Annotated in this window: 53 protein-coding genes and 1 pseudogene (1 of these 54 only partly in view); 26 read left to right on the top strand and 28 right to left on the bottom strand. The window is 59.6% G+C overall.

Translation table 11 applies throughout. From position 1 onward, the window contains the following. The 5 genes from C2U47_RS09270 to C2U47_RS09250 form a co-directional block, all read right to left on the bottom strand. Window positions 1-1,378: the 5' portion of a DNA phosphorothioation-associated putative methyltransferase gene (locus tag C2U47_RS09270; RefSeq protein ID WP_233735872.1), read on the bottom strand. It extends 299 nt beyond the left edge of the window; the window shows 1,378 of its 1,677 coding nt (coding positions 1-1,378); it begins with the start codon at window positions 1,376-1,378; the stop codon falls past the left edge of the window. A gap of 24 nt (window positions 1,379-1,402) precedes the next feature. Further along, entirely contained in the window at window positions 1,403-2,539 is a 1,137-nt protein-coding gene (locus C2U47_RS09265) for an ISAs1-like element ISAs12 family transposase (protein WP_021141311.1), read from the bottom strand. 245 nt (window positions 2,540-2,784) lie between these two features. Beyond that, window positions 2,785-3,177: a hypothetical protein gene (locus C2U47_RS09260; RefSeq protein WP_233735871.1), complete on the bottom strand. Its 393-nt coding sequence runs from the start codon at window positions 3,175-3,177 to the stop codon at window positions 2,785-2,787. Further along, a complete protein-coding gene (locus tag C2U47_RS22850; protein WP_158657401.1) occupies window positions 3,177-3,761 on the bottom strand; it encodes a hypothetical protein in 585 nt (194 codons plus the stop codon). Before C2U47_RS22850 ends, C2U47_RS09260 begins: the two co-directional genes overlap by 1 nt. Before the next feature lie 36 nt (window positions 3,762-3,797). Continuing rightward, the gene (locus tag C2U47_RS09250) at window positions 3,798-4,040 is read right to left on the bottom strand and encodes a helix-turn-helix domain-containing protein (protein WP_041997615.1); all 243 of its coding nucleotides are present in this window, start codon (window positions 4,038-4,040) and stop codon (window positions 3,798-3,800) included. Window positions 4,041-4,185: 145 nt separating this feature from the next. Between C2U47_RS09250 and C2U47_RS09245 the strand changes: the two genes are divergently transcribed. The 4 genes from C2U47_RS09245 to C2U47_RS22845 all read left to right on the top strand — a co-directional run bounded on the left by C2U47_RS09245 (window position 4,186) and on the right by C2U47_RS22845 (window position 6,776). Continuing rightward, window positions 4,186-4,398, top strand: a complete 213-nt coding sequence (locus C2U47_RS09245; RefSeq protein WP_041997613.1) for a hypothetical protein — start codon at window positions 4,186-4,188, stop codon at window positions 4,396-4,398. 9 nt (window positions 4,399-4,407) lie between these two features. After that, window positions 4,408-5,586, top strand: a complete 1,179-nt coding sequence (locus C2U47_RS09240) for an Arm DNA-binding domain-containing protein (RefSeq protein WP_041997612.1) — start codon at window positions 4,408-4,410, stop codon at window positions 5,584-5,586. Further along, a complete protein-coding gene (locus tag C2U47_RS09235) occupies window positions 5,583-6,449 on the top strand; it encodes an HD domain-containing protein (protein ID WP_052448053.1) in 867 nt (288 codons plus the stop codon). The genes C2U47_RS09240 and C2U47_RS09235 overlap by 4 nt, the downstream gene beginning before the upstream one ends. 171 nt (window positions 6,450-6,620) lie before the next feature. After that, on the top strand, window positions 6,621-6,776 hold the full coding sequence (locus C2U47_RS22845; RefSeq protein ID WP_158657400.1) for a hypothetical protein: 156 nt from the start codon (window positions 6,621-6,623) through the stop codon (window positions 6,774-6,776). 105 nt (window positions 6,777-6,881) lie between these two features. Here the strand turns inward: C2U47_RS22845 and C2U47_RS09230 are convergent, their stop codons facing one another. The 3 genes from C2U47_RS09230 to C2U47_RS09220 all read right to left on the bottom strand — a co-directional run bounded on the left by C2U47_RS09230 (window position 6,882) and on the right by C2U47_RS09220 (window position 13,073). After that, window positions 6,882-10,244: a tyrosine-type recombinase/integrase gene (locus C2U47_RS09230; protein WP_103261599.1), complete on the bottom strand. Its 3,363-nt coding sequence runs from the start codon at window positions 10,242-10,244 to the stop codon at window positions 6,882-6,884. Continuing rightward, window positions 10,229-12,349: a hypothetical protein gene (locus tag C2U47_RS09225; protein WP_158657399.1), complete on the bottom strand. Its 2,121-nt coding sequence runs from the start codon at window positions 12,347-12,349 to the stop codon at window positions 10,229-10,231. Before C2U47_RS09225 ends, C2U47_RS09230 begins: the two co-directional genes overlap by 16 nt. 106 nt (window positions 12,350-12,455) lie before the next feature. After that, on the bottom strand, window positions 12,456-13,073 hold the full coding sequence (locus C2U47_RS09220) for a hypothetical protein (protein WP_158657398.1): 618 nt from the start codon (window positions 13,071-13,073) through the stop codon (window positions 12,456-12,458). A gap of 416 nt (window positions 13,074-13,489) precedes the next feature. On the opposite strand from C2U47_RS09220, the gene tcdA reads away from it, so the two are divergent. Then, entirely contained in the window at window positions 13,490-14,326 is an 837-nt protein-coding gene (gene tcdA, locus C2U47_RS09215) for a tRNA cyclic N6-threonylcarbamoyladenosine(37) synthase TcdA (RefSeq protein ID WP_049636414.1), read from the top strand. Between the two features lie 21 nt (window positions 14,327-14,347). Here the strand turns inward: tcdA and C2U47_RS09210 are convergent, their stop codons facing one another. Together C2U47_RS09210 and C2U47_RS09205 are read right to left on the bottom strand one after the other, a co-directional pair. After that, window positions 14,348-14,782: a SufE family protein gene (locus tag C2U47_RS09210; RefSeq protein WP_049636415.1), complete on the bottom strand. Its 435-nt coding sequence runs from the start codon at window positions 14,780-14,782 to the stop codon at window positions 14,348-14,350. Window positions 14,783-14,795: 13 nt separating this feature from the next. Next, window positions 14,796-16,016 carry an aminotransferase class V-fold PLP-dependent enzyme gene (locus C2U47_RS09205; RefSeq protein WP_049636416.1) on the bottom strand — a complete coding sequence of 407 codons (1,221 nt, stop codon included), beginning with the start codon at window positions 16,014-16,016 and terminating at the stop codon, window positions 14,796-14,798. Between the two features lie 152 nt (window positions 16,017-16,168). On the opposite strand from C2U47_RS09205, the gene rep reads away from it, so the two are divergent. Next, entirely contained in the window at window positions 16,169-18,181 is a 2,013-nt protein-coding gene (rep, locus tag C2U47_RS09200) for a DNA helicase Rep (RefSeq protein WP_049636417.1), read from the top strand. Here the strand turns inward: rep and C2U47_RS09195 are convergent. The 5 genes from C2U47_RS09195 to C2U47_RS09175 all read right to left on the bottom strand — a co-directional run bounded on the left by C2U47_RS09195 (window position 18,168) and on the right by C2U47_RS09175 (window position 24,362). After that, window positions 18,168-20,471 (bottom strand): putative bifunctional diguanylate cyclase/phosphodiesterase, encoded by a 2,304-nt coding sequence (locus C2U47_RS09195; RefSeq protein ID WP_049636418.1) that lies wholly within the window; start codon window positions 20,469-20,471, stop codon window positions 18,168-18,170. The genes rep and C2U47_RS09195 overlap by 14 nt on opposite strands. 84 nt (window positions 20,472-20,555) lie before the next feature. Next, window positions 20,556-21,008 carry a c-type cytochrome gene (locus tag C2U47_RS09190; RefSeq protein WP_039041132.1) on the bottom strand — a complete coding sequence of 151 codons (453 nt, stop codon included), beginning with the start codon at window positions 21,006-21,008 and terminating at the stop codon, window positions 20,556-20,558. Between the two features lie 220 nt (window positions 21,009-21,228). Beyond that, the gene (gene tdh, locus C2U47_RS09185) at window positions 21,229-22,254 is read right to left on the bottom strand and encodes an L-threonine 3-dehydrogenase (RefSeq protein WP_010672427.1); all 1,026 of its coding nucleotides are present in this window, start codon (window positions 22,252-22,254) and stop codon (window positions 21,229-21,231) included. Window positions 22,255-22,343: 89 nt separating this feature from the next. Further along, the gene (locus tag C2U47_RS09180) at window positions 22,344-23,534 is read right to left on the bottom strand and encodes a glycine C-acetyltransferase (RefSeq protein ID WP_103261596.1); all 1,191 of its coding nucleotides are present in this window, start codon (window positions 23,532-23,534) and stop codon (window positions 22,344-22,346) included. A gap of 183 nt (window positions 23,535-23,717) precedes the next feature. Beyond that, on the bottom strand, window positions 23,718-24,362 hold the full coding sequence (locus C2U47_RS09175; protein ID WP_010672429.1) for a TetR/AcrR family transcriptional regulator: 645 nt from the start codon (window positions 24,360-24,362) through the stop codon (window positions 23,718-23,720). Window positions 24,363-24,516: 154 nt separating this feature from the next. Here C2U47_RS09175 and rfaD point away from each other — a divergent pair, with 154 nt between their 5' ends. From rfaD to C2U47_RS09145, 6 genes and pseudogenes are all read left to right on the top strand, one after another. Continuing rightward, complete coding sequence (gene rfaD / locus C2U47_RS09170; protein ID WP_039041134.1) at window positions 24,517-25,476, top strand: ADP-glyceromanno-heptose 6-epimerase; 960 nt, start codon at window positions 24,517-24,519, stop codon at window positions 25,474-25,476. Between the two features lie 49 nt (window positions 25,477-25,525). Beyond that, window positions 25,526-27,288, top strand: a pseudogene (locus C2U47_RS09165) (polysaccharide deacetylase family protein). 13 nt (window positions 27,289-27,301) lie between these two features. Beyond that, window positions 27,302-28,039, top strand: coding sequence for a hypothetical protein (locus C2U47_RS09160; protein WP_158657397.1), 738 nt, complete (start codon window positions 27,302-27,304; stop codon window positions 28,037-28,039). Further along, a complete protein-coding gene (locus C2U47_RS09155; protein WP_141227157.1) occupies window positions 28,039-28,632 on the top strand; it encodes an O-antigen ligase family protein in 594 nt (197 codons plus the stop codon). The genes C2U47_RS09160 and C2U47_RS09155 overlap by 1 nt, the downstream gene beginning before the upstream one ends. Then, window positions 28,613-29,344: a glycosyltransferase family 25 protein gene (locus C2U47_RS09150; RefSeq protein WP_042864640.1), complete on the top strand. Its 732-nt coding sequence runs from the start codon at window positions 28,613-28,615 to the stop codon at window positions 29,342-29,344. Before C2U47_RS09155 ends, C2U47_RS09150 begins: the two co-directional genes overlap by 20 nt. After that, entirely contained in the window at window positions 29,341-30,036 is a 696-nt protein-coding gene (locus tag C2U47_RS09145) for a glycosyltransferase family 32 protein (RefSeq protein ID WP_042879178.1), read from the top strand. The genes C2U47_RS09150 and C2U47_RS09145 overlap by 4 nt, the downstream gene beginning before the upstream one ends. 21 nt (window positions 30,037-30,057) lie before the next feature. Here the strand turns inward: C2U47_RS09145 and C2U47_RS09140 are convergent, their stop codons facing one another. The 4 genes from C2U47_RS09140 to C2U47_RS09125 all read right to left on the bottom strand — a co-directional run bounded on the left by C2U47_RS09140 (window position 30,058) and on the right by C2U47_RS09125 (window position 33,402). Beyond that, window positions 30,058-31,107, bottom strand: a complete 1,050-nt coding sequence (locus tag C2U47_RS09140) for a glycosyltransferase family 9 protein (RefSeq protein ID WP_080988606.1) — start codon at window positions 31,105-31,107, stop codon at window positions 30,058-30,060. A gap of 215 nt (window positions 31,108-31,322) precedes the next feature. Continuing rightward, the gene (locus C2U47_RS09135) at window positions 31,323-32,579 is read right to left on the bottom strand and encodes a PTS ascorbate transporter subunit IIC (RefSeq protein WP_010635518.1); all 1,257 of its coding nucleotides are present in this window, start codon (window positions 32,577-32,579) and stop codon (window positions 31,323-31,325) included. A 59-nt stretch (window positions 32,580-32,638) separates the two neighbouring features. After that, complete coding sequence (locus tag C2U47_RS09130; RefSeq protein ID WP_042879175.1) at window positions 32,639-32,926, bottom strand: PTS sugar transporter subunit IIB; 288 nt, start codon at window positions 32,924-32,926, stop codon at window positions 32,639-32,641. A 32-nt stretch (window positions 32,927-32,958) separates the two neighbouring features. Next, a complete protein-coding gene (locus tag C2U47_RS09125; RefSeq protein ID WP_049636423.1) occupies window positions 32,959-33,402 on the bottom strand; it encodes a PTS sugar transporter subunit IIA in 444 nt (147 codons plus the stop codon). A gap of 252 nt (window positions 33,403-33,654) precedes the next feature. Between C2U47_RS09125 and C2U47_RS09120 the strand changes: the two genes are divergently transcribed. From C2U47_RS09120 to C2U47_RS09110, 3 genes are all read left to right on the top strand, one after another. Continuing rightward, a complete protein-coding gene (locus tag C2U47_RS09120; RefSeq protein WP_041212112.1) occupies window positions 33,655-34,677 on the top strand; it encodes a LacI family DNA-binding transcriptional regulator in 1,023 nt (340 codons plus the stop codon). 266 nt (window positions 34,678-34,943) lie between these two features. Then, window positions 34,944-35,066 (top strand): hypothetical protein, encoded by a 123-nt coding sequence (locus C2U47_RS23510; RefSeq protein WP_010672437.1) that lies wholly within the window; start codon window positions 34,944-34,946, stop codon window positions 35,064-35,066. A 162-nt stretch (window positions 35,067-35,228) separates the two neighbouring features. Further along, complete coding sequence (locus C2U47_RS09110; RefSeq protein ID WP_080988608.1) at window positions 35,229-35,573, top strand: DUF2799 domain-containing protein; 345 nt, start codon at window positions 35,229-35,231, stop codon at window positions 35,571-35,573. A gap of 57 nt (window positions 35,574-35,630) precedes the next feature. On the opposite strand, the gene C2U47_RS09105 is transcribed toward C2U47_RS09110, so the two are convergent. Beyond that, complete coding sequence (locus C2U47_RS09105) at window positions 35,631-35,801, bottom strand: hypothetical protein (protein ID WP_010672439.1); 171 nt, start codon at window positions 35,799-35,801, stop codon at window positions 35,631-35,633. Window positions 35,802-35,857: 56 nt separating this feature from the next. Next, the gene (locus tag C2U47_RS09100) at window positions 35,858-36,289 is read right to left on the bottom strand and encodes a flagellar basal body-associated FliL family protein (RefSeq protein ID WP_049636424.1); all 432 of its coding nucleotides are present in this window, start codon (window positions 36,287-36,289) and stop codon (window positions 35,858-35,860) included. 145 nt (window positions 36,290-36,434) lie between these two features. On the opposite strand from C2U47_RS09100, the gene C2U47_RS09095 reads away from it, so the two are divergent. Together C2U47_RS09095 and ubiA are read left to right on the top strand one after the other, a co-directional pair. Further along, complete coding sequence (locus C2U47_RS09095; protein ID WP_029313450.1) at window positions 36,435-36,986, top strand: chorismate--pyruvate lyase family protein; 552 nt, start codon at window positions 36,435-36,437, stop codon at window positions 36,984-36,986. Beyond that, entirely contained in the window at window positions 36,983-37,846 is an 864-nt protein-coding gene (gene ubiA / locus C2U47_RS09090) for a 4-hydroxybenzoate octaprenyltransferase (RefSeq protein ID WP_010672442.1), read from the top strand. Before C2U47_RS09095 ends, ubiA begins: the two co-directional genes overlap by 4 nt. A 50-nt stretch (window positions 37,847-37,896) precedes the next feature. Here the strand turns inward: ubiA and C2U47_RS09085 are convergent, their stop codons facing one another. Continuing rightward, window positions 37,897-39,234: an IS4-like element ISAeme15 family transposase gene (locus C2U47_RS09085; RefSeq protein WP_103261422.1), complete on the bottom strand. Its 1,338-nt coding sequence runs from the start codon at window positions 39,232-39,234 to the stop codon at window positions 37,897-37,899. 117 nt (window positions 39,235-39,351) lie between these two features. Then, window positions 39,352-41,775, bottom strand: coding sequence for a glycerol-3-phosphate 1-O-acyltransferase PlsB (gene plsB, locus C2U47_RS09080; RefSeq protein WP_049636979.1), 2,424 nt, complete (start codon window positions 41,773-41,775; stop codon window positions 39,352-39,354). A gap of 204 nt (window positions 41,776-41,979) precedes the next feature. Here plsB and lexA point away from each other — a divergent pair, with 204 nt between their 5' ends. The 4 genes from lexA (at window position 41,980) to dinF (ending at window position 45,449) form a co-directional block, all read left to right on the top strand. Continuing rightward, window positions 41,980-42,606 (top strand): transcriptional repressor LexA, encoded by a 627-nt coding sequence (gene lexA, locus C2U47_RS09075; protein WP_010672444.1) that lies wholly within the window; start codon window positions 41,980-41,982, stop codon window positions 42,604-42,606. Between the two features lie 431 nt (window positions 42,607-43,037). Further along, window positions 43,038-43,247 (top strand): hypothetical protein, encoded by a 210-nt coding sequence (locus tag C2U47_RS09070; RefSeq protein ID WP_080560358.1) that lies wholly within the window; start codon window positions 43,038-43,040, stop codon window positions 43,245-43,247. A gap of 190 nt (window positions 43,248-43,437) precedes the next feature. Then, window positions 43,438-44,064 carry an SCO family protein gene (locus C2U47_RS09065; protein WP_043155663.1) on the top strand — a complete coding sequence of 209 codons (627 nt, stop codon included), beginning with the start codon at window positions 43,438-43,440 and terminating at the stop codon, window positions 44,062-44,064. Between the two features lie 14 nt (window positions 44,065-44,078). After that, window positions 44,079-45,449, top strand: a complete 1,371-nt coding sequence (gene dinF / locus C2U47_RS09060) for an MATE family efflux transporter DinF (RefSeq protein WP_049636981.1) — start codon at window positions 44,079-44,081, stop codon at window positions 45,447-45,449. Window positions 45,450-45,480: 31 nt separating this feature from the next. On the opposite strand, the gene trmL is transcribed toward dinF, so the two are convergent. The 3 genes from trmL to C2U47_RS09045 form a co-directional block, all read right to left on the bottom strand. Next, entirely contained in the window at window positions 45,481-45,945 is a 465-nt protein-coding gene (gene trmL / locus C2U47_RS09055) for a tRNA (uridine(34)/cytosine(34)/5-carboxymethylaminomethyluridine(34)-2'-O)-methyltransferase TrmL (RefSeq protein WP_039041146.1), read from the bottom strand. 70 nt (window positions 45,946-46,015) lie between these two features. After that, the gene (locus C2U47_RS09050) at window positions 46,016-47,371 is read right to left on the bottom strand and encodes an ATP-binding protein (RefSeq protein WP_043155667.1); all 1,356 of its coding nucleotides are present in this window, start codon (window positions 47,369-47,371) and stop codon (window positions 46,016-46,018) included. Continuing rightward, a complete protein-coding gene (locus C2U47_RS09045) occupies window positions 47,368-48,060 on the bottom strand; it encodes a response regulator (protein ID WP_043155668.1) in 693 nt (230 codons plus the stop codon). The genes C2U47_RS09050 and C2U47_RS09045 overlap by 4 nt, the downstream gene beginning before the upstream one ends. A gap of 87 nt (window positions 48,061-48,147) precedes the next feature. On the opposite strand from C2U47_RS09045, the gene fieF reads away from it, so the two are divergent. The 4 genes from fieF (at window position 48,148) to C2U47_RS23060 (ending at window position 51,580) form a co-directional block, all read left to right on the top strand. Then, window positions 48,148-49,059, top strand: a complete 912-nt coding sequence (gene fieF, locus C2U47_RS09040) for a cation efflux pump FieF (protein WP_043155671.1) — start codon at window positions 48,148-48,150, stop codon at window positions 49,057-49,059. 8 nt (window positions 49,060-49,067) lie between these two features. Next, complete coding sequence (gene cysE / locus C2U47_RS09035) at window positions 49,068-49,847, top strand: serine O-acetyltransferase (protein ID WP_010672452.1); 780 nt, start codon at window positions 49,068-49,070, stop codon at window positions 49,845-49,847. Window positions 49,848-49,868: 21 nt separating this feature from the next. Continuing rightward, window positions 49,869-51,149 (top strand): hypothetical protein, encoded by a 1,281-nt coding sequence (locus C2U47_RS09030; RefSeq protein WP_010672453.1) that lies wholly within the window; start codon window positions 49,869-49,871, stop codon window positions 51,147-51,149. A 221-nt stretch (window positions 51,150-51,370) separates the two neighbouring features. Further along, window positions 51,371-51,580 carry a cell division protein ZapB gene (locus C2U47_RS23060; RefSeq protein ID WP_010672454.1) on the top strand — a complete coding sequence of 70 codons (210 nt, stop codon included), beginning with the start codon at window positions 51,371-51,373 and terminating at the stop codon, window positions 51,578-51,580. Between the two features lie 72 nt (window positions 51,581-51,652). On the opposite strand, the gene elbB is transcribed toward C2U47_RS23060, so the two are convergent. After that, a complete protein-coding gene (elbB, locus tag C2U47_RS09020) occupies window positions 51,653-52,303 on the bottom strand; it encodes an isoprenoid biosynthesis glyoxalase ElbB (RefSeq protein ID WP_043155674.1) in 651 nt (216 codons plus the stop codon). Between the two features lie 401 nt (window positions 52,304-52,704). On the opposite strand from elbB, the gene polA reads away from it, so the two are divergent. Then, on the top strand, window positions 52,705-55,458 hold the full coding sequence (polA, locus tag C2U47_RS09015) for a DNA polymerase I (protein ID WP_103261593.1): 2,754 nt from the start codon (window positions 52,705-52,707) through the stop codon (window positions 55,456-55,458). Between the two features lie 80 nt (window positions 55,459-55,538). Here polA and C2U47_RS09010 read toward each other — a convergent pair whose 3' ends face one another. Next, entirely contained in the window at window positions 55,539-56,078 is a 540-nt protein-coding gene (locus C2U47_RS09010; RefSeq protein ID WP_049636982.1) for a gamma carbonic anhydrase family protein, read from the bottom strand. Window positions 56,079-56,249 lie beyond the last annotated feature (171 nt).

Below are 56,249 nucleotides of genomic sequence, written 5' to 3'. Positions count from 1 at the left end.
AGTCGTCATACCCCATCAGGCTCACCTTGCCGGAGCGGATGTGCAGCTTGATCACGTCGATATCGGTCAAGTCACCGTAGAGCTGGCAAGCCGCGCCGAGGTAGACACGCAGCAGCGGCGGTAATTGCGCAATAAAGCATTTGTGTAGCAGCAGTGAATGGCTGGGATAGAGCAGGCTGTTGGGTAGCTGTTGATGGGCCAGCTCGCAGGCTTGGTTGATGAGGGCGATATCCGCAATCTGGTAGAGCAGTGCTTTGGCGGCCTGCTGTGCCTGCGGGTTGCCACCGAAAAAGGCTTTGATATCCCGCTGCAGCTCGCTGGGGTAGTGGGTATAGGTTTGGCGTTTGCCAAACAGGTTGAGTGCCAGGTAGACCAGCAAATCTTGCTGCCGCTCCAGCTCGGCCTGCTTTAACTGGGCAAGGTCAAAATGCTGGCCAAGCAGGGTCATGGCTTTGCGATGGCTGCCTGCTATCTCTCTTAACTCGTCGCATTGTTCAAATTCGTCATTGGCCGGAATTCGGCCAAGGGTCAGCGCCCGTTGCCAGAAGGCTTCAAACAGCGGTTGATGGCGAGCGATCAGCAGTGCTGCAGTAGCCTGATGGTTGGGGGTGGGCGAGGTCAGCTGCTGCCAGCTGTGGCTTCGGCGTTGGCGCTGCGCCAAAAAGCGCTGCTCTTCGAGCTTGTCTTTGAACACATAGAAGATGCCTGGCCCCACGGCGATGGCATTTTCATCCAATGTTCTGTCTATGTAGTGCTTGAGCTCGCTTTGGTTGTAGTAGCGCTGAAAGGTGTTGCGCGAGGTGATAACGCCATCTTTATAAGGGGTGAACTGGGCAATAAAGCTGTCGTTGGCCAGCATGGCCGAGACGACCAGCAGGGTTTGGGTCAGCTCCCAGGCGCCGAGCAGTGCCTCCATTCGCTCATCTTGATCTTCAATCACGTTGATCACAAAACCGAGATTGACCAGATGGGAGACCACCTTCTCCCCATCCGGGCGAAAGTTCGGGTCCCAGCCCAGCGCGTCAATACCGTGTGCTTCCAGCTCCCGCAGGTCATCCCCCCGGCCGCAACCGTAATCAAACAGCGCATAGTCTCCGTTGAGATAACCATGGCGTACCAGCATCTTCATGGGGGCTGAGAGTTCATGGCGAACCAACGCGGTTTTATGGCGATCAATTTGTGGGCCCCCCTCTTCGGGCGGCAGGGCGGAGGTGCGAAACAGGCGTCCATCAACCAGTTGGTATCCATGTCTTGCGATAAGCCGCTCCCACGATGCTTTGAAGCCAATCATGCGGGGATGATCGTAAAGCCCTGCCAACTCCCCCTCTTGGGTGATCTGGCGACAGCTCTCTGCCTGTGAGTGATCGGGGGTCAGCATCAGGGTGAGAGCGTGAACATTTTGTTAAATTTCACCCAGTTTTTTGAGACCCGCATTGAGTACCGTTTCCAGATATTCACTGCTCATTCCTGCGATTTTTTGCTTCCGTCTTACGCTCGCCTTGCGTGAAGTCTCGGCCCTGAGCATGTTCAGCCCCATGTGCCGGATGCACGCCAAAATCTCTGCGGCATCACCGCGATAAATCGGGCAATCATCCTCGCCCATCGTGACGTCCAGCACCCAGTGCAGGCTATTTTCGATGGCCCAGTGCCCACGCACCGCTCGCGCAAACTCATCCTGCACCAACGCTTTGGAACTGATGAAATAACGCTGCTCTATGGTAATTTTTTGCATATTTTCAACGCGATAGGAGATGGCCACGCCAATGCTGTGCAACTGTTTCCAATGAGGAAACTGGGCGGCCAACTCGCCCGCCGCCATGACATGGTACTCACGACCATCGATGCGGCCATGAGCCTTCTCAAGCGTCATCGTCTCTGCGCATAACGGGGTGGCCGCCAGCGGGGCGAGGGCCTGTCGAACCGCCTCGAACAACTTGGGTTGGTTGCCTTTGACGGCCAATAAGTAATCGCCACCTTGCTGAAGGATGGTCTCGGCGATCTCGGTCTGGCACCCCATCGCATCGATGGATACCAGGCAGCCTTTGATGTCGAGCAGCGCCAGCAACTCGGGAATAGCGGTAATTTCATTGGACTTGGCGTCGGTTTTTATCTGTCCGAGCACCAGCTTATTGGCGGCGGCATAGGCACTGACCATGTGAATGGTCGACGTTCGATCCTCACGGTCATAGGAACTGCGCAGGGTTTTGCCATCGATAGCGACCAGGGCGCCATCGGTGTGCTGGTTAATGGCTTGAGTCCACCGCACAAAGGCGGCCTGAAACGGCTCTGGTTTGATGCCGGAGATGATCCTGGCAATGGTGTCATGGACAGGAATGCCGTTTTTAAACAGTCCCTTGGATTGAAACCAGGGAAGATGAACCTCGCCGAAATCCTCAATATCTTCCCAGCCCTCAGCCCCGCCGATCACGGCACAGACGGTGAGAAACAGGACATCGTAGAAGGGATAATAAATCTTGGCATGCTGGCGAGGGTCGTGAATATTGTCGAAGAACTGAGCGAAAACGGCATCAATAGACATGAGAGCACTCCTGAAAAGGAGCATGAGATCACAGCCGGATCACCAGGTCAAATTTCAGGGTGAGGATGTGAGCAAATTGTTAACTATGGAAATCATGGAAATTATCATTTTTTGGATTTCATGCGCATTTTTTGAGCTGAAATGACGTGCAGTGACGATTAAAAAGTGTGAAGGCGATCCTGACTATAAAGTTAACTGCATATCACAGGCCTATAAGTATTTGTTTTGTAGGCAAAAAACTATTTTTAATTTTTAACAAAATGTTCACGATCTCGCCCTGGGGTCAGCATGAACTCTTTGCGATGCAGAATGGGGGGATTATCCTGGTTGTCGTAGCGGGTAATGGTATGGCTTAGTTTGGCCAGATCAACGGTCACGCTCTGCTTGAGGCTGGGGTAGGCCTCTTCGAAGAAGGTGGGGTAGCTGAGCAGTGACAGCCGAAAGTCCTGCTTTGCCAACTTGACCAGATCCCATTCACACTCCGGGAGTTTGAGCGCTTGTGCTACCGCACAGACAAAACGGTAGAGCTGTGGGCTGGTCGTGGCCAGGGTCTCTTTGTGCAGATAGACCGCGTCGGGCAGCACTTTTTTGTATGGCAGGGCCGCGACCAGTTGCGTGAAGCGCTCGGGGGTCAGCATCAGCACATTCCTTTGAGTTGGGTGAGTGTCAGCCGCTTGGGCATTCGTCTTCCATGGTGAGTGGTGAGTTCGACCAAGGCGCGGTTTTGTTCGGGCCCATAGCTGATATGCAGTGGCCGGTCTGGGCCATAGAGATAGAGACGATCAAACGGGGTGTGCTGCGCCAACCAAAGGGCTACCTGATAGCTGTTTTTCCCTGGGTATATCAGATCAACTGCGGCCCCTTGCCGAGGACAGATAACTCTTCCTCGCTGATTGAGTTCACAGGCCGCATGTTGATCGAGCCCTGGAGCGATGCCTGGCGATTGATTGGTCAGAATGGCCCTGCGCAGCTCAGTGCCGCAAAAACCATAGGTGAGCCGGGGTTGCCCGTATTGTCGCACCACCGGATCCAAGATCTCTATGGCCAGTTCGCGATAGGCCTGCCAGCTCTCAACTTGTAGGGGGAGATTGGGGCATTGAACTCGCAGCCAAGTATCACTGCAGTGAAACAGCATCTCGAAGGTGAAGTAATCGCTGCAGGCGTCGTTGAGCTGCACTGAATAACCCTTAAGAAATAAAAGTTCAGACTCTACCTTCTGCATGAGAGCCATCAAGAGGGCGGGACCGGAACTTATATTTCACTCCCCCGCAGGACTGTCCTCCTCCTCGACATACCTCAACAACTCTCCAGGCTGGCATCCAAAATATTTACACAACGCATTGATTGTATCGGTATTGGTGACATTACCAGGCACGTTGGCGATCCGGGTCAGGGTTGCCCGACTGATCCCTGTTTTTTCGCTCACTTCAGAGAGAGTTATGCGGCGCTTTTCTTGGAACGATTTTTCGTCAAGTAGCTTGATGAGCAGGATCCTAATCATGACTTATCCATAGCGAGTATTTTTCACATAGCCTACCAAATGAATCATGCATGATGCAAAAAAAGCATTGACAACTACATTGCGTGATTTATATTCATCTTGCGCGAGCGAAATGACTCATTTGTGATTCACTTGGAGGCGAGATATGAGTACCTATCTGACAACCGAAGAGCTCTCATCACGGATCAAATACGACGTGCGAACAATCCGCCAGAGTCTGAAAGACGCTGTGCTGTTCGAGGGCGTGCATTACATCCGTCCGTTTGGTGGGCGAAAAATTCTCTACATCTGGGAGCGGGTAGAGGAGTCCATGCTGCAAGGAGCAGCAGCCCACGATCTCATTGCTAGCTTGAAGTGAGGTGGTGCGATGGGCTCGATAAATAGCCGTAATGGCAAGCTTTATCTGGACTTTCGTTACAGGGGGGTCCGCTGTCGGGAGCAAACCACGTTGGCTGATACCCAGGCTAACCGGCAGAAGCTCAATAAGGTGCTCTGCTTAATAGAGCAACAGATCCGTATCGGTACCTTTGACTATGGGCATCACTTTCCCAACAGTCCCAAGGTTGAGAAGTATGTGGCCATGGAGAGACTGAGTCGGCAGAAGGCCTCTGGTGCGCGGATGATTTTCTCCGCCTTCGCCGAGCTATGGCTCGATGAAAAACGGGTCGAGTGGCGGGAGAGCCAAATTGAAACGGTGGATGGCATTTTACGCTGTCACCTGATTCCGGCCATGGGTGAGCAGCTGTTAGCTGCCATCACCAAGCAACAGATCTTGGCGTTTCGGTTGCGCTTGTGTGAGCCGGGTGGGCAGAACGAACGGGCGCTGTCGGCTTCCCGTATCAACCACATCATGACCTACCTGCGCCTCATCTTGAACGAGGCGGCCGAGCGGTTCGAGTTTGATAGCCCGTGGCGCAATATCAAGGCCCTGCCGATGCCTAGGGCGCAAGTCCTGCCGTTTACCCTAGAGGAGGTGCAACTCATTCTGACCAAGGTACGGGCGGACTATCGTCCCTATTTCACGGTGCGTTTCTTCACTGGCATGCGCACGGGTGAGATCGATGGGCTTTGTTGGGACAATGTGGATTTTGGCGCCCGCCTTATTCATATTCACCAGTCCTTGGTCAGGGGTAAAGTCGGGCCCACCAAGACCAGTGGATCTCACCGCACCATCGCAATGAGCCAGCGAGTCTATGAGGCCTTGCGTGAACAGTGGGGGTTCTCGGGCGAGAAAAGTACCTTCGTGTTTTGTGCTCGCAACGGTGAGCCACTCAACCACCGCAATGTGGCTCAGCGTGTCTGGTACCCATTGTTGGCCAATCTGAAGCTTGAAAAGCGCAACCCTTATCAGACTCGCCATACGGCTGCCACTCTGTGGCTGGCCGCCGGCGAAAATCCGGAGTGGATTGCCCGCCAGCTGGGTCATTCCACGACCAGCATGCTGTTTCGGGTCTATTCGCGCTATGTGCCCAATCTAGTCGGTCGGGATGGTGCCGCTTTCGAACAACTGCTGGACGGTGAACTTGATCTGGAGGATGAGGTATGAAATTCACATCCCCGTTTAACTTGACGCTGGTGTGGGCCGAGCTGATTCACGGCTTGCCTAGTGCTGGCGTGTGGCGTTTGACTTTCCTGAAAGGGGGTCGCCATGTCGATGTCAGCGGTGAGCTGCTGGCCGATGTGGTGCCGGCTGGGCAGTGGTTGCTGCTGGAGATGAATCGCGAGGAAGTGCCTCGATTGATGACCTTCATGCCGTTGCCTGTTGAGGTGCGTCGTGACGACATTGAGCAGCAATTTTCATGGCTGGCAGACAAACAACATGCCATCTTGTCGGATATCTGGGGGATGCTCGCTTATTTACCGGATGCGGCCCTGCGGCGATTCTACCTCGCCGTGCTGCTTGATGATCGCATCATGTGGCCCTTCTTCACCGGCAAGGCGAGCAACCAGTACCATCATCACCATACCGGTGGACTGCTTGAGCACAGTCATGAGGTGGCAATCACCGCCTCGGCGCTCTGCATGCAGCATCAAGTCGGCCCGATTAGCACCAGCGTGGCCTTTATCGGCGGTCTTCTGCATGACATCGGCAAGATCCACCTGTTCTACAACAACACAAGCGGGAACGGGGTCGTGGGGCAACATGAGTCGTTCAATTTCATGGTGCTGGCCGAGCCGCTGGCCCGCCTCAGTCAGGAGGCGCCCAAGCTGTTTGAGGCCATCAGTTCTTGCCTTTCCATCAAAATTGGTCGGCAGTCGGAGGCCTATCTGCCAGCCCAGATGGTTCATATCTGTGATCGATTGTCTATGGATGTACACAACTGGCGACGGGCTTTCACCGAGGTCCCGGCCTATTACTGGTTTGTCAAATCGCCTTATGGCGATCAGGTCTACAAACGGTTGGACTGAGATCTCGAAGCTCTGACTGCCGTTGACAGCAGGATGTGCCGAGAGGGCCACAGCGCCCGACTGTTTGCGGCGCCTTGGGCAACTTGCAGGGACTACATATCGGCAGGATACTTTCAGCATCCCTTGGGGTTCAGGGACTATCCTGTTTGATTTATGCAACAAGGAGCATGTATGAGCTCGAGCATCGTCACTCTCAGTATCTTCTTTCTAGCCATGGAGCTGATCGCCTTTGCTGCTGGATATCTCTACCTTGAGGGCAGAAAGCTGAAAAAACAGACAACCCAGACACCCAATAATTTCGATGAAAAGAGTGGGGCAGGATCCTGAAACCAATTGGGTTAGGGAATTTGAGCTCAGCCCGTGAGAGGGGCGGGCCCAATGGGCGGGGATGACCCCCACTTTTCAGAGCCGCGCCAAAATGAGCTTGCCTGGCTAATCCCATCGGGGTTCATCCTGAGCAACAGACCATTCGGCGGCGCGTTGACGGCCTTCTTCATATAGTTGCTCTACGACATCCCTGTAAACATCCTCATCAGCCCTCTGTAGAGCCTCATGGAATAATGACCCACATAGCGCCATTTCATAGTGCGTCATGTCACGGCTCATCCTGTCAATCTCCATCAGTACCTCGTACGTCATTGGATTGGTGTCGGCCAGTTTTGCGATGCGTTGCAGATTTTGTGAATCGCCAATTTGCCAGCGGCGGATGCTGGTCGCCTTGAATAGGATTATGGCAAAGCGATGAAACAGATAGCGCAACATCGGTGATGAATGGCCCGCCTGGCATAATTCCTCCTTGGGGTGGTTTAGGTATAAGTAGGCATAGCCTTGGGGAAACTGCTGCACTTTGCGCAGCGTGCTGCGCTCGACGGCCAGCGCTGGATGAAGGTGCCAGCGTTTGGCAGGTTTATCTTGGGGCACGTGGAGATCAAGTCGCCACTGAGACCAGGGATATAACTTGCTGACAAAGGTCATAAAGCGGCGGAAGATTTTTGGAGAGGTGAATTTGATCCCGGCATGGGAGCTGTTTGAGTTGGTCAGGCAATAGCGGATGGCCCACCTGAACTCGGCCATCTGTTTGGGTCTCTTTCTCATGGCTTGGCAGACTTTCAAGACGTCAGCCAGTGCATGTTTCTCTGCGGTTGTGCCGAGTTCAGCCGGGAGCAGTTGTCGCTGCCGGTTGCGGGGAATCAACCGTGAGCGGGCTTTTTGTGTCACCAGATTGCCTAGCTCGATTGCGCTCGCATGCCAAGTCGCCAGCAACTCTTCGCTCAAGCCAAATTGGCTGGCTATCTCCCGTCGATCCTTTCCTTTTTCAAGATGCTTGAGGACGGCTTCACTCTGCACGTAATGACTGGCTCGGTTTGCATCGGCGAGGGTTTTCGCCTTGATGCCTTGCCGCACTTGGCGCGGTGGTGTTGCCTGATAGGCTCCCAGCCTTTTCAGTAGGTGGGGCATCAGCTTAGCCGGGGTCAGGGGCGTTGGTTTTTCCTGTTCGCAGTCTAGTGTGCGTTGCTTGTGGGTCGATATACCAAACAGATATTGGCTCTCTTGCCTGGAGAGCGGGGTTTGGTTGCATGCTAGGTGGCAGCCAAGTAACAGGTCGGTGAAGTGCAGGTAGTGATTCAGTGTGATCTCGGGACTGCTGTGCCCAGCCATCACTGCGAGCGCCATATAGCGATCCCGCAGGCGATGCTGGCCTGCGATCAGGCGGACAATCTCCTCGCGTTGTGTGTCGGGGTAGGGCAACAAGGCTCGCTGGACAATGTCTGGCAAGGACACCAGATCGTGGTGCAGCAGCAACTGCATCCGAGAAAAACAGCTGTGACGCAGGTGGTAGAGTCGATAATGAAGGCCGCCACTGAGTTGGTAGAGTACAGACCTGACCATCAGGGATATCTGTTGCAGGTTGACCCGCTCGTGGGGATTGCCCGCAGCGTGGAACAGCAACTCCTTGTTGCTATCCGCCTGCATCCGTCGCTCGCCAATATAGCGTTTGAGGAGATCGCGCTCATTGCCGGTGAGCATGGGGTAAAGTGGTACTTTGCGCAGTGCCGCATCGGTCTTGTTATGACCGTGGCGGTTGTTGCGGACAAAAAGCCACCCGATGGGGGAGGGCTCAACATCCATTAGCCGCAACTTGGCGAGTTCTCCGGGGCGCAAACCGGTGCGATAGGCCATGATAAGAAAGGATTTAAGCATCATCCGCAGAGTAACGTCGGTATCGATGAAGCAATCGACCTGTGCCAGCAAACCGGCAAAGAGGGGCTCATCGACTATGGCTGCGCTGACATGGGGGATTTTCTTCTCGCCGGTTGCAAGTGATTCTGGTAGCGCTGCCATATCAAACGCCTCGACGGCGAAGACATGCATGTCCTGAAGGCGGCCTGCCATGAAGTCACGCTGATATTGGCTGCGTGGGCGGTTAAGAATGCTGTGATAGAGTTCGGTAAAATCGATGCCATCGTAGCTTGCAAGCGGTAGTTGTGCGGTCATCGATAACCACTCCTTGCCGATGCTTTCGAGGTAGCGCTGAGCAGTCGACGGGGCCAAACGGCGTGTCAGAAGCAATGACAGCAACCAGCTGACTAGCACTTGTTCGCTGAGCGTAAGGGCACTCGTGTTCCCAAGAGCATCGAGTTCCGTGATGATGGTTTTCGGGCCCTTGGGCGCGGCTGGGTCTTGTCGAAAAATCGCTCTTAATTCATCTAGCAGATAGGGTTTTTGCGATGGCTGGCTGGTGCTTGCCATTGGCCATTTCGCCACGCTTTCTAGAGAGTTAAATTTCTGATAGGTGTCCTGGTTGGCTGGGTACAGGCGAGGTTGGAGCAGCCGGTGCCAGTATGCGAGAGGAAGGGATGCACTTGGGGCTCGTCCTGCTGCATATTCCAGCAGTACCTGCGGGAGTTCAGTACCAAGCTGATGTTCGGTTAAGCCGATGGCTCCTCTGCAGAGCGCTTGCTGGCTGATCTCTGCTCCCAATTCCTTTTGCAACAATCCAAGGCACTCTGCCTGTTTGGTTGGAGAGCACCAAGTTGCGGGACGATGTTTGAGAAACTGCCGCAATATACCGAGGCTGATTGGGTCAGGCATGTAATTCACTTGGGTGATGGCCCGTATACCTGTCTGGTGTATCTCGTTGTGTTCTGCATTACCATCGTGTTCGTCATGACGGTAATAGCTGTTACTGGGAAGCTCGCCAGGCTCGAGGGTTAGGGTGATCCAAGTTAGTTCATGATTACCGGACAGCGGCTGGATTTCGAGCAATGCACGCCCCATGGCGAGCCACAAATAGGGGCGATTGAGCCCGCCATAGAGGATTCCGCATACGAGCAAACGGGCGAATAACCGGTCGGGGTCTTGGGTCGGTTCACTCAATGTGGTGCGCCAAGTATGAGCTGCGTTGGCCATAGTGATAGTCGCTTGGTGCCAATGCTCGGAGCGAAATGGGTGAGGGCGTCGCACAGTCAAGTAAGGAGGGGGGATCGCAATGCACCAGATTCCCTGCCGGTTCCCCATCTCCAGTTTCTGGCAGATAACCGAGTAGGCAAAGCGGTAGGCGTGCAGGGTCTTTAGATCTTGCCGCAGTTGGGCATCAATGTCTGGCCACAACCGTTCAAATCGGTCAGTACAGGGAGATTCTTCCAACATCTCTGGCAGATGATGACGAAAGATCTTGATGGCCTGGGTGATCACCACTTCGGCCTCATCTTTACGGTCCTGTCGACGCTTATCTCGGCCAAGTTGTACCATCAGCTCACGGCGCCGCGGTGATAGGATCAGAGGATTTGCCATCCTGCCCTTGCCTCAATCTGGTGAAAATTCAAATGTGCTTCAATGAGGTCGGCAACGTGTTGCAGAGTCTGGATGGACAGGCAGCTGTGGCGACCGAATATCGACTCGCCGATCTCCTCGTGCCCCATCCAGCCATCGATCACTGACGGTGCCAGTTCGCTGCGCAGCAGGACGCTGCGTAGATGGTGGCGAGCCCAGTTGTGCTGGATCGGCAGGCGGTTACCTAGTTGCTGATTGAGGTTGCTGGGTGTGGGATCCTGAGGCAGCAGATGACCCTGACTGTCATGAAGGATGAAAAACAGCAGATTTTTGCTGCCATCAAGTGCGGCATCGCAGCGCTGTGCCAGCCCGCGATGCAGAAGTCGGTAGCGTTGACCCAGGGCATGTAAATGGGCTTGGTAAAGTGCGACCTGGCGAGCGGCGGTGACAGGGATCACCAAGGTCCGAGCCGCCAGCCCATTACGGATCTCTTTATCGCTTATCCACCATGTACGCGTGATGGGGTTGTAGTCAGCGAACGATCCCAGTGGAGCAGTCACATCTCGGTGACCAGTTACAAACGTCAGCAGTGCCCACACGTAGCAAAGGTAGTGATTGTGAAAGCTTGCCGCCTCCTCAAGGGCTGCATCACGCTTGGGGGCCGGTGGCGGTATTAACAGCCGGTTAAACAGGTTATGCAGCACCTTGCCCGGCAGGAGCAGACTACTGCCAACCGTGGCAGGGATGCTACGGGCTGGCGGCAGACCCGCATCCAGTCCCGCCAAGTTAAACAAAAACTGTAGATAGGCTCGATGGTGCTTGGTCACCTGGTCGGTGGGGGTATTGCTGTACGCCAGTGCCGGGCGCCTCTTGTAGTCCTGACCACGGACGAGCGCCACCTGCATCAGATCGAAGCCTTGGTTGATATACCAGTGCTCCAGATAACGAGTGACTCGCCCCAGGGTTAGCCGGGTTTGGTGGCGTTCGTTGATAAGCGTAAGGTGCTTTTTTAACAACTTTTCGCTCGGGGACGGTGCATTGACAGCCAAATGTTGTAACACCATTGGGAGCGGCAGAACGACACGTGAGTGGGTGGGGGGCAGCAGAGCATGTAGCCGCTCATCCAGTGTACTTGCTGGTACCTTGTGTTCAATGACGAGGCAGAGCTGACCTTTTATGACCTGTAAACTCCGGCCTGTTGCCAGGCCACCAGGTATACCGCCGCATACGAGAGCTAGCAATAGCCAGTGTCCAGTCGGGTCCCCTTTGTTGACGGCATCCCTCACCAGATGCTCGATATCCCAATCACTGGCCTGCTCGAAGCTACACGGAAGCGACAGCTGACGCACTGCCAGCTGTTCGGTGACTCGCTTGTTCAATTCGGCGCGTAAAAATGGTGAGCGGTGCGGAGAGCTGGGGTCGTGGATGCGCACGGTCTTGGTATCAAGAGCGAAAGGCAGCTCATCGATCGGCTCTCCATTAGGCCCTGGTCGCATAACTAGCTCTTCGATCACGATGTCAGTGTCATCAGTTTTTTCTAGCTGAATCAATTGGACATAGTGCTCGGCGACGGGCAGTTTCTTTGACCTGCGATAGCGAGTGATGCCTTTTGCCAGGCGATAGGCATCGTTGATGACCACACACAGAAAACCAAGCCCTCGCTCGATGAGCGGCGATAGCGCGTGTTGGCGGTTGGCACGTAGCGTCGTGATGAGTGTCGCCAGATCTGGGTGAGCCGCCATATCCGGCAGTTCTTGCAGCACCGGTGTGTGCCGTGCTTCGGTAGCGATCAGACGGATCTCCCGCAGCGCGTTTTCGATGGCGGAGTCATGATCACCGATGAGGTGTAACTGTAGACAACTCACGATGACCAGTTGCTGGTAACGTCGATAGTGATCGCGATCGTCATCTGACCAAGCCGAGGGGGAAGTGATATTGATCGCAGCGGCGAATCCGCACTCGGTCAGTAATTGCTGTCGCCTGAGGTAGTGACAAGCCTCAAATGGAGTTTTTATGTTAAGAGCACTGGGGTTCACCCGATAGCGTGGATGGCTTGCCCAGCGTTCCAAATCTCCGTAACGGTGCCAGTAATCATCTGGCATGTTTCCCATCAGCCACTTGAGCATCGCGAAGGTGGTCAAGCGCAATGTGGACGGTAGAAGCTTTGGGCATACCACGTGGGACAGGTGACACAGTCGTCTGTGGTAACGCTCCTGATCTAGAGGGGGCCTCTCATCCATGGTCCGGACTCCAGTCGGTGTCGAGTAGCGCAATCGGATCAGCGAGGGGGTTGGCGACCGGAGTGTTGCTGACCGCTCGTCGGCGTTGCTGGACCAGCGTGCCCCGGCTACACCCCGTCCATAGGCAAAGGTCGGCATCGCTCACCTGCGACTTGTCGAAAAAATACTGTGCCATATGCCGGGGCAGTTGGGCCTGAAAACTCTCTCGCAAAGCGGCGAGTTCTCTGCTGTCGATGCTCATAACGAGCAGGCTGAGGGCGCTGGCCCACGCCTGTTGTTCAATGTCGGCATCGTTGGAGACGTGGGATGGGGTGTTATGAATGAGCAGCGTGCCCTCCGGCGGATAGGGAGCCTCCCAGTACAGCGCCGGCCACAATGGGGCAAACAGCAGAAATTCTGTCGGGCGCATTTTTCTGTTTTTACCCTGCTGGTAAAACATGACGCCCTGTAATGGTTGCCGAAGCAATTGGCTGGTCAGCCCGCTGGGCAGGTTTTTCCAAGAGACGAGACGGGGGTAGGTGAGGATCCACTGATACGCTGCGTGGGCGAGCGGATGGATAGAGAAACGGAGAGTCGGATCAGCGCGGGATAGGGTCATCGGCTCACTCATCAGACACCTCAAAATGGTGATTGGCCTATTTTGAGACTAACGCCCCGCAAATTCGTGATCAAATATTGATCATTAAAATATCGAGATTTTGTGACCGTGACCACGTATGTGGCGTAAATTGTTCTTAATGGTAAAACCGAATGTCAAAGGTAATTGTCATTAAAAAACAATTGATTACATTTAATGCCACATAAGTGAAATAGAGGTAATCTGGCTGGAACGGCCTGTCACGCCGGGGGTCGCGGGTTCGAGTCCCGTCCGCTCCGCCACTACTTAAAAAGCCCAGTCTAACGACTGGGCTTTTTTTCGTTTCCGATACCGCACTCCTTTTCCCTCTCATCAACACCGCTATCATCCGATCATCGCCCCTGAGAGAGGTTGCCGCTATAATGGCCGCCCTCAAGCAAGGTGGTGGTATGAAAGCAGAGTATCTACAGCGATTCGGGGGCATTGCCCGTCTTTATGGCCAGCGTGCCCTTGGCTCTTTCAGCCAGGCGAAAGTCTGCGTGGTCGGGATCGGTGGCGTCGGCTCCTGGGCGGCCGAGGCGCTGGCTCGGGCCGGCATCAACCAGATCACCCTGATCGACATGGATGATATCTGCATCACCAACACCAATCGCCAGATCCATGCCATGCAGGGCACCGTCGGCCGTCTCAAGACGGAGGTGATGGCCGAGCGTATCCGTGCCATCAACCCGGATTGCGAGGTGATCGAGGTGGATGACTTCGTCACCGCCGACAACCTGGGCGAGCATATCAAGCGGGAGTTTGACTATGTGGTGGATGCCATCGACTCGGTCAAGGCCAAGGTGGCGCTGATTGCCTTCTGCAAGCGCAACAAGATCCCGGTGATCGTGGCGGGCGGTGCCGGCGGGCAGATGGACCCGACCCAGATCACCGTGGCCGACCTGGCCAAGACCATTCAGGATCCGCTGGCCGCCAAGGTGCGCTCCGACCTGCGCCGACTGCACAACTTCAGCAAGAATCCGGCGCGCAAATTCGGGGTGGAGTGTGTCTTCTCAACCGAGCAGCTGAGTTATCCGGATGGCAATGGCGGCACCTGCCAGGCCAAGGCGGCCAGCGACGGCAATATGAAGATGGATTGCGCCTCCGGCTTCGGTGCCGTGACGCCGGTGACGGCCACCTTTGGCTTGGTCGCGGCTTCCCGGGTATTGAAGAAGATTGCAGAGCGGGGAGCCCGTGCCGAGAAAGAGGCCGGGAATGAAGACACAGGGTCGATTGGCGCAGCCTGATCGACCACTGGACAAGGCTGGTTAGACGGCCAGCCCCCGGATTGCCAACACGATAGCTCTGAGCCCGTTGCCCCGCGACGGGCTCAAGTGTTTCTCCAGCCCCAGTTCGGTGAAATAGTCCTCCATGTCGAAGGAGTGGATCGTCGCTGCGGGTTGGTGGTTGAGTGCGGCCAGCACGATGACAATCAGACCGCGCACGATGCGGGCATCGGAATCGCAAGCAAAGTGCCAGTTACCATCCTCACCTTTCTCCCCTTTCAACCAAGCCTGGCTCTCACACCCCTTGAGGCGAAATGCCTCCTGCTGCCATTCGCCGGGCAGTGCAGGCAGCAGTTTGCCGAGCTGTATGATGAGGCGGTACTGGTTCTCCCAGCCGTTCGCCGCCGCAAACTGCTGGCGGATGGTATCGGCATCGGGCTCAAGGCCGATCCGGGTATAGGTTGCGAGGCTGTTCATTGGATTGTCTGCCTTAGAAGAAGTCACTGAGTTTGTGCAGGGCGGCCAGCAGGGCGTCCACATCGTCCCGATTGTTGTAGCAGGCCAGCGAGGCACGCATCGTGCCGCCGATACCGAGCGATTCCATCAGCGGCATGGCGCAGTGATGGCCGACCCGCAGGGCTATGCCCTGCATGTCGAGCAGGGTGGCGGCGTCCTGCGGGTGGATATCCTCCAGCAGGAAGGAGACGGCGCCGGCGCGCTGACCGGGTTCGCCGACCAGACGCAGCCCTGGCACCTGTTGCAGTCCGGCAATCAGATAGTCGGTCAGCGCTGCTTCATGGCTGGCCAGTGAGTCCCTGTCCTGCTCCATCACAAAGCCGATGGCTGCGGCCAGGCCGATGGCGCCGGCAATATGAGGAGTACCAGCTTCAAACTTGAAGGGCAGGGTGTTGAAGGTAGTGCCGCTGAAGCTGACCTTGTCTATCATCTCGCCGCCGGCCTGCCAGGGGGGCATCCGCTCCAATAGCTCAGTGCGGCCCCACAGCACGCCGATGCCGGTCGGGCCATAGAGCTTGTGGCCGGAGAAGGCGTAGAAGTCGCAGCCGATGGCCTGCACATCTACCTCTAAGTGAGCCACTGCCTGGGCACCGTCGATGAGGGTCAGGGCACCGACTGCCTTGGCCGCTGCCACCATCTCTTTGACTGGATTGACGGTGCCAAGGGCATTGGAGACGTGAGCCACGCTCACCAGTCGGGTACGTGGTCCCAGCAGGGCCAGATAGGCAGCGATGTCGAGATCGCCCCGCTCATCGAGGGGGATGACCCGGACGACGGCACCGGTACGCTGGGCGACCAGCTGCCAGGGGACGATATTGGCGTGATGCTCCAGGGTGCTGAGCACGATTTCATCCCCCGCCCTCAGCTCGCTCATCCCCCAGCTCTGGGCCACCAGATTGATCGCCTCCGTGGTGCCACGGGTCCATATCACTTCGTGGCTGCGAGGGGCATTGATAAAGCGGGCAACCGTCTCGCGGGCATCTTCGAAGGCGCGTGTGGCCCGGCCGCTCAGGGCATGGGCGGCGCGGTGCACGTTGGCATTGTCGGCCCGATAGTAGTGATTGATCGCATCCAGCACGGCTTGCGGTTTCTGGGTGGTGGCGGCGTTGTCCAGATAGACCAGAGGGTGGCCGTTGACCTCTTGCGCCAACGCCGGAAACTGGCCGCGCAGCCGGGCGTGCTGTTGCTGATTCATGCTCCCCTCATCTCGTCTGGAAAAGTCGGTCATGATCCGGAAAATGGCGGGCAAACACAAGATGAAGTGGCGGGATCCCGTGCCCGGTTTCGGCTGCCTGCGGGATCTCTGCTACAATGCCGCCCCTCATCATAAGCCAAGAGATCCGGCCCATGAAGCTCAACCCCAATCAGAATGAAGCGGTCAAGTATGTCTCCGGCCCTTGCCTGGTGCTGGCGGGTGCCGGATCGGGCAAGACCCGCGTCATCACCAACAAGATTGCCTATCTGGTACAGCAGTGCGGCTACAACGCACGCAACATAGCGGCGGTCACCTTTACCAACAAGGCGGCTCGGGAGATGAAGGAGCGGGTCGGTCAGACCCTGGGTCGCAAGGAGGCGCGGGGGCTGATGGTCTCCACCTTCCACACTCTGGGGCTTGAGATCATCCGCCGCGAGCACAAGAGCCTGAACCTCAAGGCGAACTTCTCCCTGTTTGATGACACCGATCAGCTTGCGCTGCTGAAGGAGCTGACCGAGGCGGAGCTCGACAACGACAAGGACAAGCTCTCGGCCCTCATCAGCCAGATCTCCAACTGGAAGAACGACCTCATCCTGCCTGCCCGGGCCATGCGCATCGCCCGCGGGCCGGAAGAGGTGCTGATGGCCCAGCTCTACGAGCGTTACCACCGCCAGATGGTGGCCTACAACGCGCTGGATTTCGACGACCTCATCGTGATGCCGACCCTGCTGCTCAAGAGCAATCAGGAGGTGCGCGAGCGCTGGCAGAACAAGATCCGCTATCTGCTGGTCGACGAATACCAGGACACCAACACCAGCCAGTACGAGCTGGTGAAGCAGATCGTCGGCGAGCGGGCCCGCTTCACCGTGGTGGGGGACGACGACCAGTCCATCTACTCCTGGCGCGGGGCCAAGCCGCAGAACCTGGTGCTGCTGAACGAAGATTTCCCCAATCTGCGGCTCATCAAGCTGGAGCAGAACTACCGCTCCAAGCGGCGTATCCTCAAGTGCGCCAACATCCTGATTGCCAACAACCCCCACGTCTACGACAAGGCGCTCTTCTCCGAGCTGGACGAGGGGGTGAAGCTCAAGGTGCTGTTTGCCAAGAGCGAGGAGCACGAGGCGGAGCGTATCGCCGCCGAGCTGATGGGCCACAAGTTCATGAACCGCACCCGGTTCAAGGATTACGCGATCCTCTATCGGGGCAACCATCAGTCGCGCATTTTCGAGAAGGCGCTGATGACCAACCGCATTCCCTACCGTATCTCGGGTGGCACATCGTTTTTCTCCCGCACCGAGATCAAGGACATCATGGCCTACCTCAAGCTGCTGGTGAACCCGGACGAGGACACCGCCTTCCTGCGGGTGGTCAACCTGCCGCGCCGCGAGATAGGCCCCACCACCCTCGAAAAACTGGGCCAGTACGCCAACCAGCGTGGCAAGAGCCTGTTTGCCGCCAGTTTCGAGCTGGGGCTGGAGCAACACCTCTCCGGACGCGGTCTATCCGCCCTGCAGGCCTTCACCAACTGGCTGGTGAGGCTTGGCGATCAGGCGCTGCGCGGCAATCCGGTGGAGGCGGTACGGGACATGATCAAGGAGATCCATTACGAGGAGTGGCTCTATGAGACCTCCCCCAGTCCGAAGGCGGCGGAGATGCGGATGCAAAACGTCTCCACCCTTTATCGCTGGATCAGCGAGATGCTGGAAGGGGATGAGCTGGAGGAGTCGATGACGCTGGCTCAGGTGGTTACCCGGCTCACCCTGCGGGACATGATGGAGCGCAACGAAGGGGAGGATGAGGCGGATCAGGTGCAGCTGATGACATTGCACGCCTCCAAGGGACTGGAGTTTCCCTATGTCTACATGGTGGGTATGGAGGAGGGGCTGCTGCCCCACCAGACCAGCATCGACGAGGACAACGTGGAGGAGGAGCGACGCCTCGCCTACGTGGGGATCACCCGGGCCCAGACCGAACTGACCTTTACTCTCTGCAAGGAGCGCCGCCAGTTTGGCGAGTCGGTGCGGCCGGAGCCGAGCCGCTTCCTGCTGGAGCTGCCCCAGGATGACCTGGAGTGGGAAAACCAGAAGAAGGTGACGGCCGAGGAGCGCCAGCAGAAGGGGCAGGTTGGTGTCGCCAACCTGCGGGCCCTGTTCAAGAAGGATTGAGGTCGGAAGGCTTGGTCTCTCGAGAAGCCTGACCCAGCAGAGGGGGAATATCGGCTCCCGGCAGCGGGGGCGAGATGTGGCGCCCCTGCCCGAGGGCGCAGCCAAGCTCGATGAGCTTTTGCAACTGCTGCTGATTTTCGATCCCCTCGACCACCAGGGTGAAGTCGAGGTCCTGGCAGATGTCCCGCATGGCGCGGATAAGCGCCAGATCCTTGGGTGAGTTCAACATGCGATGGGTGAAGCTATCGTCCACCTTGATGTAATCCACCGGGAAGTGAAACAGGGCGTTGAGGGAAGAGAAGCCGGTGCCGAAGTCATCCAGGCTGACCTGGATCCCTTTCGCCCTCAGTTCATGCAGGGCAGTGAGGGAGTCGGCACTCTGCCGGGAGAGCTCGCGTTCGTTGAACTCAAAGATGAAACATGCGGGGATGACACCCTCCTCCTCCATGATGGTGAGCAGTTGCATGATCTGCTCGTGGCTGGCCAGGTGCTTGCCGGAGAGGTTGATGGCTATCCTGAAACGACCGACCCCGGAGGCGGGTTGCCAAAGCTTCAGTTGCTGGCAGGTGCGCTTGAGGATCTGGCGGTCCAGATCCTGAATGAGGCCGCACTGTTCCGCCAGAGGAATGAAGTCGAATGCATCCTTGAGCTCCCCTTCCTCCGTTATCCAGCGCGCCATCACCTCCAGTCCGACCAGGCGGCTGTCACACAGCCTGATCACCGGCTGGAAGTAGGGCACAATCCGCCCTTCCCGCAAGGCTCTGAAGAGCCGCTCTTCCGGTGACCCCGCCTGTTCGGTACAGGCCTCCGAATACATGACGATGCGGCTGCGGCCGTTGCGCTTGGCCTGGTACATGGCGAGGTCTGCCTGGTGCAGCAGTTCACTGACATCGGCCGTTTGCTCCGTCACGCTGGCGACCCCCAGACTGACGGTGATGGTCAGTTCGTTGCCCTGGAGCCGGAACGGATGGCCGATACGGCCAATCAGGCGATTGAGCACGGGGCTGATGTCCTCTTCCCGCTGGCTGTTGTCCAGATAGATGACGAATTCGTCCCCTCCGAGCCTCGCCACCATGTCATTTTGCCGGATGCAGCCTTGCAGCCTGCTGCCCAGCTCCTGCAGCAACTGATCGCCGGCACTGTGGCCCAGGGCGTCATTGACCTGCTTGAAGTGATCCACATCGACGAAAATCAGGGTGAAGCCGGCTGTCTGGTAACGGCGGTAGCGGGTCATGGCATGATGCAGGTGATTCATCAGCAGCGCCCGGTTTGGCAACTGGGTCAGCGGGTCGTGCAGGGCATTGAACTGGAGCCGCCGCTCCAGCTCCTGATGATGCTTGAGCCGTTTCTGCAACCTCAAGTTGGTTTGGCGCAGCTGTTGGAGTCGCTGGTTGATGGACTCCTCCGAGTTGAGCTCATCGAGTTGCTGTCGCACCCTTTTGAGCTCCAGCAACAGGGTCAGCTGATGGCGCAGGAAATCGAGGAACAGCCTGTCATCGGTTTCCAGAGGCCGGGTCATGTTGAGGATGAGGTGGGCAAAGTATTGCTGCTGCTGGCGCAGGGGCAGGCTGTACCAGTAAAGCCCCTCTTCATGGCGCTCTACGCTGTTGGTGCTGTGGCACATGGCCCGAATGATGTCATCGTCGTATGTCAGGTGTGGTGGATAGAGTCGCTCCAGTCGCTGGTTTTCCAGCCGGATCAGCAACATGTCGCTGACCGAGAGCATCTGGCGCAACACAGCTTCCAACTGGGCAAACAGGGCATGCTGAGGCAGGTTGTGAGCCAGGCGCATCACTCGGCCGATCTTCTCGATTTTCTCCTGCCACTGGGGATCCCGCTGCATGAGAGGGGAGGCCTGCCCCGCCAGCTGGGTACCGGTCTGGGTTTCGTGCAGGCGTTTGGCCAGGCACTCCAGCAGCAGCCTCAGGGTGGGTGCCTGCTCCGGGGTGCTGCGTGCCAGCAACCACTGCACGTCGATATGCTCCACAGGCTGCACGCACCAGCCCTGACCTTCATCGAGCCGGGTGAGCTGTTCGGTGAGGCGAGGTTCTTCCCGTCCCAATTGTTGCTTGAACACGTCGGGAAGCTGATAGGTGTAGCGCCAGTTCAGCCCCCCGTCGGCCAGCCCCAGCATGGCGAAATGTTGCAGAGGGCAGAGTGTGTCCAGCAGGCCGACCAGTCGGGCGTAATCCTCGGGGGAGGCAATGCCGGGGGCGGGGAAATCCATGATGGAGGAGACGACCGCCAGCAAGGAGTGCGAGTCTGGCGGTGTGGTGGGCTGAACTGACATGCAACACTCCCGAAAAAACTTACCTTCAAGCGTAGTCGGAAGTGATGGGATTGAAAGGGCTGCAAGAGGAGCCCTTTCAATTACTTAGAGCTTGTCGATCATGTAGTGAATGGCGTTCTCGATCTCTTCGTCACTGCAGGTGGCGCAGGTCCCCCGCGGTGGCATCATGCCAGCCTTGCCGGTGAAGCCTTCGATGGCGTGTTTGCGCAAGGTGTCGAAGCCCTGGGCGATGCGTGGCTCCCAGGCGGCCTTGTCACCTCGCTTGGGGGCGCCGGCGGCACCGGTATCGTGGCAGGCGAAGCAGGCACCCTTGAACACGGTCTCGCCGTCACGTGGGCCGGAGGAGGCTGCCGCAGGCGCCGCCGCAGCTGTCGCAATACCTTCCAGATCCTTGGCGGTATAAACCTGGCCAACCGGGGCAATACGCTCGGCGATGGCCTCTGTCGACATGTCATCGGCGGCAAGGACGGCGCCGGACAGAGTGGCGGCCGCCATCCCGGCAGCCAGCAAATAGCTCAGTTTTTTCAACACGCTCATGTACTCCCAGCAGGCTCTTATTATCCCCAGAAAACGACGGGATTATAACCGAATAGTTACAGCCATTTAAACGCTTGTGTGTGAAGTGTTAAGCAATCTGCAAACAAAGTGGTAGAGCGGGAAGGGGTGATCCCACATAAAAAAAAACCGGCATGTGCCGGGTTTCGTGAGGCCGAACAAGAGAGGGCGCGCTGATTGCCCAGGCGCCCCTCGCGTGTCGTCAATCCCAGTTCAGGATCACCTTGCCGGACTTGCCCGAGCCCATGGCTTCGAAGCCCTGCTGGAAGTCGTCGATGTGGAAGTGATGGGTGATGATGGGGCTGAGATCCAGGCCAGACTGGATGAGGCTTGCCATCTTGTACCAGGTTTCGAACATTTCGCGGCCGTAGATCCCCTTGATGAAGAGTCCCTTGAAGATCACCTTGCCCCAGTCGATGGCCATGGTGGAGGGAGGAATGCCGAGCATGGCGATTTTGCCGCCGTGGTTCATCTTGTCGATCATGTCCTGGAAGGCGCTGGGCACCCCGGACATCTCCAGCCCCACATCGAACCCTTCGGTCATGCCGAGATCTTCCATGACATCGGAGAGCTTCTCCTTGGCCACGTTGACGGCACGGGTGGCGCCCATCTTGCGGGCCAGTTCCAGCCGGTATTCGTTGACGTCGGTGATCACCACGTGACGGGCGCCAACGTGACGGCAGACGGCAGCGGCCATGATGCCGATGGGGCCTGCGCCGGTGATGAGCACGTCTTCACCCACCAGGTCGAAGGAGAGGGCGGTGTGCACGGCGTTGCCGAACGGATCGAAGATGGCGGCCAGCTCATCGGGGATGTTGTCCGGCAGCTTGAAGGCGTTGAAGGCCGGGATCACCAGGTATTCGGCGAAGGATCCCGGGCGGTTCACACCCACACCAATGGTGTTGCGGCACAGGTGGGTGCGACCGGCACGGCAGTTGCGGCAGTGGCCGCAGGTGATGTGGCCTTCGCCGGAGACGCGATCGCCGATGGCGAAGCCGCGCACTTCCTGGCCGACGGCGACCACCTCTCCCACATACTCGTGCCCTACCACCATGGGGACGGGAATGGTCTTCTGGGCCCACTCGTCCCAGTTGTAGATGTGCATGTCGGTGCCGCAGATGGCGGTCTTGCGGATCTTGATGAGCAGATCGTTGTGGCCGAGTTCGGGAGCCGGGACATCGGTCATCCAGATGCCGACTTCGGATTTGAGTTTGGAGAGTGCTTTCATGACAGATTCCTCACGGCGCCATGCCGGGTACAGAGGGTAATAAAATGGGGCCCAACCTTGGCCCCCGTTTTAATCAGCCAGCCATGTGATCAAATCACACCGAGCTCGCGACCGATGCGAATGAAGGCATCGATCGCCTTGTCCAGTTGCTCCCGGGTATGGGCGGCGGACATCTGGGTCCGGATGCGCGCCTGACCCTTGGGTACCACGGGGAAGGAGAAGCCCACCACGTAGATACCGGCGGCCAGCATGCGGCTCGCCATCTCGGCGGCCAGTTTGGCATCCCCCAGCATGACCGGAATGATGGCGTGATCGGCACCGGCCAGGGTAAAGCCGGCGGCGCTCATGCGCTCGCGGAAGTAGGCACTGTTCTCCTTGAGGCGGGCACGCAGGTCGTGACCCTCGGCCAGCATGTCGATCACCTTGATGGTGGCCGAGACGATGGAGGGTGCCAGGGAGTTGGAGAAGAGGTAGGGACGGGAGCGCTGACGCAACCAGTCGATCACCTCTTTCTTGCCGGAGGTGTAGCCACCGGACGCGCCACCCAGCGCCTTGCCCAGGGTACCGGTGATGATGTCGACCCGTTCCATCACCTCGCAGTATTCGTGGGTGCCGCGGCCGTTCTCACCGATGAAGCCGACGGCGTGGGAGTCATCCACCATCACCAGCGCATCGTACTTGTCGGCCAGATCGCAGATGGATTTGAGGTCGGCGATGACGCCATCCATGGAGAAGACGCCGTCGGTGGCGATCAGCTTGAAGCGGGCGCCGTCGGCATCGGCCTGCTTGAGCTGGGCTTCCAGTTCGGCCATGTCGTTGTTGGCGTAACGATAGCGCCTGGCCTTGCACAACCGCACCCCATCGATGATGGAGGCATGGTTGAGGGCGTCGGAGATGATGGCGTCTTCGGCACCGAACAGGGTCTCGAACAGACCACCGTTGGCGTCGAAGCAGGAGGAGTAGAGGATGCTGTCTTCGGTGCCGAGGAAGGCGGACAGCTTCTGCTCCAGCGCCTTGTGCTGGTCCTGGGTACCGCAGATGAAGCGCACGGAGGCCATGCCGAAGCCGTGGCTCTCGAGCCCCTGATGGGCGGCGGCAATCAGGTCGGGGTGGTTGGCCAACCCCAGGTAGTTGTTGGCACAGAAGTTCAGTACCTGCTCGCCGCCCACCGCAATCTGGGCCTGCTGGGCCGAGGTGATGATGCGCTCCTGCTTGTATAGCCCTTCCGCCTTGACCTGTTCGAGCTGTTCGGTCAGGTGACGATAGAATCCGTTAGACATCCTCGGTCCTCATTGCTGTATCGACTGTGTTATCAGGATCCCGGGCCGTGCAACCCGCACGGTTCGGCGTCGTCACGGTCGCGACGAAACGCCGACAGACCCTAGAATGGGCAACATTTTACTGTAATCCCTGCGTATAAATTCAAATTTTTATGCTGATAATCAACAATTGTGAAACAGATCTCACCCGGCTGGTTGGGCCAGTTGGTGATAATGTTGCTCCAGTTGATGTATCTGGGGGGCCACCTGTGGCTGCACGTAGGGTCGCAGCAAAAACAGCACCCGCAAGACCCCCTGGTAGAGCAGGGGTTTGGTGATGCGGGTGGCCGGGGCCTGGGCGATCTGGAACGGGATCCAGCAGGTGACGACCATCTTGATGGTCTGGCCGAGATCCGGCAGGTCTTCATCGCTGACGGCGATGATACCGCCTTCGCGCAGGCTTCTGAGCAGCGTCTCCACGGTGGCACGGAGCTGCTCCTGTGCCTTGAGGTATTTCTGCTGCAGAAGCTCGTCGCGACTCAGGATGTCCGGCAGGTTTGCGTAGAAGAAGCGGAACTGCCACATCAAATAGAAGATGGCATCCAGGTAGCCCATCAGATCCTCCAGCCGGATCTCGCTGCTGCGGATCGGAGTGAAGCTGTCGCTCAGGTGGCGGGCGTACTGATCGAAGATGGAGTGGATGATGTCTTCTTTGTTTCTGAAGTGGTAGTAAAGGTTGCCCGGGCTTATGCCAAGGTGTGCGGCAATGTGGTTGGTGGTAATGTTGCGCTCGCCCTGATCGTTGAACAGCTCGGTGGCGCTGTGGATGATCCTGTCTCTGGTCTTCATCGCTGGTCCCTCTGCCGAGCCCGAAGGGGAAAAGTCATCGAGGTCGAATCCCCTTGCGGCCCGTGATAAACTTTTCGGCAATTTCAAATTGGCCCACTATACACAGCTTTAACAGGCAGTCACACGGGGCCACAACGTACGCGAGGCAAACTCCATGATCGTAGTAACTGGCGGTGCTGGCTTTATCGGCAGCAATCTGGTCAAGCAGCTGAACGCTCAAGGACGGACCGATATCGTGGTCATTGATGACCTGACCGACGGCACCAAGTTCGTCAACCTGGTCGACCTCACCATCGCCGACTACATGGACAAGGACGAGTTCCAGGCGCGGATCGTCTCCGGTGACGAATTCGAGGAGTGGGATGACGGCATCGAGGTGATCTTCCACGAAGGCGCCTGTTCCGCGACCACCGAGTGGAACGGCAAGTTCATCATGGAGGTCAACTACGAGTACTCCAAGGATCTGTTCCACTACTGCATCGAACGGGAAATCCCCTTCATCTACGCCTCTTCCGCCGCGACCTATGGTGGGCGCAACGACAACTTCATCGAAGATCCCAGGTTCGAGCAGCCCCTCAACGTCTACGGCTACTCCAAGCAGTTGTTCGATCAGTACGTGCGTCGCTGGATGCCGGAGATCAACTCCCAGGTGGTGGGTCTCAAGTACTTCAACGTCTATGGTCCCCGCGAGCAGCACAAGGGCTCCATGGCGTCCGTGGCCTTCCACCTCAATACCCAGGTGAAGCAGGGTGACAATCCCAAGCTGTTCGAGGGCTGTGACGGCTTCCCGGATGGCGGCCAGATGCGCGACTTCATCTACGTGGACGACGTCTGCAAGGTGAACCTCTGGTTCTGGCAGAATCCGCAGCACTCCGGCATCTTCAACTGCGGCACCGGTCGGGCTGAGCCGTTCCAGAACGTGGCGGAAGCCGTGATCAGGCATCACCAGAAAGGCGCCATCGAATACATTCCCTTCCCGGATCACCTCAAGGGTCGCTACCAGAGCTTCACCCAGGCGGATCTCACCAAGTTGCGCGGCGTCGGCTATGACGGCGAGTTCAAGACTGTGGCCGAAGGCGTGGCCGATTACATGGCCTGGTTGAACCGGGCTTGATCCCCCTCTGGCGGGTGGCTCTGGCCACCCGTCGATCGGATGCGCTTGCATGAACATATTGATGGCTCTCTCCCAGCTCGAAGTGACGGGCGCGGAGGTCTATGCCACCACGGTCGGCAACGAGCTGACCCGCCGTGGCCACCAGGTTTTCTACGTCTCTGACACCCTGACCAAACCGACTCTGGGACCGGTCTTTCGGTTGCGCTTCAACAAGCGCAGCATCCTGCGCCGCTTCTGGCACGTCTTCTATCTCATCTATCTGATCCGCAAGCACAGGATCCAGCTTGTACATGCCCATTCGCGCGCCTCGGGCTGGAGCAGCTACGTCGCCTGCAAGCTGACCGGCACCCCTATGATCACCACGGTGCACGGGCGCCAGCCGGTACACGCCTCCCGCAAGGCATTCCATGCGTTGGGCTATCGGGCGGTGGCAGTGTGCGAGGATATCGCCAGCCAGATCATCGACAACCTGGGGGTGGACCAGGCCATGGTGCAGGTGCTGCGCAACGGCATCGAGACCGACAAGTTCCAGCCCGTGCCGATACCGGACAACGACAAGCCGGTGATCGCCATCATTGGTCGGCTGAGCGGTCCCAAGGGGGAGCTCTGCTACCGGTTGCTGGACGAGGTACTGGATCTGGAAGCCTGCCGGGTGCGCGTCGTCAGCGGCACCCAGGTGCCGGCGCGTTTTGCCCGTTTTCAGGACAAGGTCGACTTCGTCGGTTATGTGGACGATGTGCCCGCCCTGATGGCGGGCTGCGATCTGGTGATCGGTGCCGGTCGGGTGGCGATGGAGGCGCTGCTGTGCGGTCGTCCGGCGTTTGCCATCGGCGAAGCCAGGGCCATCGGTCTGGTGACGGAGCAGAATCTGGACGAGGCGCTTGCCAGCAACTTCGGCGACATCGGCCCCAGGGATCTGGCCATCGACTTTGCTGGTCTGAAGGCGCAGATCCCTTCGGCGCTAGCCTCCAAGGTGGTGCCAGACCCAGTGCGTCAACGGATCCTGCAAGAGTATGATTTGCAAGGCGTCGTGACCGGGCTGGAATCCGTCTATCAGGATGCCGTGGTCGAGACCCTGCGCCGGGAGATGCCGGTCATCATGTATCACCGCTTCATCGAGCACGAGAGCGAAAAGGGAGTGCATGGCACCTGGCTCCCGGTCGCCATGTTCGAGAAGCACCTCAAGCTGATGAAGTGGCTGGGCTACGAGACGCTGACATTTGCCGACCTGGCAGAGAACGGGTTCATCCACCGGCTGCAATACGGCAAGAAGTACCTGATGATCACCGTGGACGACGGCTATCGGGACAACCTCACCCGCATGCTGCCGCTGCTGGAAAAGTATGGTTACAAGGCGGTGGTCTATGTGGTGACCGGTGAGGATCACAATCGCTGGGATGTGGAACATCCGACGCACCCCGATACCCCGGTGACCCTGATGACCCCGGACGAAATCAAGGCACTGGTGGCCTCCGGTCATGTGGAGATCGGGGCCATACCCTGACTCACCCCCGCCTGAGCACGCTCCCCCCAGGGGAGCAGGCCCACCAGATCCAGGCCAACAAGGCCTGGCTGGAGCAGCTGCTCGGCCATCCCCTGATCTCGTTTGCCTATCCTTACGGGGATCTGAACGACAGTGCAAAATCCCAGGCCGTTGCCGCCGGTTATCGCTATGCTGTGGCCACCAACAGCGGCCCCAGAGCCATGCACCGGGATCCGTTCCAGATCCGCCGGATCGCCATCTTCCCCCGCACAGACATGTTCGGTCTGTGGCGCAAGATCCGTGGCAACTATGTCTTCCGAAAAACCTGACAGGGAATACACCTTGCTCCGTATGACAGATCATGACTCATCGACGAGTGACTATTTTCTCCGCATTTTTCACGGCCAGGCGTTCGGCAACTTCATCTTCCTGAATATTCTGGGTTACACCCTGTTCAAGGATTCGATTCAGCTGATCGCCGACGTCTGCCAGACCATCATAGTGTTGGCCACCCTGATGGCCTTCTATGTGGAGAGGGCCTTCTTTACAAGGAACAGGATCTTTCAACTGCTCTGTCTGGCCCTGGTGGTACAGAGCCTGAGCTGGGTCGCATCCAGACAGTTCGTGCCCGACTATGCCCTCAAATACCCTTCTGTGAAGTCGATGGCATACCTCTTCTTCTTCCTTGGTCTCGCCTACTGGCTGAAGGGGGACCCGCGCCGCATCGTCATCACCCTGCTGACCTTCTGCCTCGGTGTCATTTTCACCTTTGCCTATCACTCCTCCTTCTTCTCCATCGTGGAGACAGGTCTTGATGGGGCCAGGGTAGATTTCAATTACCGCAATGCCCAGCACGGCTCCCTGATCGCGGGTGCCTGCTTCCTGTTTTTTGTGCTCTTGTTGCTTACATCGAAATTCAGGAAGCTGTCGCTGGGCAATGCCGGGATTCTGCTTGGTATCCTGTTGTTCGGGGTCTTCTCCGTCATTCTGCAGTCCCGTCAGTCCTGGCTGGCGATCTCGGCTTCGCTGGCCATCCTCCCCTTGCTGGGGGAGGAGAGCATTGGCCAAGGCGCAAGGTAGTGTTGACCTACGCCATCTTGCTGATGACCATGCTGGCGCTGTATCAGGTTTCGTTCATCCGGGAGCGGTTGCTGGCCGGCTTCGTGCATCAGGGGGATGTGCATGCCATCCTGACGGGTAACTGGAACGAGGTACGGGACTTCAGCATCGGTGTGCGATTGAAGACCTGGTTGGAGGCCATCCAGTGGTTCCTGGCTCACCCCTTCTTCGGGACAGGCTATGGCAGCCAGTCGTTGGTGATCACCCTCTCCAAGACGCTGCCTGACTACATTACCCGGGAGTTTCGTCACCTGCACAACTCCAACATGGAAACACTGGTGTGCTGGGGGGTAGCCGGTTTCCTGGTGTTGTATGGCACACTTTTCTCGGTGCTCCGCCAGGTGCTGTGCTGTCCGGTTTCGTCCCGTTTCATCAAGATGCTGGCCATCTCCTTCATCCTCTATTGGCTCATCATCAACAACTTCGAATCATTCTTCTACATGCGTTCCGGGCAGTGGGTATTCAGCGTCTTCATGGGCGCCATCTACTCGACCGCATTGCATTGGGAACTGAACAGGCTTGGAAAGGAAGGTCATGAAAATTTACGTCATTAGTCTGGACAGGGCCGTCGAGCGGCGCAGTCGTGTCGAGTCTGTGCTCTCTGCCAGAGGCATCCCCTTCGAATTTTTCAGCGCAGTGAACGGTTTTGAGGGGCTGCCCGAGCGGCTGCAGGCCCTGCCGGATGATCAGCACAGGATCCGGTTTCGCAGCAGACCGCTGACGCCCGGGGAAAAGGGGTGCTATGCCAGCCACTATCTGCTGTGGGAGAAGTGTGTCGAGCTCGACGAGCCCATCCTCATCCTGGAAGACGATTTCCTGCCCACCCAGTATTTTGAAGAGGTGGTGGGTACCCTGCCGAAGATCCACGAACAGTACGAGTACGTGAAGGTGGAACCCCAGATCGGTACCGCCACGGCCCTGACTACAGTGGACAACATGCAGCTCATGTTCTGGCACAACAACTCGTGCTGGACCACGGGATACAGCATCTCTCCCCAAGGGGCCCGCCGGTTGCTGGCCCACAGCCAGCGGTGGCTCTGTTCGGTCGACAACTTCATCGGTGAGTCCTATCGCACCGGGCTCATCTGTACCGGCCTGATTCCCTATGCCATCTACAGTCCGCGGGACATGGGCAGCGACATCCAGAATCAGGTCGTGCTGAAGAAAGTTCCGCTGGGATTCAAGTTGACCCGTGAACTCTATCGCTTCTACCGCTTCGTCAGGATGGCCCTGTGGAACATGAAACAGGCGGGGGGCAAGGCATGAGTACGACCAGCAGAACCATTCACGCCATCTGGCTCGGCAGCCGCTTGCCTCCTTTGGCGCACGTGTGCATCGATGACTGGCGCAAGCAGGGTTACAGCTACAAGCTGTGGCTGGACACGGATCCGCAGGTCAAACGCTGGATACAGGAGTGCACCTTTGCCCGGGAGTGCTACCGGCGAGGCCTGCTGGCCTTCGTGACCGATTATCTGCGGCTCAAGATCCTCGCTCAGGAAGGGGGTCTGTATCTGGATACCGATGTCACCATCAACCAGGATCCCTTCCCGCTCTTCGAGTCCGTGGCCTTTGGCGTTGGCTACGAATCCGATCGGCTGATCGGCACCGCGGTCATCTACGCCAGACAGGATTCGGCCATGCTGTCCGAGCTGGTGCGCTTCTATGAACAGGAGATCATGTCCTCTCCCATGTACATGGGGCCGGAGATCATGACACACCTGGTCTCGGAGAAGCTGGCATCATCAGGGGATACCGCCCTGATCGCCCCCGTGCACTATTTCTACAACTACCAGGGGGAGGCGATTCATTTCGAGCCGGCGGCAGAGCGCTACATGACGCACTGGTTCCAGCACAGCTGGAAACGCTCATCCGGTCTTGTGTTCCTGCGTGCCAAGGCCAAAGGCTGGTCAGGGTATCTCTATGAATGGCAGAAGGAGTTCTTCCGCCTGCGCAAATGATGGCGATATGGCATCACCGTGCTAGACAGTGGGCAGGGGAGCCGTGTCTCCATCTGCCTGCTTGCCGGTGACAGGAGTGACTTGACTCCAGAGCTGATCCAGCTGCATTTGTACCTCGCGCACTTCCTGCTGCGGATCTTGGCGACCCGTGTCGACGAAGCGATAACGGGGATGAGAGACGGGATTGGCAATGGCGGAGTGTCCGAGGGGAGAGACGATGGTGAGCAGGGGGATATCCAGCGCCTGCGCCATATGCCGTGGGCCTGTGTCGTTGCCGACGAAAAGCTGGCAATGGGCGAAGAGCCCCACCAGCTCCCGTACCGAGCGGGTCTGAACATGGTCAAACACGCTGGCCTGCAACGCCTCTGGCAGCAGCGGCTTCAGCCCCCGGTTGTACTCCTCTTCCCCCGGTCCGCAATAGACCAGGATCTGGGCATTGTGCTCCTCGATGAGCCACTGGGCGATCTTGGCGAAGCAGTCGATGGGCCAGCGCTTGTAATGCCCGAGGGAGTTCACTCCCATGGCGATGAGTGGCCGGGTCGGGTCGACGCCAGCGGCCAGCAGGGTCTCGCGCCCCCGTTGTTTCTCCTCGTCGCTGAGCCAGAGATAGTAGTTGCGATCCTCCCTGGCGAGGCCGAGGGGCTTGAGCAGTGAAAACCGGTCGTCCACCAGGGTGCTGTTGCCCTGATGCTCGGTGTCATGGCGAAAGCGCACGATGCGGTTGTGGCCCAGGCGCCATGGGAAGGAGTCGAAGCCGATCCGCAGGCGGGCGCCGGAGATGAGGCAGGTGAGCAGACCTATCATCTGGCCCTGGCTGTTGATCACCACATCGTAGCGCTCGCGGCGAATGCCCAGCAGCAAATCCTTCATGTAGCGCCACTCGTTGCGGCGCGCCTTCTCGATGACGATCAATCGATCGATGTTGGGGTTTCCCTCTGCCATGCCCGCGCAGTAATCCATGACCAGATAGTGAACTTCCCCGGCAGGGTCGTGCTGCTTGAGGTTGTTGCACAGTGCGGTGGAGATCAGCACATCTCCTATCTGTTTGGTTTGTACTACCAGGTATTTCATGGAAAGGGCCTCGAGCGAGGTCGGGTTGAACGTCAGCGCATCAGCATATCGCACTCCCCTGTCAGATGCTGCCGCTATGGGGTGAAAATCCGATCCAACGCACTGTGTTTGCACATATTTTCGACGTTGTTCGGGCTGGTGGGGCCCGGCTGGCAGTGCGGGAAGATGAGCGGGGGCATGGCACCGTCGGCCATGCCCCCGATGGGCAAGAGTGATCAGCGTACGATGAGGCCGAGCAGGATCCCCACCACGCCGAAGTCGGCATCGCTGAAGGTGGTGTTGGCAAAGCCGAGATCCCCCAGCACCGGCAGCAGGAACACCGGCAGGAAGGTGATCAGCAGGCCGTTGGCGAAGGCACCGAGTAGAGCGCCGCGACGACCGCCGGTGGCATTGCCGAACACCCCGGCCGCCGCACCGACAAAGAAGTGCGGCACGACGCCTGGAATGATGACGGTGAGCCCCAGCAGGTAGAGCAGCACCATGCCCACCAGACCGGCGGCGAAGCTCGACAGGAAGCCGATCAGCACCGCATTGGGGGCGTAGGGGAAGACGATGGGGCAGTCCAGCGCCGGCTTGGCGTTGGGCACCAGCTTGTCGGAGATCCCCTTGAAAGCCGGCACGATTTCGGCGATGACCATCCGCACCCCCTGCAGGATCACGTAGACCCCGGCGGCGAAGGTGATGGACTGCATCAGGGAGAACATGAACCAGTGCTTGCCCTTGGCGACTTCCGATACGTAATCCGCACCGGCAAACAGGGAGGTGATAAGGAAGATGATGCCCATGGTGAAGGAGATGGCCACCGGGGTATCGCGCAGGAACAGCAGGCTCTTGGGCACCTGCACCTCTTCGCTGCTGTGGGCCTTGTTGCCGAATTTGGCGCCGATCCAGCCGGCCAGCACGTAGGAGCAGGTGGAGAAGTGGCCGAGTGCCACGTCATCGGAGCCGGTGATCTGCTTCATGTAGGGGTGGGCGAGGGCCGGGAACAGCACCATGGTGACGCCGACCACCAGGCTGCCCACCGCGATGAGCGGGATGCCGCTCATGCCGCCGGCGGAGAGGATGGCTGCCACCATCATCGACATGAACAGGGTGTGGTGACCGGTCAGGAAGATGAATTTCCACGGGGTGAGCCGGGCGATCAGGATGTTCACCAGCATGGCGAAGAACATGATCATCGCCATCTCCTTGCCGAATGACTGCTGGGCGATGGAGACGATCGCCTCGTTGTTGGGGACGACCCCCTTGATGCCGAAGGCGTGCTGGAAGATGGTGGCGAAGTCGCCCAGCGAGTTCACCACCAGGGTGGCGCCAGCCCCCAGGATGACGAAGCCCATGATGGTCTTGACCGTGCCCTTGATGCACTCGGTCACCGGTTTCTTCTGGGCGATCAGGCCGATGAGGGCGATGAGGCCAACCAGCACGGCCGGCTCCGACAGCACGTCAAACATCAGAAAATTGAAAAATTCCATGGTCAGCTCCAAGCAGATGGAAGCGGCGGCTCACCAGCCGCCCAGACAGTTGAAAGGGGTTAGAGTGCGCCCAGCTCGCGCAGGGCGATGGCGAGTTTTTCTTTCATGGCGGCCTTGTCGACCATGTTGTCCAGCGAGACCAGCCGGCCGTTGACGCCCATGCTGACCAGCTGTTCGGCGATGTCGCGGGTGGCGACAAAGATCTCGGCGCTCTCGCTGCCGGCGGAGGCGAGATCCCGGTGATCCACCTCGGCCGTCACGGCCAGCTCCTTGAGAATGCTCTTGATGCTCATCTCCATCATCAGGCTGGTGCCCAGGCCGTGTCCGCATACAACCAGAATCTTCATGTTCTCTTCCTCTGTCGGGCGCAGGGCGCCACTCAATAACGCGCCAGGATGCGCAAGATGTCGTCTTTGCTGGTGGCCGTCATGATGGCCGCCACGTCTTCTTCATTCATGAACAGTTCGGCCAGCTGGGCGATGGTCTCCACGTGGGAGTTGCTGTCGCTGGCGGCCAGGGTGACCAGCAGCCGGACCGGGTCGTTGCCCTCGGAGCCGAAGTTGACCCCCTCCTTCAGCACGGTCAGCGCCAGTCCCAACCGGTTGACGCCGTCGTCCGGGCGGGCGTGGGGCATGGCCAGGCCCGGTCCCAGCACGTAGTAGGGGCCGAGCTCCTCGTGGGAGCGATAGAGCGCCGCCACATAGGAGGGCTCTATGGTGCCGTTGGCCAGCAGGGGGGCGGTGGCCAGCTCGATGGCGTGGCGCCAGTCGCGGGCGCCCGCTTCGATGGAAATGACCTCCTCGGTCAGCAATTGGGTCAGCATGGTAGTGTCCGGACTGGATAGGATGGCGCCAATCTAGCGATCTTGCCCTTTGATAACTGTGAGCTTGATCGCGAAAGTTAGCGCTACCAGATAGCGCTAACATCGATCTGTGATAGCGCTATCATTTCTCTCACAGAAGGGATTCATCCTGCCCCTTATCGGCCTCAAAGAAGGTAAAATCCGGTTTGAGCAAATAGTCAGTGCCCCGCTTTTGCCTTAAAGTGAATGTCCGCATGCCGAGGAAGGGAAAGGATGTCAGAAGCGAAAAAACGCCGCAGCACGGGTCGGGTGACCCTCAACGACGTGGCCCAGTTGGCTGGCGTGGGAGCCATGACGGTGTCGCGCGCCCTGCGCACCCCCGAGCTGGTGTCCGACAAGATGCGCGAGCGCATCGAGGCGGCGGTGGATGAACTCGGCTATATCCCCAATCGGGCGGCGGGGGCGCTGGCTTCCGCCACTTCCCAGACCATAGTGGTCATCGTCCCCAGCCTGGCGGAGCGTGCCTGCGGTGACATGATTGCCGGGCTGCAGCAGACCCTGCTCGCCGAGGGCTATCAGATCATGCTGGGGGATGCCCAGCACCTGAAGCAGCAGGAGGCCAGCCTGCTCAGCAATTTCCTGCAGCACAATCCGGCCGCCGTGGTGTTGTTTGGGGGGGATCCCGGGGAGGTCATCCGGCAGCGCCTGCAGGCGGCCCGCTTGCCGGTGGTGGAGGTGGGAGCCATGGCGCGCCATCCCATCGACATGAACGTCGGGGTCTCCAACTTCGATGCCGGTTATCAGCTGACCCGCCACCTCATCGAGCGCGGTCATCGCAACATCGGCTTTCTCTGTGCCCGCCAGGAGCAGTGGATGCTGCAGCAGCGCATGCAGGGCTGGCAGAAGGCGCTGCTGGACAACTACCTCTCTCCGGACGCCATCATCAATACCTCTGAGCTGCCGAGTTTCAGCACGGGGGCGGCCATGCTGGGGGAGTTTCTGCTGCGCTGGCCCGAACTGGATGCGCTGATCTGCGTCAACGACGAGCTGGCGGCCGGGGTGCTGTTCGAATGCCAGCGCCGCCATCTGAGCGTGCCGGGCAAGCTCGCCATCGCCGGTTTCGACGATCTGGATGTGGCGCGCGCCTGTCATCCTGCGCTGACTTCGGTCAGGATCCCCTATCACCAGATGGGCAGGGAGGCGGCGGAGCTGATCCTGCGCCAACTGGCGGGCGAGGAGGTGGCCGGCATGAGCCTCGCCCTGGATTTTCAATTGCAAAAGCGCCAGAGCACCTGACGAGCGATGCCACGACAGGGCGAGGCAAGCATGTTCAAGGCGTTGTGACCGAAGGCCAGGTCGGTGCACCGTCGCCCTGCGCGGGCACTGCCAGCCGACGTGTTCGCCCGGTCTGTCAACCGGGTTGACGCAGAGCGTGGATGCCACCGGAGCCATGACTCCAGGTGGCTGGCTGCACCCTGGTCAAGCTCTGAGCGGAACCACTGGCGAGCACCATTATTCTGGATAGACTTTGTAGGCCGGTGCACTATCCAAGGAGAATGAGCATGGGTACGCAGACGCCTGATTTCGATCTCGATGATGACTGGGAGCCGGAATCCTGGGAAGACGAGCTGGAGGAGCTGGATGACGAGAGCTGGCAGGACTATGACCCTCTCGACGATCAGTGACTCCCTGTAACGCCTGAGGGCGGGCCTGGTGCCCGCCCGATTTTTTGTGTGGCGAGGGGGGCAGCCCTTGGTGAGAACGGGGCGGGCTGGTTAGAATGAACTGCTCAAATGACGCTGTACGAGGCAGGCAGCGGCTCAACAACGATTCCAACGACGCCAAGGATGAATATGCGCTCACTCGTCATCATGTTTTGTGCCGCCCTGCTCGGGGGCTGTGTTTCCAACTCCGACGACCCTTGCGAGAAGGTGTGGAGCGACGTGGGAGAGGCGGACGGCAAGCTCGGTTTTGCTGGCGATCGGGTGGCTTTTCACCAGACCCAGTGCGGGGAAAAAGTGGACGTTGCTCTTTGGGAGCTGGGTCGCCAGAAGGGGCTGGCCTGGTATTGCCGACCCGAGCATCTCTATCTGGCAGGACGGTCGGGAGAGGAGTATCGCGGCGTTTGTCCCAACGACGTGCAGGCCCGTCGCCTGTTGGAACAGGGTCGCCATGGCTGGACTGATCAATAAATCAGCCTTCCTCTCTCTTCTGAAATCTTGCGTGAACCTCTTCGTGAGAAGAGGGACCTACCCTTCCTTATGTTTCAGCCGCAGCGGCTGGCACAGGTAATCCTTGTCATTGGCGCTGCGGGCACACTTGCCACACACGAATTTGGGTTTGCGCACAATCTTGCGCAGCGTCTTGAGATCGGCGGGGATCTCGTGACGGCGCCACTCACACAGCGTCTTGTGACCCATGACGTCCTCGACAGTGAATGCAACGGGTGAGAGGGGCAGGACCCCTCCCGGTGTGGTTACTGGTACAGGTATTTGGTGAAGATGAGCTCGCGGACCGCCTTCTTGCCCGTCTCCTTGACCAGCAGTTCGTTGACCTTGGCCTCACACTCCTTGCGCAGCTCTTCCCGGTTCACCAGGGACTTGATCTGTGCGCCCGTCTTGCTGCCAATCAGCCGGATGATGGCGTCGCGGATCAGGGGGTCGTGCTGCTCCAGCAACTTGAGGTCGGCAGCGTCCGTGGCCATCAGCTCTACCGTCACCCGTACATAGCCGAGGGTTTTGCCGTCGCCAAGGTAGTTGGTGATGATGTCCGGATCCAGAGCGTGATAGGCGAATCCCGGCTGGACGGCGGAGGAGGCGGGATCGGTGGTCTCTTCCTCATTGGCGAAGGCCTGTGTATTCAAGAGGGTACACCCCAGGGACAGCAGCAGAATTCTGAAGATCTTCATCTGGATGGCTCGGCAGCGACGGATGCCCCATTTTTGATGCTGCCATCGGGGCCGTCAAGCACGGATGTTCTTACAATTCGCCATTGATTTACGGATAATAAACCGGTTTTTAACCTGACAACGGAAATCTCCGGATGGTGAAGCTGTGAAGTCCGAGTTGACTGTTCCCCTCGTCCAGCTCGTCCCGTGGCGGGCGCCTGCAGAGTGCGAACCGCCCGAGGCGCTGCGTCCCTGGTTGCTGGAGGCCGATTCCATGACCCGGCGCCTGCGTCGTTACAATCATCACCTCTCGGTGCAACTGCTCGGCAATCGCGCCGTGTCGCTGACGGTGGACGAGCAGGCGCTGGTGGCGGTGTCGGCCCCCGTGGGCATGTGCCGCGAGGTGATCCTGCACGGTGATGGCGGGCCTGCCATCCTGGGTTGGACCCTGTTTGCCGAAGCGGCCTTGCAGGGGGGCGGTTTGCAGGATCTGGGAGAGCAGCCGCTGGGAGAGCGCATTTTCGGTGATGCACCGGCGCGGCGGGATCACCTGCAACTGGCCTGTTTCGAGATAGCGAGCAATCCCTGGTGTCCGGCCGCCACCGTCTGGGGGCGTCGTTCCCGCCTGTTTCTGGGGCAATGGCCACTGCTGGTCCATGAACTTTTCCTGCCCTCGCTATCGTCTCATTCGTTGCCATCGGATAAGGAGCTGGAGTGAAGCTGTTAACCAAGGAGCGGGGACTGGCCTATGCGCAGTTGGCCCGCATCGACAAGCCCATCGGTACCCTGCTGCTGCTGTGGCCGACCCTGTGGGCGCTCTGTCTGGCGGCTGGTGGCCTGCCTGACCCCTGGATCCTGACCGTGTTCGTGGTGGGCGTCTTCCTGATGCGCTCCGCCGGCTGTGTCATCAATGACTATGCGGATCGCAACTTCGACGGTCATGTCAAACGCACCGCCGGGCGACCGCTGCCCATGGGGCGGGTCGCCGAGCGGGAAGTGCTGGTGCTGTTCGCCGTGCTGGCGCTTCTCTCGTTCGCCCTGGTGCTGACGTTGAACCCGCTCACCATCAGCCTGTCCTTTGCCGGCCTGCTGCTGGCAGTCTGCTACCCCTTCATGAAGCGCTTCATCCCCATCCCTCAACTGGTGCTCGGCATGGCCTTCTCCTGGTCCATTCCCATGGCCTACGCGGCTCAGGCCAATGCCCTGCCGCCGGAAGCCTGGCTGTTGTTTCTTGCCAACCTGCTGTGGACCATCGCCTATGACACCGAGTACGCCATGGTGGACAGGGATGACGACCTCAAGCTCGGCCTGAAATCGAGCGCCATCCTGTTCGGCCGTCACGACAAGCGGATCATCGGCGCGCTGCAACTGGCGACCCTGCTGATCCTGCTGGGGGTCGGGCAGCTGATGGGGTTGGGGTCAGGTTATTACTGGGGACTGCTGGGGGCGGCGGCGCTGTTCGTCTACCAGCAGCGACTGATCCGGGAGCGGCAGCGGGAAGCCTGCTTCCAGGCCTTCCTCAACAACAACTACGTGGGGGCGCTGGTGCTGCTCGGGGTGATGGTTCACTACCTCTAACCCGCCCCCCTTCCTTGATGAAAAAAAGGCCGCATGATGCGCAATGCTGTTCACTTAAGCGGAGCCGCATTGCGATTTACCGGAAAACGGGTCTTTGATATCTTCACCGCCCTGGGTCTCGATGGCCTGGGGCGTTTTTCTATGAACATGACGCCTATGCAGCCCCGCAACTCCGCCAACCTCCGTGGCGTATGGGCTGGCGATAACGCGCCCGCCATCACTGCCATCTGGTTCGCGATGAACTGACAGGCAAACTTAAAGCTCACCTCATTGGGCGCTCGCTGATGGGCTATGGCGGCCTGGCTGGCCTCCCGCCTGACCAGATTGTATCCAAGCAGCAATCCCCACAGCTCCTGATAGACCAAGTCCACTTTCTTGCTTCTCAGCGTGATGGCGTTGTGCTGCATCGCGCTTTTGATATCCCGGTATCCCAGCTCGATTTCCCAGCGCTCGTGGTACAGGGTCGCCACCTGAGCTGCACTGAATCGCGCCACGGGCAGGGAGGTAAAGACCGTTTTCTCCTTGCCTGCCACCTCATAGGTCACTGCGCGAACTTGCCAGTGTGTCGGCAACGCCGGGTTTTTCTTGCGAGCCTGAGGCGAGACCGTCATTTGCAACAGACGGTCACCGTCGCCATAGCGCTCAAGTTCCGTGTATACCAGCCCCTTGCGTTCCGGGATGAGCCAGTGACGGTCGGTGTCTTCGGCCTGAATACGCAGCAACAGGTCGGCACCGAAGAAGCCTTTATCCAGCAGGGTCACTGACTTGTCCGGCAATGAGTGAATGAACTCGCTGGCCAGGGGGATTTCCCCTTTGCGGTACGGGCTGATGGCCGCGTTGGCAATGACATGCGAGCGGACATTCATGAGCGTGACCAACCGCAGCATCGGGTAGGGTGTCTGCCGGTTGGTTGAGGTGTTACCCGAGCCGAAATGTGCTCTGAGTTCAGGCATATCCTGGGTTCGGAACAGGGCCCCATCGATGGCAAAGACCTGTAAACCGTGCCAATGGTCTTCAGGATAACGTTCCCGCCCCCACACATCGGCGCACTGTTTGAACAGCCACTCGAGCGGCTGTTTGCCGAGTCGCTGACGGGCCTGAGACAGGGCACTGTCCGCGAGCAAGGCATCATTGGCCAACCCTTCTGCACAGATGTTGAGGCGCCGAGCGACCTCGGAGATGGGCTCATTGCGGAAAAAGGCCATCCCCACGACGAGCCACAAGACCATATCAGAAGGTAAGCGGCGTCGGCGGATAGTGGCCTTTTCAGACAAGGCGGCAGCGGCAGTAATCCATTCGTCGGGAATATGGTCGGCAAAAATGGCCAGCCGAGCCAGCATGTCGCCAGATGCCTCAACAACATCGTTCAGATCGTTTGCAATAGACATAAAAAATCCGGAACCAGTGATTGGTTCCGGATTGTCCTACAGCAGAAGGATCGGTCAATGGATCCTTAACTGATCAGCATTGCGCATGATGCGGCCTTTTTGTTGGGTGTCGACGCCTCAGAGCCGGTTGCCCGCCTGGATGGTGCGGCGGATCTTGTTGCTGAGCAGCGGCACTATGTTGTCGGCCAATGCCTGGAAGCGGCCGAGATCCGGTTTGCAGCCCGGATCCAGATAGCCTTCGCTGCGCAGGGTGTGGATCAGGGTGCTGAACAGCTTCTGGTCGAAGAACTCGGGGGCGTTGATGCCGTGCAGGGTGCCGAGGCGTTCCGCCATCATCAGACCGTCCGCTTCCAGCTGCTCCGCCTCGATGTGGGGCTGGGCCAGCATGCGGGTCAGCACGATGGCGTAGCGTTGCAGCGTCTCCTGGATGCTTTCGGCCAAGAGCAGCAGGCGCATCTGGTTGCCGGGGTTGACCCAGTAGCCGCCGTCGCGTGCCTCGACCAGTTGCTGGCGTAACAGCTCGGCCAGCAGGGCATCGATCAGTTCAGGCAGCTCGTCCTCTTCATAGCGCAGGAAGAGTTCGGTCTTGAGCAGGGGGTAGATGTCGACACAGCGGGCGACGATCTCGCTGCGGGAGATCCCCTCGCACCGCTCGATCAGGGCCGCCACCAGGGAGGGCATGGCGAACAGGTGCAGTATGTTGTTGCGGTAGTAGGTGAGCAGGATCGCCTGATAGCGGTCCAGGCTGATGATCTGGCCCAGCTTGTCCTCGCTCACCTCGAACTTGTTGAGCTCCATCGCCTGCTCCAGCAGGGTCCTGGCGTCCTCGTCCGGCATGGTGCTGTGCGGGCTGTAGGGCACCTGCTTGAGCAGGTCCAGATAGGTGTTGAGCTGGGCCTGGAGTTCGTCCCGGGTCAGGGCGTGGCGCTCGGCGGCCAGCAGGGCCAGGGCACTCAGGGTCAGGCCGTTGACGGCGGCGGCATCGTTGATGCGGGTCATCAGCAGCTCGGCCAGCTGGTTGACGGTGGGGGACATCCACTCGGGACGTTCCTCCCGGCCGATGCTCTCCTTCCAGGTGGGTACATGTTCGCCGAGGTAGCTGTTGAGGGTCAGCGGTTCGCCGAAATTGACGAAGCCACGGCCATAGTTGCGCAGCTTGCGCAGGATGCCGAGCACCTGCAGGAAGCTCTCCTTCTCCTTGCGGCTCCCCTTGAGTTCGTTGTGGTAGGTGTTCACCTCCATCACGTGCTCGTAGCCGAGGTAGACGGGGACCAGGGTCACCGGCCTGTCCAGCCCGCGCATCATGGCCTGCAGGGTCATGGCCAGCATGCCGGTCTTGGGGGGCAGCAGGCGACCGGTACGCGAACGCCCGCCCTCGGTGAAGAACTCCACCGAGTAGCCCTTGGCAAACAGCAGGTTGAGGTACTCCCGGAATACCGTGCTGTAGAGCGGATTGCCCTTGAAGGTGCGGCGGATAAAGAAGGCTCCGCCGTGGCGGAAGATGGGGCCTGCTGGCCAGAAGTTGAGGTTGATGCCCGCCGCGATGTGGGGCGGCACCATGCCCTGGTGGTAGATGACGTAGGAGAGCAGCAGGTAATCCATGTGGCTGCGATGGCAGGGGACGTAGACGATCTCGTGCCCTTCCTGGGCCAGCTGACGCACCTGCTCTGCTCCGTTGACCGAGAGGCCGCGATAGAGCTTGTTCCACAGCCAGCCGAGGAAACTCTCCCCGAGGCGGATCAACCGATAGGAGAAATTGGAGGCGATCTCGTCCATGTAGCCGTGGGCACGCTTTTGCGCCTTCTCCAGGCTGATCCCTTCCCGTCTGGCCTCCTCCTCGATGGCCTGCTGGATCACGCTCGAATCCAGCAGTTGCTTGAACAGCAGGTTGCGGTTCGGCAGCTTGGGCCCGGTGGCTGCCAGCTGCTGGCGGCTGAAGTGGGTACGGGCCACCCGCGCCAGCTTGTGGGCGATGGCCTCGTCGGTGCCGTGCTTGTCCGCCATGTAGCGCAGGGAGAGGGGCGGGGAGAAGCGCACCAGGTTCTCGCGCCCTTTCAGGATCACGATCAGCGCCTTCTTCAGGCGGTTTGGCGCCAGGCTGCTGATGATGTTCCAGCCGGAGGCCTCCTCGCCTTCCCGGCCCGGGGCGCGGCCCCAGAACAGGGTGACGGGTACTACCTGGATGTCCAGCGCCGGATCCTGCTTGTGCAGGTCCAGCAGCTGGTGGAACTCCTGCAGGAAGGGGAGTGGCTTGTTGCGCGTGCCGAACAGGGGAGGCGGACGATCCAGACAGACGTAGCGTGGCAGCAGTTGACCGTTCAGCTCCAGCGGCGTGAAGGGGCCGGGCAGGCCGAGATCCTCGCAGCACTGTTGCAGGGTCATCAGGTCGGTGATCGAGCTGGTCTTCAGGGCATAGACGATGGGTCTGGCCGGATCCAGCTTGAGCTCGGTGATGGGGTTTTCCGGCAGGCTCTTGTGATTGACCAAGCCGCTGACCGGCCATTGCAGGATGGCTCTGGAAATCTTCTGTCCAAGGGACATGTGCGTCTGCTCTCCAAAAAAATGCGGCGTGAGCATAGCAAATCACCGACTGCTTGTCGCCGAGAGGTACGATGAGTCGGCACTTCAGGGCGGGGGGAGGGACAAATGTGCGTCGGGTCGCGACAAATGCCAGTTGCGCCTTGCCTTGGCCCCAGCACTGTATATACTGCCAGTGTGCTGTATAAAAAGACAGGTGCCCATGCTATGAAACCCCTTACCCCTCGCCAGGCTGAAGTACTCGAGCTCATCAAGGCGAACATGAACGAGACCGGCATGCCGCCGACTCGCGCCGAGATTGCCCAGAAGCTTGGCTTCAAGTCGGCCAACGCGGCCGAAGAACATCTGAAGGCCCTGGCCAAAAAAGGGGTCATCGAGATCATGCCGGGCACGTCCCGTGGCATTCGTCTGCTGCTCGAAGAAGAGGACGTACAGCCTGAAGAAAACGGCCTGCCGCTGATCGGCAAGGTGGCGGCCGGTGAACCCATCCTGGCCCAGGAACACATCGAGAGCCACTACCAGGTGGATCCCGCGCTGTTCCACCCGCGGGCAGATTTCCTGCTGCGGGTGCAGGGCATGAGCATGAAGAACATCGGCATCATGGACGGGGACCTGCTGGCGGTACACAAGACCCAGGAGGTACGTAACGGCCAGGTCGTGGTAGCACGTCTGGACGAGGACGTCACCGTCAAGCGCTTCCAGCGCAAGGGCAGCCAGGTGTGGCTGCTGCCGGAAAATGAAGAACTCTCCCCCATTGAGGTGGATCTCGCCAGTCAGCACCTCACCATAGAGGGCCTGGCGGTCGGCGTGATCCGCAACGCCGACTGGATGTAAGTATCCGATGCGATGAAGAGGCCTCCTGCGGGAGGCCTCTTCATTTTCATCTGCCGATGGCATCTCCCTCCCCACCTTTTCGCTTCTCCTTCCTGTGCGCACAGTCTCGCCGCACGACATGCATTTCGGATATATCCTTTGATAAGGCCCCTGTCATGGTCGGTGATCAGGGAAGGGGGAGTCGCACCGGGCAGTACGCCATGGCAGGGATGCATGATCGCCGAGTCGGTGCGCAGAAGGGAGAGTCGCCTCAGACTGGGGACTCGTACAGTCAGTACGCTGCCGTGGTTGGTTCGTCGTTGGGGACAAAGAGACCCGTCAGCGTGACCTGTTGAGCAAGGAGGACAGGTATGGCTTCAAGCTCGCCGTGGGATCCGGTGCCGGCCGCAGCGCCCGCATCTTCCATCACCCGATTCATCAAGGGCAGTCGGATGACATGGTTCTATGCGCTCTGGGTCTATCACAAGGGAGATGGTTGGACCATCTGGCTTGGGTGCCCCAAAGACAAGATTGTCCGCCTGGTTCGTCTGTTTCGCCGTCATCACGACATCGGATTGCCGGATGAGCCCTGGACTGCCCCCGTCATCCCGCTGCGCGTCCCCCTGAGACGTGCCCAGCCGCAGCACAGGCTGCGGCCCTGATCCCTCTTCCTGTACAGACAAGAGCCCCGCCAGAGCGGGGCTCTTGTTTTGGCGCCGATGCGGCTGATCCATGGCACAGACGCTTTCCCGCCGGGATGCAAGACTAGCCAGCGGCGGGGGTGGGCGGGTTACAATGACCCCTACCGGTTTTGCCCCCTGGGCTTCTAACATAAGCAAGGCTTTGTTTTATATGGTTAAACCACGTTTTTACCTGCTGCTGTTGCTGTTCATCGGCGCCATTGCTGCGACTTATTACTGGAGTCAGCCCGCGGTGCCGGAACAGGCCGATTACTACCCGGCGGGGCGAGACATCAACCCGTTTACCCTCACGGATGCGGATGCACAGCCCTTTACCCCTGCCAACCTGACGGGACACTGGAGCTTTCTGTTCATCGGCTACACCTACTGCCCGGATGTCTGTCCGACCACGCTGGCGGATCTGCGCAGCGTCTATCCGGCGTTGAAGAAGATAGCCCCCACTAGCCAGGTGGTATTCATCTCGGCGGATCCCCAGCGGGATGACAGCGCCCGCCTGAAGAGCTATACCGCCTTCTTCGAGCCCGAGTTCAAGGCGGCGACCGCACCTCACAGTGCCCTCTTTCCTCTGGTCCGCAATCTGGGGCTGGTCTATTCCATCGTGGAAGGGGATCGCAAGGACTACCTGATCGACCACTCCGCCTCCATCGTGCTGATCAACCCCGAGGGGAAGCTGGTGGCCACCTTCCGACCCAAAGTGGCACCGGGTGAGGTGCCCCACGTGGACATGCAGGCCATGGTGGCCGACTTCGCGCGCATCGTGCGGCTGGCTGGCGAGTGATCCCGGCGCGCACCATGCTGATTCCCGCCTGGCTGAAGGATCCTCGCCGCCACAGAGCCGTCTTCGCCCTGGCCCTGCCCATGGTGTTCTCCAACGTCACCACACCCTTGCTGGGGTTGGTGGACACCTGGGTGATCGGTCATCTTGGCCAGGCCTGGTTTCTCGGCGGCGTGTCGGTCGGTGCTACCTTCATCAATCTGCTGTTCTGGCTGCTTGGCTTCCTGCGCATGTCCACCACAGGGCTGACTGCCCAGGCTCAGGGTGCAGCCCATGCCGAAGGGCAGCTCGACACCCTGGCGCGGGCCCTGGGCTTGGCGATCGGACTGGGCATGGCGCTGTTGCTCCTGTTGCTGCCGTTCCTGCCTGCCATCATCGCCCTCGGTGGCGGCTCTTCCGAGGTACAGACCTATGCCGGTCAGTATGTATCGGTGCGGATCTGGAGCGCCCCGGCGGCCTTGTGCAATCTGGTCATCATGGGGTGGTTGCTGGGCATGCAGGATGCACGCAGTCCCATGCTGCTGCTGATCCTGGGCAATCTCGTCAACATGGTGCTGGACGCCTGGTTCGTGCTGGGATTGGGCTGGCAGGTGAAAGGGGTGGCCGCAGCATCCCTGCTGGCGGATTACAGCACGCTCGGGGTGGGGTTCTGGCTGGTGAGCCGGCATCTGCGCCGACTTGATCCCGGGGTGTGGCACAACGCCTGGCAGCGCTGGCGCCAGTGGCCGGCCCTGCTGCGGCTGCTCGCCCTGAACCGGGATATTTTCATCCGCTCCCTGTGCCTGCAACTCTGCTTCGTGTTCATGACTCTCCAGGGGGCCAGGCTGGGGGATGTGGCGGTGGCCGCCAATGCGGTGCTGCTCAATTTCCTGATGCTGATTTCCTACGGGCTGGATGGATTTGCCTATGCGGTGGAAGCCATGGTAGGGCGCGCCATCGGGCGGCGCGATCGGCCGCTGCTGCGAGAGGCCATCGTCCTCAATCTGGGCTGGGCGCTGCTGATCGCCCTGGCATTCACCCTCTCGTTTGCCCTGGGGGGCCACTGGCTCATCCGCCACATTACCGACATACCGGCGGTGATCGCCGAGGCGCAACGTCAGCTCCCCTGGCTGGTGGCCATGCCGCTGCTGGCGGTCTGGTGCTTCCTGCTGGACGGGGTCTTTATCGGCGCCACCCGGGCCCGGGAGATGCGCAACAGCATGCTGGTGGCGGTGTTTGCCGGCTTCTTTCCCATCTGGTGGCTCTGCCAGGGATGGGGTGTGGCGGCCCTGTGGGCCGCCATGAGTGCCCTGATGGCAGGTCGTGGCTTGACGCTGGGCTGGCTCTGCTGGCGACTGGAGCGGGGTGGACGGCTGCTGGCGGGGCAGGGGACGGCGCAGTCAGTCTGAATCCTGGCCGCCTTGCCAATATCGTCAGCGGTCAGAGCGAGCCTGAATAGTCGAACTGTCGCCAGCTCTCGTAGACGAACACCGCGACGGCGTTGGCCAGATTCATGCTGCGGCTCTGGGGCAGCATGGGAATGCGCAGCCGCTGCTCGAATGGCAGGCTCTCGATGATCTCCATGGGCAGGCCTCGGCTCTCGGGCCCGAACAGCAGGGCGTCACCGGGGGCAAACCGGGCCGCCGAGTGGGCGGTGCGTCCCTTGGTGGTGCAGGCAAAGACCCGTTGGGGGGCGACGGCCGCCAGAAACGCCTCATAGTCAGGCCAGCGCTTGACGTCGGCAAACTCGTGATAGTCGAGCCCGGCCCGCTTGACCCGTTTGTCATCCCACTCGAACCCCAGGGGCTCTATCAGGTGCAACCGGTAGCCGGTATTGGCGCAGAGGCGAATGATGTTGCCGGTGTTGGGGGGGATTTCCGGTTGGTAGAGCACGATATCGAGCATGGAAGGATCCTGGACTGGTGCGAAACGGGCGCCAGCATACCCAGCACCCGTGCCGATGAAAAGGGGGAGGTCAGGGCATGGGCAGACGGATGGTGATGACCAGTCCGGTCGGCTGATTGCTGCTGGCCCGGATGGTCCCCCCATGACGCTGGATCGCCTCGGCGGCGATGGCAAGGCCGAGACCAGTGCCCCCGGTCTTGGTGTTGCGGGCATCGTCCACCCGAAAGAAGGGCAGGAACAACCGGGGCTGCTGCTCCACCGGCACGCCAGGGCCGTCATCCCGTATGGTCATCACCCATTCCCGTCCCTCCCGGTACCAGTCCACCTTGATGAACTCGCGGGCATACTTGAGGGCGTTGCGCAGGGGATTTTCCAGGGCGCGCGCCAGCAGTTCCGGCCACATGGTGAGGGATTCGGCGGGCAGGGAAGGGAGCCTGAGCTGTTTGCCGTTCTGGTTTGCCTCGAACATGGCGTCATCCAGGATGGGCTCCAGCAGCTCCGCCAGGGGCAGCGTCACCGGCGCCTCCACATGTTGCTGCACCCGCGACAGATCCAGCAGATCCCCTATCAGCTTGTCGAGCCGGGCTATCTCCCCTTCGATGCGCGCCAGCTCGGCGCTGTCCCCCTGCTTGCGGCGGATCAGCGCCTGTGCGAGCTGGATGCGGGTCAGGGGGCTGCGCAGCTCGTGGGAGATGTCGGAGAGCAGCTGCTTCTGCTTCTGGATCATGTCCTTGAGGGTATCGACCATGCGACTGACATGTTCGGCCAGCTGGCCTATCTCGTCGCGCCGCCCCAGGTTGGGGATCTGTATTTCCAGGTTGCCCTGGGCGAGTTGGGAGACCGACTGCTGCAACTGCAGTATGGGGCGGGTCAGGCGCCAGGCGAGCAACAGACAGAGCGGGGTGCTGACCAGCATGGCGATGCCCAGGATCTGGATGGGGTGATCCAGGATCTGGATGAAGAGGAACAGGTAGGAGTTTTCGACGTTCAGACCGAAATAGACGTGATAGGTCTGGCCGTGATGGACCATCTGGAAGGGGCCGGCGATGGCGCGCTGGTGTTCGCTGCCCAGCATGGGCTTGGCCGGGTTGTCCGAGTCGAGCATGAAACGGATCACGAACTTGCTCAGCCGGGTGCTGGACTGCATCTGCCCCTTGGCATCGCGTAGATAGATGTTGTCCACCGGCAAGAGGCCCGCGGCATCGATGGCCTTGGCCAGATCGAAATCCTGCTCGGGATCCGCGCCCCGTTGCAGCGCCGCCAGGTTGTTGTTGAGACGGGTGACCTCGTGGGCCGGCAGCGGGATGATATTGCGGGGGTCCAGGGTGGGGAGGATCACCACCGCGGCCACGACCAGCAGCAGGATGAACCAGAACCAGAGGAAGATCTGGGTGGACAGGCCGTTGAAGGTGCGGGCCGATTTCATGCCTGCTCCAGCCACAGGTAGCCTCGTCCCCGCACCGTCTTGAAGCGGGGCTGGCCGTCGGCCCGCTCCGGCAGCTTCTTGCGCAGGTTGCTCAGGTGCATGTCGATGGCCCGATCGAAGGGTTCGAGCTTCTTGCCCAGCACCTGCTCGGAGAGCAGGCCCTTGCTGACGATCTGGCCCGGATTGCGCAGCAGGCACTCCAGCAGGCCGAACTCGGTGGCGGTGAGTTCCAGCAACTGATCGTCGCAGCGAGCCTGTTGCAGGCCGGGCTGCAGCACCAGATCCATGAATCTCAGCTCGTCCGGGGCTCCGCGCTGGGGAGCCTGGCTCTGGGTTCGACGCAGGATGGCGCGCACCCGGGCCAGCAGCTCCCTGTCGTCGAACGGCTTGGCGAGATAGTCGTCGGCACCGGCCTCCAGCCCGTTGACCCGATCCTGGCTGTCGCCACGGGCGGTCAGCATCAACACCGGGGTGTCGTGGGTCTTGCGCAGCCGGGTCAGCATCGCGAAACCGTTGAGTCTGGGCATCATGACGTCCAGCAGCACCAGGTCGAAAGCCTGTTCTGCCAGTCGCAGCAATCCCTCTTCCCCATCCTCGGCGACGGTGACCTCAAACCCCTCCAGGGTCAGGATTTCGGTGAGCAGCTGGGTCAGTTCGAGATCGTCGTCGACCAGGAGTATTTTGTTCATCTGGGAGTCACTCTGTTGATTTTGCACGCCAAACTGACGTCCGGGTCAGGGTATAATAAGTTTTTACGCGTCGGAGGAAAGCCGGTTTTGAGCCACCAACACTATTCCCGCTGGGTCACCCTGGCCAGCATGGCCGCTGTGACCACCGCCACCCTGCTCATCCTGGGCAAACTGATCGCCTGGCTGATGACGGATTCATCCAGCCTGCTGGCATCCCTGACCGATTCCTTCATGGACATCAGCGCCTCTCTCATCAATCTGCTGGCCATCCGTTATGCGCTGGCCCCTGCCGACGAAGAGCATCGCTTCGGCCACGGCAAGGCGGAGTCCCTGGCGGGTCTGGTGCAGTCGGCCTTCATCTCGGGGTCCGCCTTGCTGCTGGTGATGCACGGCATCTCGTCGATGCTGAATCAGGTGCCCGTGGTGCGCCTGGAGGCCGGGATCTGGGTCAGCGTCGGCTCCATCGTGCTGACCCTGCTGCTGGTGAGCTTCCAGGGCTTTGTCATCCGCAAGACCAACAGTGTGGCCATCAAGGCCGACATGCTGCACTACCGTTCCGACCTGCTGCTCAATGGCGGCGTGCTGGTGGCACTGGTGCTGGCGGGGCAGGGGTGGTACTGGGCCGACGGCCTGTTTGCCATTCTGATCGGTCTATTCCTGGTGTGGGGGGCTGTCCATATCGGCTACGAATCGGTGCAGGCCCTGCTCGATCGTCAGTTGCCAGAGGAGGAACAAGCGAGAATAATGGCCCTCTGCTGCGCCGTAGAGGGGGTGCATGGCGTACATGACCTGCGTACCCGCCAATCCGGGCCGACCCGTTTCGTGCAGTTGCATCTGGAACTCGATGATCAACTGCCTCTGGTCAGGGCCCATCAGATAGCCGACGAGGCTGAACTGGCCGTCCGCCAGGCCTTCGAGCGGATGGATGTGATCATTCACATGGACCCCATCTCGGTGCTGACAAAAGAACGACAAAGCACTCACCCTGAACAACAGTAGGCTGCAACATGGATGATCTGGTTGCCAGAACCTGGCAAAAAATTCAGCAGGAAGCGCAGAGCATGGCGGCCCAGGAGCCCATGCTGGCCAGCTTCTTTCATTCCACCATTCTCAATCACCGGGATTTGCGCTCGGCGCTGAGCTTCCAGCTCGCCAACAAGCTCGACAGCACCACCATGCCTGCCATCGCCTTGCGGGAAGTGATCGAGCTGGCCCTGCGCAGCGAGCCCGAGCTGCTGGCCGCAGTGGCCGCCGACATCTGCGCGGTGCAGGATCGCGACCCGGCGGTCGACCTCTTCTCCACCCCGCTGCTCTACCTCAAGGGATTCCATGCTCTTCAGGGGTATCGGGTGGCCAACTGGCTGTGGCGTCAGGGACGCCGTGCCCTGGCGCTCTATCTGCAAAACCAGATCTCCGTGGTGTTCGGCGTGGATGTACACCCGGCCGCCCGCATCGGCAAGGGCATCATGTTTGACCATGCCACCGGTATCGTGGTCGGCGAAACCGCCGTCATCGAGAACGACGTCTCCATCCTTCAGAGTGTGACTCTGGGGGGGACCGGCAAGGAGAGTGGCGATCGTCACCCCAAAATCCGGGAAGGGGTGATGATAGGGGCGGGGGCCAAGGTGCTCGGCAACATCGAGGTGGGCGTCGGCGCCAAGATCGGTGCCGGCAGCGTGGTGATCAACCCGGTGCCGCCTCACACCACGGTCGCTGGCGTGCCCGCCAGGATTGTGGGCCGCCCCGAGTGCGACAAACCTTCCCTGGACATGGATCAGTGCCTCTGATCCCCTGACCGAGGCCGTTGTATGGTCAAGCGCTGGTCAGGCTTTCTGATCCTGGGGATGTGGCTGCTCAACCTGCTGCACCTTTATCTGGACTTCTCCCCCTGGCCCGCCGCCATCGCGGCCTGGGCCGCCTCCCTGCTCACCTGGCCCTGGCTGGTGGGTGCCGCACGGCGCCAGGCGCTGGCCCTCTACGGCGCGGCGCTCCTGCTGCTGCTCTTTTCCTGGTGGCGGGGGGCCAGCCTCAGCCCAGGTGACTGGCTCTTGCCGAACATCAACATGCTGACCATGTTTGCCGCAGTGAGCACCCTCAATCTGGCTACCTCCGGCCTCTTGACCGGCACCGCCTCCTGGTCCGGTCGCAAGGGGCTGTGGAGCACCATGGCCAGCCTCAATCTACTGGGGGCCGTCATCAATCTTTCGGTGCTCTTCATCATCGGCGATCGGCTGGAGCGCAACGGGACGCTGGAGCGGCGTCAGGTCATGGTGCTGAGCCGGATCTTCTGTGCGGCTGCATTTTGGTCCCCCTTCTTCGTCGCCATGGCAGTGGCCCTCACCTATGCACCGGGTCTGCAATTGGGCAGCATACTGCCTTTTGGCATACTGGCGGCCTTGCTGGCCATGGGGCTGACGGCCTGGCAGGTAGAGCGGCTCGGCGTGGAGACCTTTGAAGGTTATCCGCTGCGGCTCCAGACCTTGGGGCTACCGGTGACCCTGGCACTGCTGGTGCTGGTGATCCACCGTTTCTGGCCCGGACTCAGCATTCTGGCGGTGATCGCCCTGGTGGCGCCCTTGCTGGCCTTGCTGTTCATGCCGCAAGCGGGGCGAGGGGCTGCTCTCAAGCGCCAGGTGGTTGAGCGCTTCCCGGCCATCGGTGGCCAGCTTGTGCTGTTTCTGGGGGCCGGCCTGCTGGCGGCTGGCATCAACAGCGCGCTGTCAGTACTGGACTTTGGCAGTGGCCACGGCCTGCCGCTGTTCAACCACTTCGGCTGGCTGGAAGCCTGTCTGACCCTGCTGCTGATCTTCCTGGTGGCCATAGTGGGCGTGCATCCTCTCATCAGCATCTCGGGGGTGGCGCCGCTGCTCTGGCCGCTGGCACCGGATCCCAGCCTGCTTGGCATGTGCTTCCTCATGGGGTGGGGGCTGGCGACCGGGACGAGCCCGCTCTCCGGCTCCAATCTGGCACTGGCGTCCCGCTACAACCTGAGCGCCGGGCTGCTGCTGCGCTGGAACCTGCTCTACGGCCTGTTGATGTACGCCGTGGCCTGTCTGATGATGGGGGGCTTCATCGCCTTGCATGGCTGATGGCGGCATCGGCAGGAGGGCGGGTTGTGCCACGGCGGACGCCCGGGATCGAGGTTCCTGCTGCCTGCGAGAAAAACCGACGCATATTTAAGCAATACCGGGCCGCAGGGCGCATTTTGCAACGTGCTGGCTTGTTTGTGCCGAGCGCATCAGGGTATGCTGGCTCCACGCGCTTGAATCGCCCTCTGTGGGGCATCGCAATTGAACATACAGGTATGCATATGTCACTAGAAGTCCTTGAGCAACTCGAATCCAAAGTACAATCCGCTGTCGACAACATCTCCTTGCTGAAGATGGAGCTGGACGAGCTGAAAGAGCAGAACAGCAAGCTGCAAGACGAAAACCACCAACTGCGCAACGAGCACGTTGCCTGGCAAGAGCGTCTGCGTGCCCTGCTGGGCAAGATGGACCAGATGGGCGATGCCATCTGATCCCGTCTAGACTGACCGGAATGAAAGCGGGCCGCTCCTTGAGCGGCCCGCTTGTTTTGGTCTGCCGGGCAATCAGAGTGCCAGTAGCTGTTTGACGGTCTTCTCGATGCCGTCCGCCGCCTCCACAATATTGTTGGCCAGCATGTAGGCAGGGGTGGAGATGACCTTGCGCTCCTGATCCACCACGAATTCGCTCACCGGGCAGTCGAGATGACTGCCACCCATGGCTTCGATGGCGTTGGCGGCGCCCTCGTCGTTGCCAATGGTGGCCAGGGTGCCTGCCCCATAGATGAGCGGGATCATGGCCGGTGCGATGCAGATGTAGGCGGCCGGTTTGCCGGCTCTGGCAAAGCTCTGGCAGGCCTTCAGCACATCCGGCTGGATGCGGCACTCTGCGCCCTGGATGGCGAAGTCACACAGGTTCTTGGCGGCGCCGAAGCCGCCCGGCACCAGCAGGGCGTCGAAGTCGGCTGCATCCAGTTCAGCCGCATCTCTGATCTGGCCGCGGCAGATGCGGGCCGCCTCGACCAGCACGTTGCGGCTCTCTCCCTCGCTGACCTCGCCGGTCAGGTGATTGATGACATGAAGCTGAGGGACATTGGGGGCGAAGCATTGAACGGATGCTCCCTGACGGGCCAGCGCCAGCAGGCTGATGACGGCCTCGTGGATTTCGGCGCCGTCAAACACGCCACAACCACTCAAGATCACGGCCACTTTTTTCATGACAGACTCCTCGTTGTTGAAAATGTGAGCCAGGGTAGATTGTTGTACTTTTGTATGGTTATCGTTCGACCTCCGCTGGTCAAGTCATCTCCCTGTGCTAGGATTGTTTCGTTTTGGATCCTGCCTCAGTACCCCCCTTGAATTTTTTTCCACATTGATCGAGATCATGATGCGTGCGTCATGTTGAGTTTTCATGATCTCAACGCAATGTTTTAAAAGATATTTTTTGTTTTAATCCACAGCTTTGTCACGGCCGTGATGCAATGGTGCCATTTTTGAGCACAGAGTTATCCACAGCAATATGCCCCACCGGTGCGCCGGGGTGATGGTGGGAGTCCCCTTGGTGTGGTGCGGGCCCTGTGGCATCCTAGCGGCTGTTTATTCTTGGCAGGACGATTTTCATGGCCTCTAGCAACCCTCTTATTCTGGTCGACGGCTCTTCATATCTTTACCGCGCCTTCTTTGCCTCGCAGCAGGCCGATCTGCGCACCTCGACCGGCTTGCCTAGCGGCGCCGTCCGTGTCATGGCCAACATGATGCGCAGCCTTCGCAAGCAGTACCCTGACTGCCACGTGGCCGTGGTGTTCGACGCCAAGGGCAAGACCTTCCGTGACGACATCTATCCCGAATACAAGGCAACACGCGCCAGCATGCCGGACGATCTGCGCAGCCAGGTCGCCCCTATTCACCAGATGATCAAGGCAATGGGTTTCCCCTTCCTGATGGTCGAAGGGGTGGAGGCTGACGACGTGATCGGCACCCTGGCCCGTCAGGCGACCGAGAAACAGCTGCCTGTGCTCATCAGCACCGGCGACAAGGACATGGCGCAGCTGGTCTCCGACCATGTCACCCTGATCGACACCATGAAGGATGTGAAGACCGATCGGGAAGGGGTGATCGAGAAGTTCGGCGTACCGCCCGAGCTCATCATCGATTACCTGGCGCTGATGGGGGACAAGGTGGACAACATTCCCGGCATGACAGGTGTCGGCGAGAAGACCGCACTGGCCCTGCTGCAGGGGATCGGCAGCATCGACGAGATCGCCGCCAACCTCGACAAGGTGGCGGCGCTCGGCTTCCGTGGCTCCAAGGTGTTTGCCGACAAGTTCCGCGAGCAGGAAGAGCAGGTGCGCCTTTCCTATGTGCTTGCCACCATCAAGACCGACGTGGTGCTGGAGCAGAGTCTGGAAGAGCTGCAGCTTGGCCCCATCGATAAAGAGGCTCTACTGGCGGTCTATCGCGAGTATGAGCTGCGCAACCTGATCAAAGAGTTGGAGTCCGGCGGCGCTGAGGAGAGTGACGCCGAGGGTGATGATGAAGGTGCCGCCCCGGCAGTCACCATCAAAACCGACTATCGCTGCATCCTGGATGAGGCCGAATTCGATGAGTGGCTGGCACGGTTGCAGGCGGCGCCGCTGTTTGCCTTCGACACCGAGACCACCAGTCTCGACTATATGGAAGCGCGCGTCGTGGGCGTCTCCTTTGCCATCGAGCCGGGCAAGGCGGCCTACGTGCCCTTCGGCCACGACTATCTGGGGGCGCCGGTACAGCTGACCGAGGCCGTGGTGCTGGGCAAGCTCAAACCGCTGCTGGAAGATCCGACCCGTCTCAAGGTGGGGCAGAACCTCAAGTACGATCGCAACGTGCTGCTCAATCATGGTATCGAGCTGCAGGGCATCGCCTACGACACCATGCTCGAATCCTATGTGCTCAACTCCACCGCCAGCCGCCACGACATGGATTCCCTGGCTCGCAGATATCTGAATGCCGAAACCATCTCGTTCGAAGAGATCGCCGGCAAGGGGGTCAAGCAGCTCACCTTCAATCAGATCGAGCTGGAGCAGGCGGCCCCTTATGCGGCGGAAGATGCCGACATCACCCTGCGTCTGCATCAGACGCTGTGGGGCAAGCTCTCTGCCGAGCCGGGCCTTGCCAAGGTGTTCAGCGAGATCGAACTGCCGCTGCTGCCGGTGCTGGCACGGATGGAGCGACTCGGTACCACCATCGAGCCCAAGTTGCTGCACCAGCAGAGCCAGGAGATCGAAGTGCGTCTGGCAGAGCTGGAGAAACAGGCTCACGAGCTGGCCGGGCAGGAGTTCAACCTCTCCTCGCCCAAGCAGCTTGGGGAAATCCTCTTCACCAAGCTGGGGCTGCCGATCATCAAAAAGACCCCCAAGGGAGCGCCATCCACTGCGGAAGAGGTGCTTGCCGAGCTGGCGGAGACCTATGATCTGCCGCGTCTGCTGATGGAGCACCGTGGGCTGGCCAAGCTCAAGTCCACCTACACCGACAAGCTGCCGCTGATGATCAAGCCGCAGACCGGGCGGGTGCACACCTCCTATCACCAGGCGGTGGCGGCGACCGGTCGACTGTCGTCCACCGACCCCAACCTGCAGAACATTCCGGTGCGCAACGAACAGGGGCGCCGCATTCGGCAGGCCTTCATTCCGTGCGCCGGTTACAAGCTGGTGGCGGCGGATTACTCCCAGATCGAGCTGCGCATCATGGCCCACCTCTCCGGTGACAAGGGGCTGCTGACCGCCTTTGCCCAGGGCAAGGACATCCACAAGGCGACCGCCGCCGAGGTATTCGGCGTCGCGCTCGATGCGGTGACCAGCGACATGCGTCGCAGCGCCAAGGCGATCAACTTTGGTCTCATCTATGGCATGAGTGCCTTCGGTCTGGCCAAGCAGCTGGGGATCGGTCGCGCCGAAGCGCAGAAGTACATGGATCTCTACTTCGAGCGCTACCCGGGTGTGCTGGAGTACATGGAGCGTACCCGCCAGCAGGCGGACGCCCAGGGCTATGTGGAGACTCTGTTTGGCCGTCGCCTCTATCTGCCGGATATCAAGTCTCGCAACGCGGGCCTGCGCAAGGCGGCCGAACGGGCCGCCATCAACGCCCCCATGCAGGGTACGGCTGCCGACATCATCAAGCGGGCCATGATCAACGTGGATGGCTGGATCCGGGGCATTGAAGACCAGTCGATCCGCATGTTGATGCAGGTGCACGATGAACTGGTGTTCGAGATCCGCGAAGAGAAGCTGGAAGAGTACATCGCCCTCATCAAAGAGAAGATGTCGGGTGCGGCCGAACTGGATGTGCCGCTGGTCGTGGAAGCGGGTACTGGTGACAACTGGGATCAGGCCCACTGATCCTGACCACAGTGATTGGCTAGCTATAGTAAGCAGAGAAGCCCGGCATCATGCCGGGCTTCCTGTTTGTGGCTGCAGGGTCAGGCCTCTTGCAGGTATTCATCCTTGAGCAGCACATAATTGTCGGCCGAGGTCTTCAGGAAGGCGATCTCGGCCGGCTTGAGAGGGCGGGCCTGCTTGACGGGATTGCCCATATAAAGAAAGCCGGCCTCGAGCCGCTTGCCTGGTGGCACCAGGCTGCCCGCCCCGATCATCACATCGTCTTCAACGATCACCCCATCCAGCAGGATAGCACCCATGCCGACCAGTACCCGGTCGCCTATGGTGCAGCCATGCAGCATCGCCTTGTGTCCGACCGTGACATCTTCGCCGATAAGCAGCGGATAGCCGCCAGGGTTGCTGGCACTCTTGCGGGTCAGGTGCAGCACTGTACCGTCCTGAATGTTGCTGCGCGCACCGATGTGGATATGGTTGACGTCCCCTCTGGCGGCCACCATGGGCCAGATGCTCGCATCGTCGCCCAGCTGGATATCCCCCACCAGGGTGGCGCAGGGATCCACATATACCCGATTGCCCAGTTGCGGGCATTTTCCCTTGTAAGGTCTTAGTCGCAAGTCCATCTTGGCCTCCTTGTTTTCGGCCATTCTAGCAAGACGACACCGGTTTCTGTGGATAAGTTTGTATAAAAGCTGTGCTTGGATATGAATAACTAAAAAAGTGCCGATTTTTGCAATTTTATTGCATGGGAGGGGTTGCCAGAACGAATTCGCTCCCTATAATGCGCCTCCATC

The sequence above is a fragment of the Aeromonas sp. ASNIH7 genome, assembly GCF_002903485.1.
GTDB classification, from domain to species: Bacteria; Pseudomonadota; Gammaproteobacteria; order Enterobacterales; family Aeromonadaceae; genus Aeromonas; species Aeromonas caviae.
Note: the sequence above shows the minus strand (reverse complement) of the source record. Positions and strands in the feature narration are given on the sequence as shown.

Excerpts from the sequence above, each read along its gene's own strand:
- tdh (WP_010672427.1), bottom strand. The coding sequence starts at position 22,254 with ATGAAAGCACTCTCCAAACTCAAATCCGAAGTCGGCATCTGGATGACC.
- C2U47_RS09235 (WP_052448053.1), top strand. The coding sequence starts at position 5,583 with ATGAAATTCACATCCCCGTTTAACTTGACGCTGGTGTGGGCCGAGCTG.
- C2U47_RS22850 (WP_158657401.1), bottom strand. The coding sequence starts at position 3,761 with ATGCAGAAGGTAGAGTCTGAACTTTTATTTCTTAAGGGTTATTCAGTG.
- C2U47_RS09230 (WP_103261599.1), bottom strand. The coding sequence starts at position 10,244 with ATGGCAAATCCTCTGATCCTATCACCGCGGCGCCGTGAGCTGATGGTA.
- C2U47_RS09130 (WP_042879175.1), bottom strand. The coding sequence starts at position 32,926 with ATGAAGATTCTGGTTGTATGCGGACACGGCCTGGGCACCAGCCTGATG.
- C2U47_RS09085 (WP_103261422.1), bottom strand. The coding sequence starts at position 39,234 with ATGTCTATTGCAAACGATCTGAACGATGTTGTTGAGGCATCTGGCGAC.
- C2U47_RS09250 (WP_041997615.1), bottom strand. The coding sequence starts at position 4,040 with ATGATTAGGATCCTGCTCATCAAGCTACTTGACGAAAAATCGTTCCAA.
- C2U47_RS09110 (WP_080988608.1), top strand. The coding sequence starts at position 35,229 with ATGAATATGCGCTCACTCGTCATCATGTTTTGTGCCGCCCTGCTCGGG.
- C2U47_RS09120 (WP_041212112.1), top strand. The coding sequence starts at position 33,655 with ATGTCAGAAGCGAAAAAACGCCGCAGCACGGGTCGGGTGACCCTCAAC.
- dinF (WP_049636981.1), top strand. The coding sequence starts at position 44,079 with ATGCTGATTCCCGCCTGGCTGAAGGATCCTCGCCGCCACAGAGCCGTC.
- C2U47_RS09205 (WP_049636416.1), bottom strand. The coding sequence starts at position 16,016 with ATGAATCAGCAACAGCACGCCCGGCTGCGCGGCCAGTTTCCGGCGTTG.
- C2U47_RS09125 (WP_049636423.1), bottom strand. The coding sequence starts at position 33,402 with ATGCTGACCCAATTGCTGACCGAGGAGGTCATTTCCATCGAAGCGGGC.
- cysE (WP_010672452.1), top strand. The coding sequence starts at position 49,068 with ATGGATGATCTGGTTGCCAGAACCTGGCAAAAAATTCAGCAGGAAGCG.
- C2U47_RS09210 (WP_049636415.1), bottom strand. The coding sequence starts at position 14,782 with ATGAACAGCCTCGCAACCTATACCCGGATCGGCCTTGAGCCCGATGCC.
- C2U47_RS09050 (WP_043155667.1), bottom strand. The coding sequence starts at position 47,371 with ATGAAATCGGCCCGCACCTTCAACGGCCTGTCCACCCAGATCTTCCTC.
- tcdA (WP_049636414.1), top strand. The coding sequence starts at position 13,490 with ATGAAAGCAGAGTATCTACAGCGATTCGGGGGCATTGCCCGTCTTTAT.
- rfaD (WP_039041134.1), top strand. The coding sequence starts at position 24,517 with ATGATCGTAGTAACTGGCGGTGCTGGCTTTATCGGCAGCAATCTGGTC.
- C2U47_RS09105 (WP_010672439.1), bottom strand. The coding sequence starts at position 35,801 with ATGGGTCACAAGACGCTGTGTGAGTGGCGCCGTCACGAGATCCCCGCC.
- C2U47_RS09260 (WP_233735871.1), bottom strand. The coding sequence starts at position 3,177 with ATGCTGACCCCCGAGCGCTTCACGCAACTGGTCGCGGCCCTGCCATAC.
- C2U47_RS09195 (WP_049636418.1), bottom strand. The coding sequence starts at position 20,471 with ATGTCAGTTCAGCCCACCACACCGCCAGACTCGCACTCCTTGCTGGCG.
- C2U47_RS09150 (WP_042864640.1), top strand. The coding sequence starts at position 28,613 with ATGAAAATTTACGTCATTAGTCTGGACAGGGCCGTCGAGCGGCGCAGT.
- C2U47_RS09220 (WP_158657398.1), bottom strand. The coding sequence starts at position 13,073 with ATGAGTGAGCCGATGACCCTATCCCGCGCTGATCCGACTCTCCGTTTC.
- lexA (WP_010672444.1), top strand. The coding sequence starts at position 41,980 with ATGAAACCCCTTACCCCTCGCCAGGCTGAAGTACTCGAGCTCATCAAG.
- C2U47_RS22845 (WP_158657400.1), top strand. The coding sequence starts at position 6,621 with ATGAGCTCGAGCATCGTCACTCTCAGTATCTTCTTTCTAGCCATGGAG.
- C2U47_RS09100 (WP_049636424.1), bottom strand. The coding sequence starts at position 36,289 with ATGAAGATCTTCAGAATTCTGCTGCTGTCCCTGGGGTGTACCCTCTTG.
- C2U47_RS09070 (WP_080560358.1), top strand. The coding sequence starts at position 43,038 with ATGACATGGTTCTATGCGCTCTGGGTCTATCACAAGGGAGATGGTTGG.
- C2U47_RS09030 (WP_010672453.1), top strand. The coding sequence starts at position 49,869 with ATGGTCAAGCGCTGGTCAGGCTTTCTGATCCTGGGGATGTGGCTGCTC.
- polA (WP_103261593.1), top strand. The coding sequence starts at position 52,705 with ATGGCCTCTAGCAACCCTCTTATTCTGGTCGACGGCTCTTCATATCTT.
- trmL (WP_039041146.1), bottom strand. The coding sequence starts at position 45,945 with ATGCTCGATATCGTGCTCTACCAACCGGAAATCCCCCCCAACACCGGC.
- C2U47_RS09265 (WP_021141311.1), bottom strand. The coding sequence starts at position 2,539 with ATGTCTATTGATGCCGTTTTCGCTCAGTTCTTCGACAATATTCACGAC.
- plsB (WP_049636979.1), bottom strand. The coding sequence starts at position 41,775 with ATGTCCCTTGGACAGAAGATTTCCAGAGCCATCCTGCAATGGCCGGTC.
- C2U47_RS09145 (WP_042879178.1), top strand. The coding sequence starts at position 29,341 with ATGAGTACGACCAGCAGAACCATTCACGCCATCTGGCTCGGCAGCCGC.
- C2U47_RS09140 (WP_080988606.1), bottom strand. The coding sequence starts at position 31,107 with ATGAAATACCTGGTAGTACAAACCAAACAGATAGGAGATGTGCTGATC.
- C2U47_RS09175 (WP_010672429.1), bottom strand. The coding sequence starts at position 24,362 with ATGAAGACCAGAGACAGGATCATCCACAGCGCCACCGAGCTGTTCAAC.
- rep (WP_049636417.1), top strand. The coding sequence starts at position 16,169 with ATGAAGCTCAACCCCAATCAGAATGAAGCGGTCAAGTATGTCTCCGGC.
- C2U47_RS09010 (WP_049636982.1), bottom strand. The coding sequence starts at position 56,078 with ATGGACTTGCGACTAAGACCTTACAAGGGAAAATGCCCGCAACTGGGC.
- C2U47_RS23060 (WP_010672454.1), top strand. The coding sequence starts at position 51,371 with ATGTCACTAGAAGTCCTTGAGCAACTCGAATCCAAAGTACAATCCGCT.
- C2U47_RS23510 (WP_010672437.1), top strand. The coding sequence starts at position 34,944 with ATGGGTACGCAGACGCCTGATTTCGATCTCGATGATGACTGGGAGCCG.
- C2U47_RS09065 (WP_043155663.1), top strand. The coding sequence starts at position 43,438 with ATGGTTAAACCACGTTTTTACCTGCTGCTGTTGCTGTTCATCGGCGCC.
- C2U47_RS09180 (WP_103261596.1), bottom strand. The coding sequence starts at position 23,534 with ATGTCTAACGGATTCTATCGTCACCTGACCGAACAGCTCGAACAGGTC.
- C2U47_RS09045 (WP_043155668.1), bottom strand. The coding sequence starts at position 48,060 with ATGAACAAAATACTCCTGGTCGACGACGATCTCGAACTGACCCAGCTG.
- elbB (WP_043155674.1), bottom strand. The coding sequence starts at position 52,303 with ATGAAAAAAGTGGCCGTGATCTTGAGTGGTTGTGGCGTGTTTGACGGC.
- C2U47_RS09135 (WP_010635518.1), bottom strand. The coding sequence starts at position 32,579 with ATGGAATTTTTCAATTTTCTGATGTTTGACGTGCTGTCGGAGCCGGCC.
- C2U47_RS09245 (WP_041997613.1), top strand. The coding sequence starts at position 4,186 with ATGAGTACCTATCTGACAACCGAAGAGCTCTCATCACGGATCAAATAC.
- C2U47_RS09225 (WP_158657399.1), bottom strand. The coding sequence starts at position 12,349 with ATGCTCAAGTGGCTGATGGGAAACATGCCAGATGATTACTGGCACCGT.
- C2U47_RS09240 (WP_041997612.1), top strand. The coding sequence starts at position 4,408 with ATGGGCTCGATAAATAGCCGTAATGGCAAGCTTTATCTGGACTTTCGT.
- C2U47_RS09190 (WP_039041132.1), bottom strand. The coding sequence starts at position 21,008 with ATGAGCGTGTTGAAAAAACTGAGCTATTTGCTGGCTGCCGGGATGGCG.